This is a genomic window from Nonomuraea sp. KM90 (assembly GCF_052246675.1).
Classification (GTDB): Bacteria; Actinomycetota; Actinomycetes; order Streptosporangiales; family Streptosporangiaceae; genus Nonomuraea.
Map to the genome: position 1 here is coordinate 114,139 of NZ_JBQQCB010000014.1, position 57,671 is coordinate 171,809.

Consider the following 57,671-nt stretch of genomic DNA (forward strand, 5'->3'; position numbering starts at 1 on the left):
TTCAGAGTCGTCCATCCTTCCTCCGCCTCCTAAGGACACCTGGTGCCCGGAAGAGGTTGCATGGGCGCCGAGAATATTCGGGCGACATTACCGCATGAAATTCCACCGTCGCTCTACGTTTCAGATCTTGGCTACATTGCTCCAGCATATTGCCGTCCTGATAGAACGCCATTATGTTGGAGCGATCAGACCCGCAGCTTGCCGATCGAGGTACAGCCATGGCAGTGGTCGCACAGCAAGAAGTCGTACACAGACTGCTCGACGGAAATCGCGTCGCATTGTCCGGAGAAGTGGATCTCTCGCGGCCTTACAGCTCGGTAATTGAATTTTCCATTGACGGTCATGTGCATGAGTTCACGGCTTCGACCGCCGGCTTCGCCCGTTCTTATGCGGTCCAGGCCGGGGTCAAGGGGTTCGACGAGACGTTCTCGACGCAGGGCGGGCAACTGTCGGTCGGCCGTCTGGACATGTCCCAGTCGGCCGTCCCGCCCCCGGACGGGTTCCCGCGGATTCCCGAGATCTATGTGGCAGTCGTCTGGGAGGGGCAGCGCTCCTCTCTCTACACCCGGCTGTACAACACGGGCACCGCGCAGGCCGTGGCCCTGATCGAGGCCCTGGAGATCACCGAGCACGCCGACGGGCTCTCCGTCGCGCCCCGGCCGGGCACGGGCGGCGCATACAACGCCCAGGCCGTGGCGCTCAAGGAGGTTCCCTCGGTCGGGCTGCTGGAGATCGCCCTGCTGACGAAGGAGATGTCGCGCAGGGTCCCGCCCTGGGCAGGCACGCGGACAGCGGCCGGCGCGGAGCTGTTCCGCGACACGCTGTCGGACGGCAAGCCCTACTACGTGCTGGTCACGGACTCGGCGATGGCCACGGTGATCCCTGACCCCGACGGCAAGAACGTGGCCGGGCTCGCGGAAGGACTCGATCGGCTGACCCTCCGGGCCCCGGGCTAACTCCGTGCAGGCGATGCTGGCCGGCACCGTGGTGTCGGCCGTCACCCTGATACTGGCCATCTCCCTGGTCCAGCACCTGATGAGACCGTCAGAACTGCTGCGCGCGCTCAGGGCGCAGGCCGTGATCCCGTCTTCCGTCGCGCCGCTCGCCGCCGCGGCGCTGGTGCTGTCCGAAGGTTGCTGGGCATTCCTGCTCGCCGCCGGGCTGGTCTGGCCGGAGGCGGGCTGGCTGATGCGTCCCGCTTTGGTGGGCTGCGCGGTCCAGCTGGCGGGGTATGCCGCGTACCTGTTGTCACTGCTCAGGAGATATCCCACGCGGGAGATCCCGTGCGGGTGCTCGGGCGGCGACGTTCCGGTCTCGCGGTGGGTGGTCTACCGGGCGGCCAGTGTCTCCCTGCTGGCGGCGGTGGGCACGACCTGGGCAGGGGAGATCGTCCGGCCCGTCGCCGACGTACGGTTCTGGGTCCCGGCAGCGGCGGGGCTCACCTTCGCCCTGCTGCTCTGGCACCTTCCGATGGCCATGGCCGATCCCCTGCGTCGGAATGAGGAGGCATTGGTACCGTGAGTTTCGAGTTGACGGCACTGCTGGTGACGTGGGTGGCCATCGCGCTGCTCAGCCTGGTGGTGGCCGGCCTGATCCGGCAGGTGCACGCCCTCACGACAGGTCCGCGCACTCGGGAAACCGGTACGCCGGTCGGCTCCGTCGCGCCGGAGATCGACCGGATCGCGCCCGGCAGGGACGGGACTGTGCTGCTGTTGTTCCTCACCGACAGTTGCCCGAGCTGCGCCTTGATTTTGGACGAGGCGTCCCGTGCGGTGCGCGAAAACATCGTACGCCCCCAGCTTTTGCACGCAATATTTCCCGGTGAGGCGCGCGACGGCGTGACTCTGCCGAATGTACACGCCGGCGAATCCGACCTCTTCTCGCAATATCGCATCACCACCGCTCCTTTCGCGGTGGCGGTGGACGCGGGCGGGCACGTACGGGCCTCAGAACCGGTCGGCTCCCCGGCCGCATTCGAGGCGATGCTGACGAAAATCGCACAGCCCACCCTTACCCGGGACCGAACAATCTGATCGGAGTCGTGAAATGCTCGACCTGGAGAACACGCCTCCCCTGCGCGGGCCGCGCCCGGACGGATCGACGCGGGTAAGACGTCCAGTCCCGAAACTCCCCGGCATCCCCGTGCACCTGACTCGCCGGTCCATTCTGGGCGGAATGCTGGTCGCGGGTTCGGCCATCGGGGTCACGGTCCTGGGCATCTTCCCGCCGGCGCGCAAGGCGCTCGCCGACGGCTACGACATCAAGGGCCTGCCGTGCCCCTCGTACGCGGCTGACCACAACTGCTCGCCCGGCTGCGGCCCGAGCGAGACGTGCGCTCTGACCGGCTGGTGCTGCTCCTCCTCCGGCTATCACCGGGGCGACGCGGAATACCGGCTGCGGCCGAACCAGTGCTTCGGCGGCACGGCGGACGGCTGGCTGTGGCGCTACACCAGCTCGTGCGGCGGCTGTTCCGCCGTCACCTTCCGATGCCACGACGGCTACACGGTCACCTGGGCCGGGCCGTGGGTGAAGACCATCTGCCGTTACCGGACCGCGTGCGGCTGACCTCGGGACGAGGCCACTGCGATGCCCGCCCCCACCAGGGTCCGCAGCACTGTCACCGATCCCCTGCTGGCAGCCGCCGCCCTGGCGATGCTGGCGATCGCCGCCGCCGCGCTCCAGCAGAGCGTGCTGTGCTGGGCGGCGGTCGGAGCCATGGCCGGCTACTCGCTGTCCGGTTCGGTTTGAGCGCGTAACAGCAACTTCGTGTTGTTCTCGCCAGGTTGGCGAGCACTGACAAGCCAGGGAGCAGTCCTGGCCGCCTTCACCGCAGGGCTGGTCCTCGGCGGCGTCACCAGCGCCGGCGTTCTATGGCTGCTGTCCGGCCTGACGGCTCCCGTCCCCGACGTCTGGAGGCACCCTCTCATCGTCGGCGTCGCGGTGCTGGGCGTGCTGAACGAGACGCGGATCGTCCGGCTGCCGCTTCCGCAGAACGCCCGGCAGATCCCGCAGGACGTGCTGCGCCGCCGTGCCCGGCTGGGTGCCGCGCAGTTCGGCTTCGAACTCGGCACGGGGGTGCGCACGTACGTGTCCACGACTGCGCCATACGTGGTCGCGGCCGGCCTGCTGCTCAGCCATCCCACCCTGTCGGCGGCGCTCCTGACGGGCGCGGGCTTCGGCCTTGGGCGCGCGCTGACAGCCGTCCTGAGTTACCTCGCGCGAGACGCGGGCTGGGACGCGAGGATGCTCGCCAGGCTGCGGACGATCGCGATCGGCGGCTCCGCTGTCATCTTGGCCGCCCTGGTAGCGCTGGCTGTGCTGGCTTTGCTGGCTGTGCGCGCGACAGGTCGGCTCTGATGACATGTGCCGGCAACTGGACGCGATCCCGCGCCGTTTCCTGGGTGCATCTGCTTCGACGGCTGGGAGCGGGTCTCGACGGGCGATGACGGGAAGGAGATCACTTTCGAACGCGGGTCCCCCACGCTGCGAGGGAGATGGCTTTCCGGTTCTGTCGCTCAGGTGATCCGATGGTCTGCAGGCCGAGGAAGGCCGGCCCCCAGGCGCCCGCTCGGGCGCGGTGGTTTCACGAACGAGTTTTGGGACCGCGATTCGTATGAGTTTTGGTACCAGTTCGCGATCTTCGAGATCGGTTCGGCGAACGAATTCCGGTGCCAGTCCTCAAGGGCACCAGGTCTCTCGCCAGTTGGTGTGTAGCTCATGGGTAAGGCGAGGCCGCCGAGGAGGTGCCGGGTATTGATCGCGTGGGCTCGCTTGACGCCTGCAGCGCGCCGCTCGGCTCGAAGGCGACTTCATTAGCAGGCTGATCGTCAGCGGTCGTGTCGGGGCGCTTGGCTATCAGCGCTCGTCTAATCGAGCCGGGCAACGATCACGGAATTGAGCCACCCGACGTCGTCCGTCCGTCCGCATAATCTGTTCCATGATGCGTCACAAGTGCGCGTTTTACGCGTTCGGGTCCCAGTTTGCGAGCTGCTCCATCGGCTCGGTGTCGCCGCTGGTCTCCAGACCGTCGAGCGGGACGCGCTCGTAGAAGTAGAGGACCAGTTCGCTCGCTGCGCCTCGCATCGCCATGTCGCCCGGCTCCGCGTCAGCGGCGAGGTCGTCGCAGCGGACGCCGTCGGCGTTGAGGGTCAGGCGCCAGGAGCGGCCCTCGGTCGTGTGCAGGTCGATGGTCGCCGGCTTGAACGGCCAAGGGACGGTCGTCGCCGCGACGGTCGTCAGGAACTCATCGACCCCCTCGACCGCGACGTCCGTCGGCAGCGGCTGTGCGGCCCCCTGGGTGAGCTGGGCGTCGTAGGTGTGGACGGCGATCTCCTGGATCTGGTGCCGGGCCACGGCTCCGCTGGTCTCCGGGGCCTGCGAGCGACCCCACCAGGTCCAGCAGCCGCGGTCCGGGCCGGCCTCGCGCATCGCGTCGAGCATGAGCTCGGTCGACTCGGCGAGCCAGGCGTCCAGGGCTTCGCGATCGCGGGGCGCGGTCGGGGCGCCCTTCGGGTCCGTCCTCGCCGGGGGCTCAGCGCCCGGGCCCGCCGCGACGATGGCGGCCTGCCGGCGGCGGCCGTCGCCGAGGTGCTGCGCCAGTTCGCGCAGCGTCCAGCCCGGGCAGGTCGGGACCTGGACGTCAAGGTCGGGGGCGGACGCGATCGCGGCGCGGAACGCCGCCGAGCGGTCTTCGATCAGCCGCAGGACCTCGGGGAACTCCAAGATGTTTTGCACCTCGGTTGTCTATCACGGCGCTCCGGCCGCCACGTACCTGGCCACGGTGTTATGCGCCACGCCCAGGCTGTTGGCGATCTCTCTGACGGAACGGCGTGACGAGGTTATGGGTCATGGATGGATAGCCAATGGTCAGGCTGTGTCGCCGGTCTGTGTCTTGGCTCGGCCGTGGGCCATGCGATAGAAGCTGGTTTCGGTCTCGATGATGGTGGCGTTGAAGGTGAGCCGGTCGACGATGGCGGCGCAGAGGCGGGGTTCGGTGAAGGTCTTGGTCCAGCCGAAGCTCTCGTTGGAGGCGATAGCGACACTGGCGGTTTCCTCGCGATCGGTAAGTACCTGAAACAGCAGGTCAGCGCGTTTGTCGAGCTCCATGTAGCCTAGTTCATCGATGCAGAGAAGATCGAAGCGCCGGTAGCGGGCGATGGTCTTGTTGAGGATCAGTTCGTCGGCGGCTTCGACGAGCTCGTTGACGAGCTTGGCGGCCAGCACGTACTTGACCCGGTATTCGGCCATCGCGGCTTCGGCACCCAGGGCGATGAGCAGGTGTGACTTGCCGGTTCCTAAATCGCCGATGAGGCAGAGCGGGTGCCCGTTCTTGACCCATTCGCATTTGGCGAGGGTGTGGATGACCGCGGGCGGGATGCTGCGGTTGGCGTCGAAGTCGAAGCCCGACAGCCATTTTTGACGCGGGAACCCGGCGGCTTTGATGCGCCGCTCGGAACGGCGCCGCTGGCGATCGTCGCATTCGGCCATTAGCAGCTCGGCAAGGAAGCCGCGGTAGGTGAGCTGTTCGCGTTCGGCGGCGTCGGCGGTGGGGATGAATTGGCCGCGAATGGTGGGCAGTCGCAGCAGTCGGCAGGCCTGGTCGATGGCTGTCTCGGTGGCGGGCTCGGTCAGGCCTCGTTGGTGGGTGGTCATGATGCGTCTCCCTGGCTGGTGGCAGGTGGTGCAAGAGCACGTCGGCTGGGCAGGAGCTCGTCGTAGGCGGCCACCGAGGGCAGCGGTCGGGTGTCGACCGGCAGCGTGGCCAGCCGCCGCTGAGTCAAGGAGGCGATGTCCTCGGGCAGCTGCACCGGCGTTCCGATCGGGCGGGGCCCGGGATCGGCGGTGGTGGGCTGTGGGTCGCTGTGGGCGGCCTTGCGAGCTTCGACGGCGACCGCGTCCGCGGTCATCGCGCCGACCTTCAACGCCGTCGCGATCCCGGCAACGACGTGCTCGTGGGCCATGGTGCGGTGCAGGAGCAGCACCTCGATCAGGGCGCGGGTGCCGGAGGTGTCGCCGTGCGCTTCGCGCACAGCCGCCCACCAGGCGTCGTGCACGGGGGTGAACTTGCCGCCTTGACGGGCCTGATCCAGCGCGGTGGCCCCAGGCAGCGCGCCCGGCTTGCGCAGGAGCACCTCCAGGAAGTGGTCCAGCTCCAGGCGGGAACCGGTCTTGGCGATCAGCCGTTCATGCCGGGCGACCTCCACCGCCTTGTGGTAGATGACCAGGTGGGAGGCGTGTAGGAGCACTCGGACCGGGTGGCCGATCAGCCGGACCGGCACCGAGTATCGGACGGAACGGACGGGGATCTGCGAGCGGCGATCCACACGCAGGTGGAAGACCCGGCCGGTCTCGAAGTGCTCTTCGGGCAGCGGCTGCAGCAACGGCTGCTCGGTGGCGAAGTCCTCACCGACGGTCCGGATCCGAGACCCGATCCTGCGCTGGTCGTCTTCTCGATCCCATTGCTCGATCGTGGCGTTCAGCTCCGCCAGTGAATCGACGCGCGGGACTTTGACCAGGCGATTGTGATGAAACCGGCCGACCTCGCCCTCCACCCCGCCCTTCTCGTGGGCGCCGTCCTTGCCCGGCCGGCAATGGAAGGCGTCCAGGCCGTAGTGCGAACGGAAGGCCACCCATCGCTGGTTCTCCACCCGTGCTCGGGCAAAGCCAACCACCTGGGCGACCGCGGCCTTCAGATTGTCGTAGCGGACCTTGCCGGACGGCACCCCGCCCAGCACGCTGAGAGCATGCGCGTGCCCCTCGAAGAAGGCCTCGTGACCGCAGGATGCGGTGACGCGGTGCACCGCCTTACCCGAGTACGACATCCGGAACACGAACAGGTAACAGGCGGTCCGCACCCCGGCAAGATCGATCCACACGTCTCCGAAGTCGACCTCGGCCTCGACTCCCGGCTTGTGGATCTGGTCGATCGGCACTTCCGGCAGAGGGCCACGACCCGCCTCCTGCAAGATCACGGCTGGGGCCACGCCGACGTCAACGCCTCAGTCACCATCCGGCGATGCACCCCATATTTGGCGGCCAACGCCCGCTGCGACAGCCCCTCCAGCCGAGAGTCTCGCCGGATCGCGGCGAACAACTCCACCTTGGTCATCCGCACCGCATGCGCCCCCTCACGCCTCAGAGCACACCGAGCGTCTCACCACAACTCGGGCAGTGGCACCAAAACTCGCTGAACCGTCACCACCCGGCTACACGCTGGTACCAAGACTCACGCGGCACTGGTACCGAAACTCACGCGTAGAACCAGGCGCGGAACAGCGCGCCTGCCGGAAATTACATCCGCCCAGGTCATGACTCTGCGAGGGCTTCGCGTGGCGTATGCGAGCTCCGGTCACCCGTGAGACGGAAGCGCGTACGGCAGGATGATCCGCTGCGCTCCTTCGCCTGGCCGACCTCACCGTCACCAACGCGTTCGCCGCGCTGCGGTTGCTCCCCATGGGCGCTCGGGACAAGGACGTGGAGATCCTCGTCCTGCGTCACCGGATCGCCGTCCTTGAACGTCAATTCGGCGCTGACACCAGAGTGCGATTCGCGCCTGAGGACCGGGCCTTCTTGGCCGCTCTTCTGACGTCGCTGCCGCGCGAGGTCCTGCGCCGGCTGCGGTTTCTCATCCGGCCGGACACTGTCTTGCGCTGGCACCGCGACCTGCTGCGAGGGCGTCACGCCCGTACCGGCTCGGCGGCATCCTCCACGAGTACTCGCAAGTGGCTTGACCTGCATGGATGTAATTTTCGGCAGGCGCAAAGCTCCCGAGCCAATCGTGGACGGCAACACGATCTCTTACCGGGACGCGGTGGCCAAGGGTGCCGACCTGGTGCTCACCGCCCGCCCGAACGGGTTCACCCAGGACGTGGTGCTGCGTGCCCGCCCTCAGGGCCTGGTCAAGGTCAGCCTGCCCGTCACCCTGCCTGAGTCAGAAACGCCTCAGCATCAGGGACGAGAGTGCTGCCGGCCACAGGCGATCGGCTGGTTCGTAGCGCACCCGTGGGACCTGACGGCGCAGGACCGCGTTCTCGTGCCTGAGCACCAGCAGGTCCGCCTTCGTAGAGACCTCGCTCCGCGAGTCAGCCGCTCACCGACCTGGGGAGCACCCGATCCCACATGGTGAAGGCCGGCGCTGGCGATGATTCGTGTTCCTGAGCCCCTCAGACACGGAACCATCGCCGGAGCCGGAAAGCCTCGCTGAAGGGAGCCAACTACTTGCCCTCTCTGGGCAGCACCATCCTGGACGAGTCGACCAGGAGGAGGCCGGCGATCCCGGCGATCGGGAGCAGGGTGAGCTGCCAGAGGCCGGCGCCGTCCCAGCCGAGCGCGCCCACCAGGCGGGCGAACAGCAGCCCGGAGAAGGCGGCGGCGACGTAGTACGTGAGGATGAACAGGCCGGCGCCGCGGCCGACGTGGTGCGGGCGGACGGCCCGCTGCATGGCCGTGCTGCAGTTGGTGAACAGGAAACCGCTGGCGAACGTGCCCAGCAGGAACGACAGCAGGTACTGGGCGGGGGCCGAGGTGGCGATCTGGTACATCAGGTACGCGGTGACGCCGGTGGCGACCATGGCGAACATCAGCAGGCGGGCCTGGTTGTACCGGTCGCCGAGCCAGCCGGCCGGCAGGGCCATCATGGCGCCGAGGCCGCCCATGGACACGGCGAACGCGGCCTGGTCGGGCGCGAAGCCGAGCGCCTCGCGCAGGAACGTCGGGTAGAGGCCGAGGTAGCCGTAGAAGACCAGGCCGGAGACGGCGCAGGCGATGCCGATGCCGAGCGTGTTGCGGTTGTACGGGGACGCCGGCACGTGCTCGTACGACGCCCCGGTCGTTTCCGTGGCGGTGCCGGTGACCGCCTCGGTCATCCTGCGTGACACCGTCGCCGCGATGAGCAGGCTCATGACCAGGCCGACGGCGGCGAACAGGAAGAACGGCGCCCGCCAGGTCCCCCAGCCCGCGGCGAGCCCGTTGCCGAAGAGCGGGCCGAGGAAGACGCCGAGGCCGAAGGCCACGCCGACGACGCCGGCGGCCAGCGCGCGGCGGTGGAAGAAGAACGCGCCGAGCACGGCGTACATGGCGGTGGCCTGGATGCCCTCGCCGACGCCGGAGACCAGTCGGTAGATGCTCATGTCGACGAATCCCACGGCCAGCGGGATGGCGAGGGTGCCGAGCGAGTAGACGAGCACGCTGACGACGACGATGGCCTTGCGGGAGAGCCGGTCAGACAGGTAGCCGGCCGGCGGTCCGGCGAGGGCGAGGCCGAGGGTGAAGCCGGTGGCCAGGAGTCCGCTCTGTTCGAGGGAGAAGCCGAGCTCGTTCCGGATCTCGGGCAGGAGGGGGTAGAAGATCTGCCGGTCCATCGCGTTGAGCATGTACGAGGCGCACAGGACCGCGAAGCCGATCGCGACGGAGGTCTTCGTCAGCTGGTCGGAGTTGGAGTTCATACGGGCGCCTCCGCCCTCGGGACGCTCGGTGGCGCTGCTCATCAGATGGCTCCTCTGTGGCGCAGGGGGGTGAACTCATGTCGGCTCACATCTATCGGACAATCGTCCGTAGAGCGGTCGTCATGAATTGGCCTCAGAATGATGCGTGGTGCGGCACCTGTCAAGGGGGTGCTGGGGCTCGTGAGGGGAGCGGGGAAGCAAGCGCGGACGGATGTCCGTCCCGTGGCTAGGGCGAGGGCGGGAAGGGGGCGGCCATGGCGACGCGGGGGCGGGAACCAGCTGGTCCCACCCACGCGACAGATCGAGGGATGCGCGCTACCGCTCCGAATGGTCGAGCGAGGTGAGCACGGACAGCCCGTAGGAGTAGCGCAGCGGCAGGGACGTGGCCCCGCGCGCGCCCGCGGTGATGGCCAGCGCCTCGCGGATGGCCTCGGCGTTGTGCCGCAGCGCCGCGCCGGACAGCCGCACCCCGCGCCCGCCACTGATCGAGCCGGAGGTCACCATCAGCAGGTCGGTGCCAGGGTGGAGGTCCGCGGGGCGGGGTTTGGCGCGGGCCGCCGCGCACACGCCGTACGTCACACTGCCGTCATCGAGCGGGCGGTAGCGGCCGGGGGGCAGGACCGCGCGCAGCGCCTCCGGCGGACCGATGACGATCTCCGGCGCGAAGCGTTCGACCAGGTCGTGCCCGCTGCCGCCGGTGCGCGGCGGGTCCGTCCAGGCGACCGCGTGGCCCGCCTTGAGCGCCGCGAGGTAGGCGGCGACGGTGCCCGGTTCCCTGTCCCCCACCAGCGCGACCAGCCCGCGCCGGGTGGCGGGCAGGAGACGCGCGTACCCGTTTGCGAGCCTGAGCAGGGACCGGTAGCTGAGCTCGGAACCGTCCGCCGCGACCAGCGCCGCCGTTCGCCGGGGCGCAGGCCGAACGGGTCCATCACCGGCCGCACGTGGAGCAGCCGGGTCGCCGGGGAATGGTTCGCGACCGGATCTCCAGCGACCAGAAGTCCACCTCGCACCACCGGCCGGCCAGCGCCGGCTCAAGCCCCGCGAGGATGCGGATCGCCTCCCAGGCCAGGATGTTGCCGACGAGGCCGGACAACATTCCCATCGCACCCGCCTTCTCCCTCTTGCCCACCAGCGTCCGCATGCCGTCGCACCCGTGGTCGGCGAACGTCTCCGCGCGGACACAGGACCAGCAGGGTGTCCGGCCGGGAAGGATCGAGGTGCCGAGCACGCCGACGTGGTAGGCGTAGCCCGTACCCATGATTTGCGGGCTCCGGCAGGCAGGCCTCGCTCACCCAGCCCGCCACGTCGTTCGGGGCACAGGAACAACAGCGTGTCGCCGTCCTCCTGCACGATGACGCTGTCGCAGGCGCGGGCGAGCGACGGCATCGGTCACGGCAGGCCTCCTGGGGGTATGGGTGAAGCAGATTGCCTCACCCACCTGGTGCTACCGGTTCAGTTTCCGGTGGAGTTCGACGCGGTTACCGCGCCGACGCCAGGGGGGCTTCTTCCACTTTGACCATCGCCGGGCGTCGTCTCATAGTCACCCTTTCTCGGGGAATTCCTACCCGCATATCATCCCCATTCCCAGGTCGGTTGACAAAGAGCCGCATTGAACAGCTCCTCATTGATAAAACGCGCTCAGTTCGCGGACGGCTTGGTCGAGGTCTTCTGCCACTCCCCGGCGCAGCAACTTGGCGTGCAACTTCTCACCGGTGGCCCCCAGCCGGCGGATCCGGGCGGCCCGCTCGGTCATCTGCGCCTGAACCTCCGCGATGAGCGCCTCGGGCCGGCCCGTCCACCCGTACGCGTCCAGGAACCGGCGTAACCTGGCCGGCCGCGTGTGGAACGCGGTGAAGCCCTCCGAGGCGGCCACATGGCGGGCGTGCAGCGGCACCCAGCAGTGCGCCACCAGCGCCACGTCGGAGTCGACCGTGGTGGGTCCGGCGAAGTCCCAGTCGAAGAACCCGGTCAGCCGCCCGGCACGGTAGGCGGCGTTGAAGGTGCTGGCGTCGTTGTGCGCGATGATCAGCCCCGGCGACCATCGCCCGCCGGAGCGCCAGCGGGCCTCCGCCGGCGGCACGAAATCGGCCACGGCCTCGTGGTAGGCCCGCAACCACCGCGCCACCTGCACGAGCGTGCCCTCGGTACGCGTCCAGGGCGGCCACACCAGAGCGTCCCCCATGGTCTCGCCCTCCAAATACGTGAGGATCTCCGACCCGTCCTCGCCGACGCCCAGCACGCGCGGCGCCCCTTCGAAGCCCTTGCTCTCCAGGTGACGGAGCAGCGCGTGGACCGAGGCCGTCCACTCCCGCACCGGCCGGCGCACCGTGGCGCCCACACGGACGGCGCCCCCGTCGCTCCCGCCGCCGAGCCGGTCCCCGCTCATGCCGGGCCCCGCGTGGAGATCTCGGCCGCCAGGTCGCGCACAGTCGGGTGATCCATCAGGTCGGCCAGCGTCAGGTCCACGCCGAAGCCCTCGCGTACGGCGTCGATGAGCCGCAACGCGCTCACCGAGTCGCCACCGGCCTCGATGAAGTCGTCCAGCACGCCGACGCCAGGAAAGGCCAGGATCTCCTGCCAGAGAGCGACGATCGCGCGTTCCGCCGGCGTACGCGGCGGCTCGTACCGGTTGACGCCTCCGTCAGCCAGCACGTGCTCGCGGCAGCGCGCCTCGTCGAGCCCTCCCGTGGCGTCCGTCCACAGCTCGGGGACCGTCGCGAACCCCACGGTCTCGGGCACGGCCATCCGCGCGTACGCGATGCGGCGGGCCCCCACACCCGTCAGGAACGCCTCCGGGACCACCACGACGACGTGATCTCCCGGCGTGGGCAGTGACGCGGCGTTGCGCAACTGTACCACCATCACCGGCAGGTGGACCTATGAAGGGAACGGCGGCGACGTCGGGTTCTTCGATCACGGCACGCAGCTCATAGCCACCCGTACCTTCTACTGGGACTGGGGGCAGAAGAAGTACGCCGACGCCAGATCCGCAGGTCCCAAGGTGGGGGACGCAGTGTGCAAGTTCGGATTCCGAACCGGACGCAGTTGCGGCACCGTCACCGCGATCAACCAGACCTCATCAGATGGTATCGGTGGCTTGGTCAGGACGACCATCCCGGCAGAGAGCCTCGCCACGTGCTATCGGGGTGACAGCGGGGGCCGTTCCACCGTGACGGCGGAGAGGCGTACGGCGTCCTGCAAGGTTTCCTCCGTGACGGCAACGGCGACCCCTGGTGCGCTTTCACGCCCGTGAACCGCTACTACAACGGGGCACGTTATTACGTGTGGACACGATGAATCCGATGCTGGGCCGCGCCTGTCTGCCGAGCAGACCAGCGCGGGCCAGCACCCGACTCAGAAGTGAGTTCACAATGACACGCGCGACCCTTACTGCCGCACTGGTCGGCATCACGGCATTGACCGCCTGCACGGCCGACAGTCAGCCCGGCGCCAACGCCGCAACGCCGTCCCTGTTCTCCCCTACAGCGACCGGCACCGACCCGGTCATTCTCGTTCTCGATGACCAGGAGGGCGGGAGCCAGATGATGCCACTGACGGCGTGCCTGAGATGGATCGAGAACGAGTCCTGCCTGGTCGTGGTCGCCGGCAACTACCGACCGGAACGAACTGCCATCCCGGTGTGGCCCAAGGGCACCGTTCCCCTGCGTGGTTCGGATGGCAGACGGGGGGTCACTAGCCCCGAGGGTGAACAGATCCTTGCCGGGGACGCCTTGAGCGGGGGCGGGTCGTGGATCCGGCCGGATTCTCCGGTCTATCCCAAGTTCACGCCGCCGGCAGGCTGTCGTGGCCACGACTTGTACTTTGTCATCGACAGTACGGATCTACGCCGCCTGTAGGAGATCGCTCCCCAAGGGGCCTTCAAAGTCTCACCAGCACGGCCACCTCAGATATCGCAGACGCATCTCTTTGTGGTCACCCGCGTACTTCCGAGATTCCGCATCGCGCAAGCCGAAACAGGACCGCCGACCCCCATCGACCTGGCCCCGACCGCCGAGTACACCGCAGAGCCATCCTCGGCGACCTCATCAACGAGTACCAGATCGCCAGCTGAACCACCGAAAACCGGCAGGTCAGGCACCGGATCCTATTATTGAGCCCCACAGGCGACGATCTTGCGTTGGCATCGTAGCCTCGTGGCGCGTAAGTGGACCTTGACGGACAGGAGGCGCCCGGGACGGCCAGGCACCCGCCCGCCGGTCAAGGCACTGAATACTCGGATGGCGCGGGAGAACCCGACCTGGGGACATCGGAGGATCCAAGGGGAATTGGCTCGCCTGGGCTACCCGATCGCGGCCTCCACGGTGTGGGAGATCCGGCACGCCGCCGGCATCGATCCCGCGCCGCGCCGGGCAGGGCCGACTTGGCGGCAGTTCCTGACCGCCCAAGCCCACGCGATCATCGCCTGCGACTTCCTGGTGGTCGAGACGCTGCTGCCCAAGCGGCTGTATGTGCTGGTCTTCATCGAGCACGGCACCCGGCGACTGCACCTGGCCGGAGTAACCGCACACCCGACCGGAGCATGGATCGTGCAGCAAGCCGCAACCTGGCCAGGAACCTGGATGCCCGCATCGCCGGGCTGCGGTCCCTGATCCACGATCGAGACCCGCTCTACACCTCCGCATTTCGGGAGGTCTTCAAAGCCGAAGGGCTGCGGATGGTCACAACGCTGCCGCGGACGCCGAGGATGAACGCCAGCTGCGAGCACGTCATCAGCACCCTGCGCCGCGAACTCCTGGACCGGATTCTGATTCTTGATGAACGCCATCTGGCACTCGTGCTCCAGGCGTATCTGATCCATTACAACGGGCACAGGCCGCACCCATCGCGGTACCAGCGCCCCCGAACGTCACACCGCAGCCCGCCCGCGACGTGACCGAACTCAACGACCTGCGACCCATCCGCCGAAAACCCGTCGTCACCGGCATGATCACCCGAATACCAACACGCCGCTTAACCGCAGCTCAGACCACGTAACTCAATATTCGAGCGGCACAACCTCCGGCTGCCCGCCGGGCTGGCCCCGGCCGAGGCGCTGACGCTGCAGATCACGGTCCAGACGGCCTTCCTGGTCCTCGGGACGATCGTCGCGGGCCCGCTCGCGGACCGGCTGAACCGGCACAAGCTGTTCGTGCTCATCTCCTCGCTGATGGTCACCATGTCGGTCGCGCTGCCGCTGGTCTCACCGACCTGGCCCGTCCAGCTGGCCGGCGCCGTCATCGGCGGGGTGGGCTTCGGCGCCTGTCTCTCCGTCGACCAGGCACTGGTCACGCTGGTCCTGCTCTCGCTCGTCGGAGCGCTCATGATCCTGCGGGTGCGGAGCGGCCGGTAGGACCCCGTTCGCGCCACCTCCTCCGCCCCGAAGTCACGCGGAGGAGGTGGCGCATCGCGGGTGAAGGTCAGCGGTGCAGCGTGAGCGGCAGGCTGCTCCACCCGTGCGCGATGAACGACGGCACGTGTCCCACCTCGCTCGCGTCCACGGCCAGCTGAAGGTCAGGGAACCGGGCGAACAGGGCGGGCAGGGCGGCCAGCGCCTCCTGGCGGGCGAGCGGAGCCCCGATGCAGCGGTGCACGCCGATGCCGAAGGCCAGGTGCTCGGCGCTCTGCCTGGTCGGGTCGAACCGGTCGGCGTCCTCGCCGTGCTGGTCGGGGTCGTGCCCGGCCGCCAGGTAGCTGGTGATGATCGCGTCGCCCGCCTCGATCCGGACGCCGCCGATCTCGATCGGCTCGATGGCGAAGCGCAGCGGCAGGTTGGCGATCGACGGCGCCCAGCGCAGCGTCTCCTCGATCACCGCGTCCCAGGAGATCTCCCCGGCCAGCACCCGGCGGAGGTGGTCCGGATGGGTGAGCAGGGCGTGCACGGCATTGCCGATCAGGTTGACCGTGGTCTCGTGCCCGGCCGCGATCAGTAGCAGCAGGGTGTCGCACAGCTCGGTCTCGCTGAGCGAGTCACCGCTGTCACGGACGTTGATCAGCTCGGTGGTCAGGTCGTCACCCTGGTGCTCGCGCTTGTAGGCGACCAGGGCGGGCAGCACCGTGGCGATCTTGGCGGCCGTGGCCGCCGCCTGCTCCGGGGTGGCGGTGGTGTCCATGATGGCCTCCATGACCTGGGCCATCTCCTCCCGCATGTGCGCGGGAACGCCGAACAGCTCGCAGATCACCCGCATCGGCAGCGGGTGGGCGTAGGCGGCGCGCAGGTCGACGGGCTGACCGGGCGGCTGCGCGGCCATCGCGTCCAGCAGCTCCGCGATGATCTGCTCGACGATCGGCTGCATGGCCTTGCTGCGGCGCGCGGTGAAGCTGGGGGCGATCAGCTTGCGCAGCCGGCGGTGTTCGTCGCCGTACGCGCTCAGCATGTTGGACACGCCGATCCAGGTGATGATCCAGGACCAGCCCGGCGTGGCGAACGCCCGCTCCAGCTGCCCCCAGTGCCGCTTGTCCTTGCTCACCCGTGGATCGAGGATGAGCTGCTTGAGCAGGTCGTGCCTGGTGACCGCCCAGGCCGGGATGCCTCCGGCGAGCTCTACGAGGACCAGGGGGCCGAGGTCGCGTAGTCGCCGGACCTCCCCTGGGAGGTCGGTGCCGAAGGGGTCGAGGACGACGGGGGCTGAACTGCCCAAGGGGATTCTCCTGGCTGATCAGGTCGAATGGGAGTGAAACGCACCGGCAGATGTGCCAGCGCGCGGTGGAACGGGCCCGGCCGCCACGAGAGCTCCTCGCGCGGCACGGTCAGTTCCAGGTCACACAGGTGAGAGGTCAGGCGCTCGATCGCGGTCATCGCGATGATCATGGCCGGGTCGCTGGCCGGGCAGCGGTGCGCCCCGGCGCCGAAGCCCAGGTACGCGCCGCCGTCGGAACGCAGCTCCTCGGGCACGTTGGTGGGCTCGGTGTTGGCCGCGGCGTAGGAGACGAGGACCAGTTCGGCCGGCTGGATCCAGGTGCCGTGGAAGTGCACGGGCTGACGGACGAAATAGGGCCCGTAGTTCGACATGGCGGGCTCGGCGCGCAGGGCTTCCATCAGGGCGTCGTACGTGCCGAGCGCGCCGTTGGTCAGCGAGCTGTAGTAGCGGTCGTCGCTGACCATCCGGGAGATCGTGTTGGAGATCAGGTTGGCCGTGGGCTCGTACGCGGCGGCCATCACGAGCACGAGGGTCTCGGCCAGCTCGTTGGGCTGGAGCGCGGCCGGATGGTCGATGAACCAGGACGTCAGGTCGTCGCCCCGCTGGGCGTGCTTGGACTGGACCAGCTCGCCGATGTAGCGGCTGAACGCGTCGCTGCCCCGCTTGCCCCTCTCGCCGTCGGCCTCCATCAGGTCCGCCATGGCCTTGATCAGGCCGGCGCTGTCGGAGTCGGGCCGGCCGAAGAGCGAGTTGAAGATGCGGGCCGGGATCGGCTGGGCGAACTCGGAGACCAGGTCCGCCTCGCCCTTCGCGGCGAACTGGCTGATCAACGAGTCCGACGCCTCGATCACCATCTGGCGCAGCTTGTGCGGCTGGACCAGGTCGAAGCAGTCGGAGATCACCTTACGGAACCGGGCGTGCTCGGCCCCGTCCGACATCAGCGCGTTCGGCCGGTAGCCGAGCATGGCGACGGGTCCCGCGGCCTCGGGGGTGTCGGGGACCCGCGCCTGCCAGGCACTGCCGTTCTTGATCCAGACGCCGCCGACGTTGGTGAGCACGTCGAGCGCGGCCTGGTAGCCGATCACCAGGTGGGCCTCGATGCCGGGGGCGATCTCCACGGGCGCGACCGCGCCGTGCCGCCGGCGCAGCTCCGCGTAGACGGCCTGCGGGTCCCTGGCGTACTCCGGCCCGTAGAGGCGGCCCGCGTCGGGCATGTAGCGCAGAGTCATGACAGCACCAGCTCTCTGATGTGCTCCACCAGCGCGATCAGCGAGGCACGGGCGGAGACGGGGTCACGTGCGTCGCACACCACCAGCGGCGTGCTCGGCTGGAGGTCCAGCGCCTGGCGCAGGGCGTCCGGCGGGTAGTCCGGCGAGTCGGGGAAGTGGTTGACGGCCACCGCGTAACGCAGGCCGGCACTCTCCACCAGGTCGAGGACGGCGAAGCTGTCGTCGATCCTGCGGGTGTCGGCCAGCACCAGGACCCCCAGCGCGCCACGGACCAGCTCGTTCCACAAGACCTGGAACCGGGTCTGCCCCGGCGCGCCGAACAGGTACAGCACCACCCCGGGCATGGTGAGGCGGCCGAAGTCGATCGCGGTGGTCGTGGTCGTCTTCTCGTTCACCCCGGTGAGGTCGTCCACCAGCGTACCCGCCTGGGTGAGCACCTCCTCGGTGTTGAGGGGCTTGATCTCCGAGAGAGCGTCCACCAGGGTCGTCTTGCCCACGCCGAACGGCCCGGCGATGACCAGCTTGACCGGTATGTGTTCGGTACTGATACGGCTTTCAGAGAGCGCGGAGGCCACTGAGCACCAACTCCAAGATCTCAATGTCGGGCAGGTCGGTGGCTGGCGGATCGCGGGTCAGCAGCGTTCCGCTTCCGACCAGCCCGGCGACCAGCAACCGCACCACGCAGTACGGCAGGCCCAGGTGCGCGGCGCACTCGTACACCGACAGCGGCCCGTCCCGCAGCAGAGTCAGCAGATGGGACCCCGGGGGGTCGAGCCCGTGGGTGGCGGCGTCGGGCGCGATGTAGACCAGGGTCGTGCGCTCGACGTGGATGTGCTCGGGTACGGTCAGTCGCGCGGCGGCCATGTAGTCAGGGACGACCCGCCGCCGTTGTCGTCCGGAGGTCATGCCCGGACGCCTGGCGCCCTGGCCGCGCTGGCCTCGTCGAGAGCCTTGATCAGTTTCTGCACCTGGAGCTGCACCTCGTAGGCCAGCGTGCCGATGTTGACGCCGCCGGTGGCGGCGACCACGATGGCGGCGCGGTCGCCGGCCGGGGCTACGTAGTAGTAGCCGTTGCCGGCGGAGATGACGATGTCCACCACCTCGTCGTCGGCGCCGTTGCTGAGGCCCGCGCACAGGGCTCGCGCGGCCCCGAGCACGGAGCTGGTCATGGCGGCGGCCCGCTCGCCGCTCTCGGTGGTCACGTTGGCCGAGCCGCCGAGGATCAGCCCGTCACGGCTCAGCACCACGCCGCTGGCGACACCGGGCAGCGCGAGCAGGGGTGAAAGAACCCAGGACACGTCGAGGGGCAACGGGCGACCCTTGGCCTGGACCCGGCCGGAAGCGCTGTGAGCGTCCATGGAACGGTCATTTCCCTTCGGTTGCGTCGTGCTGCTCGGTGGGGAGCGCTTCGCGGCGGCCCGCTTCGGCTCCGACCTGGAAGTCGCCCCATCGTTTCTGGGCCTCTTCCGGGGTGGTGAGCAACCTGCCGCCCGTACCGCCGGAACCGCTGCCCGTGGTGGCCGGCGGAGGGCTGGTGTCACGCGGCTGCTGGCGGCGGCGCTGTGGCAGCGGCGCCAGTTCCTCCGCCGACCGCTGCAGGGGCGCCGTGACGGGCTGAGGCCGTGCCGAAGAGGTGGCCGGCTCGGGCCGTGCGGCTGAGGTGGCCGGCTCGGGCCGTGCGGCTGAGGTGGCCGGCTCAGGCCGGGGGGCAGGGGCGACCGGCTCGGGCCGGGGGGCCGCCGTCGGCTCCCGACGGGCGGTGGGAACGGACACGGGCTCCGGCCGGGCGGCCATGGCGGCGGGAATGGGATCCCGGCGGATGGCCGTGGCGGCGGTCGGGGCGGCCGCGCGCACCGGCTCGGGCGCGAGCACCGACGGCCGGCTGTCCTCCGGCATCTCCACCAGCAGCGCGGTGGGGATGTTCAGCACGGCCTGCACCCCGCCGAAGGCGCTCTTCTTGACCGTGACCTGCATGCCGTAGTGCGCGACCTGGCGGCCGATCGCCGCCCAGCCGGTGCGGGGCGGGTTGCCCAGGTCGACCAGGCGGACCGGATGGTTGCCGCTGAGCAGGCGGCTCGCGCGGGCGTACTGGTCCTCGTTGAGGCCGACGCCGGCGTCGTCGATGACGATGGCGGCGCCGTTGTTGGTCTCGTGCACGGCGATGGTCACCTTGAGCGTGCCGTGGGAGTGGTGCACCGCGTTGGCCAGCAGCTCGGCGGTGATGAACAGGATCGACTCCGCGGCGCGGGCGGCGACCCCGATCCGGCGGCGCAGGTGGTTGGCCGGGCCCTCGATGCGCAGCTCGAAGTTCTCCACCCGCGAGACGGCGCCCACCACCAGGTCCACCAGGTAGGTGTCGTCACGCGACAGGCCGGGGGTGGCGCCGCAGGCGATGCCGGTGACCTGCATCCGGCGGATGATCAGCTCGTTGAACATGTCGAGTCCCAGCACCTCGCGCAGCAGCGCCGTGTGCTCGTCGCCGCTGTAACGCTGCTGCACGCCGGCGAGCAGGTCCTGGGCGCGCAGGGCCTGACTCTGCACGCGGGACATGGCGCCTCTGATGACGGCCTGGGCGCTCTCGTCGATGCGTTCGGCCTCCTCGCGGATGCCCCGGGTGAGGGCGTCGAGGACGGCGCGGTGCTGCCGGTCGATGTCCGTGCCGGCGAGCGCCTGGTTCTGCATGCCGGGCACGATCACGTGCGGGGCGCGCAGGTGGGACAGCAGGGCGGGGATCCGCTTGTTGATCAGATGGTCGGTCTCGGCGCGTACGAGGTCGTGCTGGGCGCGGGCGTCGCGCACCTGGTCCGCGTTCTCCTGGACCTTGCGCTCCGCCTGAAGCAGGCGCTGGCTCCAGGCACTGGACTCTCGGGTCAGGTGGTCCTGTACCTGACGGTTCTGCGCGAGTTGCCCGCGGGCCTGGGCGAGCTGGCCGCGTACGCGCAGGTAGAGGATCAGGACGCCCGCGAGGGCGAGCACGAGGACGGCGATGCCGATCACCGTCGGGACGCTGAAGGAGTCTGGCGGCATGAAAGTCCTGGGGTCGGGGGGAGTCGTCGGGATCTGTCGACCGCCGCGAAAGGCACGCGCTAGCGGTGAGTGCCGGTCCCGTCTGGTGGCCGGTCGGGGCCGCGCCGATCTGGCGCGTGCCTTTCCGCGTCGTCGGCGTCGCCGGAAGCCTGGTGCGGCTCTGCCCGGTGCGGCTTCGCCTGGTACGGCTCCGCCTGGCGTGGCTCTGCCTGATACGGCTGTGCCTGATACGGCTCTGCCTGAGGCATCGCGAGGCCGAACGACGACATGGGAATCCTCGTCTCACTAGAACGACGGCCCAATCGGGTGACCAGTATTCCGCTTAAGTCGCGTTAGTCAACTGTGTGTAGTTCCGTCACTCCGCTCACAGCACCTCAGCGGACGGGTGCGGCGCTCCGCCCCGCATGCGCCGCCCGCTCACGACCTGCGCCTCCTCGCCAGGCGGGCACGACCGGACGTCAACTGCCAACCTGACCGGATGTTGTGGCACCAGTTCGCGAGACCCGCCGCGGAAGACGCCCTCGGGGTCGTGCGCCGCCGGCGCCGCCGCGATCGCGCCGTGCGGAGTGGCGTCGTCGGGCAGCCGGAGGTGACGCTCGTCCGGCTCGTCGCCAGCGAGCACCGCCAGCATCACCAGCACCAGGCCCACCATGAAGGCGATATAGTTCGGGGAGTCCGTCCCCCGGTCCGCCGGCAGCGTCGCGCCAATGGCGCCGACCACGAGCAGCATGAGCACAGTGACCACGAGCATCAGGCAGCCGAGCTTGCCCCTGCCCTGCCGGAGCGCGGCGGAACGCAGGTCGAAGGCGGTCCCGTCGGGCGGCTGCCGGACCACCCGCACCGCGACCGTGGGCAGGCTCCACCGCTGCACCTCACCGCGACTGAGCAGCACCCCGGCGAGGATCCCGCGGCCGAGCAGTGCGGTGACGCGGTCGATGGCCGAGGCGTAGGCGCGGTGGGTGTTCGGGTTGGCCGTGCGCGGGATCGCCAGGAAGGCGTCGGCGGCCTCGGCGAGGGTGATGTAACCGCCGCGCAGGGGAGCGACCTTCGGCGCCGAGCCGATGCCGGCCTGTGGGTGCAACATTGTGTCGCCTCATGCGACCTGCGCGTACTCATGCAGGAGGCCGCCGAGCCGGTCTCGTCGGGAGACCTCGATGTCAGCGTCGACTGGATCGGGCAGCGCCCGCAGTGGGCTGGCCCGCTTCAGAGCTCGGTGCGGACGATGCAGATTGAAGTAGGTCTCGTACTCGGCGAGGACCTTACTCGAGGCAGATCTTGTGCGAGCTGCAAAGGGCCTTCGACGAGGCGCTTCTCCGCCCTGGGCCCGGCTATGTGCTGCAAGTAATGCCGGCCCTGGAACCCCACAGGCTCCCGGCCCACCGATCCGCCTCCTCGTCCTCTTCGAAGGCACGTTCCCAGGCGTAGGCACGAACGAGGTCGTCCAGGCGATAACACGGCCAGCCGGTCTCGTCCAGGCCCGCTGAGCCGATCATGTGCAAGCCCATCAGGTCGTCCACGATGAAGGCGCCGCGATCGGCGACCGCCGTGCGATCGCCGGACCGGCGCCGTCCGCCGTCGGCAGTGCCGGCGTTCGCCGTAACCTCCTGGGGCGCTGCGGCGCCGAAAGCCCAGACAGGGACGTCCCCCAGGGGGAGCATACTGACCTTGCGGAGCGCGCGCCGGGAGTCGGGTGGTAACGCACGGTACGACAGACCGATGCTGGCGCGTACGTCGAGATCTCCGCTGGCGAGCAGGTCCAGCCGCCGGTTCGAGCCCGCCAGCTCCGCCGCCACCGCTGCCAGCCGGCGTTCCGGGCGAGTCTGGATGCGGCTCGCCACGGCGCGCACGGCCAGCGGGAGCCCCGCGCTGTACCGGACAATGTCAGCGGCCTGCGCCGGCTCGCACGCCAGCCGCTCCACGCCGATGACGGATCCGAGCAGGCGCAGCGCCTCGTCGTCAGAGAACGATCCCAGCGCCAGCCGGTGAGCCCCCTCCAGGCCGGACAGCGGGCGACGGCTGGTGATCAGCACCGCGCTGCCGGCGCCGGGAAGCAACGGCCGCACCTGCGCCTCGTCCGCCGCGTCGTCGAGCACGAACAGATAGCGGCGATCAACCGTGAGAGACCTCAGCAGTGCTGAGCGCTCATCGATGTCGCGGGGAAGGGCGCCGCGCGGCACGCCCAGAGCCCGCAGCAACTGCCCCATGGCGTCCGCCGGGGTTCTCGGGGCCGAGAGCCCGGCCAGGTGCAGGTAGAGCTGTCCGTGCGGGAACGCGGCCCGAAGCCTGTGCGCGACGTGGACGGCGACTGCCGTCTTGCCGGCACCGGCCGCGCCGGACAGGACGACCATGGCACGCCCGCCGCTGGGCCCGCCCCTCTGGCACTGCTGTTCCAGCTCGGCGATGGCGTCCTCACGACCGGTCAGGTCGGGAATGCCGGCGGGCAGGGTGCAGGGCGGCGGCGACGCCGGCCTGAGGCCGGCCGCGGACCGCGGTCGCGCCACTGATGGGCGGGCCCTCTGGAGTGATGCGGGGCTCACAGCCGGTGCCGCTCCCCCGTCAAGCTCTCCACGCAGCACCGACTGATAGATGGAGCACAGCTCCGATCCCGGCTCTGTGCCCAGTTCCTCGACGAGCCGTCGCCTGGTCGTCGCGAAGACTTCCAGGGCTTCGGCGTTACGTCCGGCCGCGTGCAGCGCACGCATCAGACCCGCGGCCAGCGGCTCCGCCAGCGGGTACTCGCTGATCAGCGCATGCACCTGGGGGATGACCCTTTCGTGGTTGCCCAGATCCACTTCGAGCCGGGCCCAGGCCACCACGGCTTCCACACGGTAGAGACCGAAGTGTGCCCGGGCCCATTCGGCCCACGCGCCGTCCACACCTTCCAGCAGGCGTCCCCGCCACAGGCCAAGCGCCTCACGCAGCAGCGCCACTCTCGCCCTGTCGTCGAGGCTCTTGTCCAGCGCCAGCTCCGCCAGCCGGCGGAAGCGCAGCAGGTCGACCCGGTCAGGATCGACGTCGAGGAGATACCCGCCCGCGTGGCGCTCCAAGCTCATCCGGACGCCGTCGGCCTTCTCCGCCGCGGTCAACAAGCGGCGGATTCGCGTGATGTGGGCGTACACGGCACTGCGCGCTTCTGCCGGTATGAACTCGCCCCACACCCTGCCCACGAGGGTGGGCACCGATACCGGTCGGCCGGCATCCACGGCCAGCGCCGCCCAGACGGCACGCCGCTGCGGTGGACCGAGATCGATGACCTGGTCACGCATCCTCAGCTCTACCGACCCGAGTAACCGAAGTTCCGCCACGCCACCTCCGGACGAGTCCGTTCAGCCGATCCCCTGCCGTCGTGTTCCTGCGCCTCCGGGTGGGGCGAGCCGGGGCGGACGCGCGTTCCTCTCGGTGAGGCGTCGTTTTGATCGCGCGTCTTATGAGATACCGGTCAGGGCGCAATCGGCAGTCCTATTTCGAGGCGTCCTATTTCTAGGACCGGTCTCCGGGCATGGCCGATGTGCTCGCCGAGTGGCGGGACGAGACCGCCGTACGGGGTGCGCCGGGCACCTTCGCCGACTTGACACACGCCCTCTCCGTGAGCGCCTAGTGTTGGATCATGGCAACGTACGTCCGGTCCTTTCGCGTCCTGGGAGCGGTCACGGTGACGGTCGAGGGAGTGGAGGCTTCCCTCCCGTCACAACAGGCCATGGTGCTGGCAGTGCTGCTCCTGAACGCCAACAAAGTGGTGCCGGTCGATCACCTCGCGCACGTCCTCTGGAGCGACTCGCTTCCCGGCAGCCACCGATCCCGGATCCGCATGCTGGTCTCGAAGCTGCGGGCGGCCTGCCACGCCGGTCCCGACGAGCTGATCGTGACACGCCACTCCGGCTACCTCCTGCACCTGCGGCCCGACCAGCTCGACTCCGACCTGTTCGCCGACCTCGTCCGGCAGGCGCGTGCCGCGGCGACGGACGACCGTCGCGAGGAGGCCGTCGCCTTGTACGGCAAGGCACTGTCCCTCTGGTCCGCCCCGCCGTTCCCGGGCATCGATCACCCCTCTGCCGAAGCCGCGAAGGCCCGCCTCGAAGAACTCCACATCGCGGCCATCGAAGAGCGCGCCGAGGAACTCCTGGCGCTCGGGCGAGCGGCGGAGGTCGCCGGCGACCTGAGCGAGGTCGTGGTGAACAATCCGCTACGCGAGCGCACGCACGGCCAGCTCATGCGAGCCCTGTCCGCCACCGACCGGACCGCCGAGGCCGTGGAGCTCTACCATCAGTTACGTCTGCGCCTGCGCGAGGAGCTCGGCCTGGAACCGGCGGCGCCGTTACGCGAGCTGTACGACCGGCTGATCAAGGGAAAGCGGCAGGCGGGCCCGCGGCACCTGCCGCCGGCCACGGGCAGGTTGATCGGCAGGCATGCCGAGCTCGGCAGGATCACCGCGGCCTGCCAGGGGCCGGTCAGGACCGTGACCGTCGTGGGGCCGGCCGGCGTCGGCAAGACCAGCCTGGCCCTGCGGTGGGCGCACGAGCACGCGGCTGACTTCCCTGACGGGCAGCTCTTCCTCGACCTTCGCGGATTCCAGCGCAATCCGAAGACCACCGACCCGCTCACCCGCCTCCTGTGCGCCCTCGGCCACGCGCCGAGGGACGTGCCCGAGGACCTGGATGCTCGCCTGTCCCTCTACCGGTCCTCGCTCGCCGGACGTCGCATGCTCATCGTTCTGGACGACGCCGTCGACGCCGCGCAGGTGCGTCCGCTCCTTCCGGGTGAACCGCACTGCCTCACCCTCGTGACCAGTCGCGACCGCCTCAGCGGCCTCATCGCGCGCGACGGAGCCGAACGCATCACGCTCGACGTCCTCTCCCTGGAGGACTGCCTCGCGCTGCTCGCCAGCTCGACCGGAGAGCGCAGGACCGCGGCCGAGCCGGAGGCCGCAGCCCAGCTCGTCCGCTTGTGCGGACGCCTGCCGCTCGCACTCCGGATCGCGGGAGTCCTCCTGTCCGACCATCCGAACTGGACGATCGACGACTTCGTGACGCGGCTGGCCGACCATGGACGGCTTGCCGGGCTGCGCATCGAGGGGGACGACGGGGTGGCCGTGCGGCAAGCGCTCGAACAGTCGTACGCCGTGCTGGCGCCCCCGGCGCGCCGGATGTTCCGGCTGATCAACCTGATCCCCGGAGAGGGCATCACCGTCGGAGCCGCGGCCGCGCTCGCGGACGTGGGCAAGGACGAGGCGGAGGACCTGCTCAGCGAGCTCGCCCGCGTCCATCTCGCGACCGAGACCGGCGTCGGCCGCTTCGCCTGCCACGACCTGCTCGCCGAACTCGCGGGCGAGTTCAACGCCGCCGGCGACCCCGCCGAGCGAGAGGCGGCCGCCGACAGGCTGATGAACTACTACCTGCACAGCATCGCCGCTGTCGCGGGACTGGCGTACAACCGCCCCGTCGACCTGCTCACGGAGCCGTCCGCCGTGGCGCCGGAGGTCTTCGCTTCGCGGGAGGAGGCGGAGGCGTGGATCACGGCTGAGTGGGAGAGCGTGATGGCGGCGGCGGAACACGCTGCCCGTCACGGGCTGGCGGGTATGGCGTGGCGACTGGCCCACGCGCTGCGCATCGTTCTCTACCGGCGGCGCTGGATGCTCCCGTGGCTGCACCTGGCGCGTCTCGGGCTGGAGGCGGCCCGGCGGGACGGCAGCCTCGTGGGGCAGGCGGCGATGCACCTGTCGCTGGGGCTGGCGCACTACTGCACCGGCGACTACTTGCTGTCGGCCAAGGACCTGGAGAAGGCTGCGGCGCTGTGTCGTCGCGCCCAGTGGCTGAGCGGGGAGGCCGACGCCCTGCGCGCCCTCGGCTCCGCCCTGGCCATGCCCGGCCGCCACCGGGCGGCCGTGGGCAGGACCCGTCAGGCGTTGAAGATCTACGAGTCGATCGGCGACCGCGACCGGGCGGCCTCCAGCATCAACAATCTCGCCTATATGCTGCGTCACCTCGGCCGGCTGGGGACGGCGGAGGAATATCTGGAGCGCGCGCGAACCATGATGGCCGAGACGGAGAGCGCGGAGTTGCACATCCTGACGCTGGCCGGGCTCGGTCTGGTCAGGCAGGAGCAGGGCCGGCTCGGCGAGGCGATGAGCGTTCTCAGCCACGCGCTGCGGCTGGCCCGAGCGGCCAAGGTGCGCTACGGCCAGGTGGCCGTGCTGGACTCGGTTGCCGCCGTGTACAGCGACGCCGGGCGTGACGAGGACGCGCTGGCCGCCCGGCAGCAGATGCTCGACCTCGCCGTGAGCATCGGCGACCACGGCTATGAGATCCTCGCGCTCATCGGCCTGGCGCGGGCCGAGATCCGGTTGGAGCGGCCGGTCACCTTCCAGCTCCACGTCGCGAGCCGGGAAGCGGAGAGCATCGGACACCGCCAGGGCTGCGTGGAGGCCGCGCTGGGCTCGTCGGAGCTGGCCATGCGCGAGGGACGGCTCGAAGAGGCCCGCGCATACGCCGGATCCGCGCTGGAATGGGCGACGGCGGGATACAGCCCGGGCATCGGCAAGGCGGAGGTCGCTCTGGCCGTGGCCGATCTCGGCCTGGCGGAGCTCGAGCGGTGCACGAAACATTGCGAACGGGCCCTGCGCGCCTTCGGCAGGACCGGTCAACGCCTGGGCTACGCCCGCGCACTGGACGTTCTGGGACAGGCACGCGAGCGGAGCGGCGACGAGCGCGGGGCGCGGTCGGCCCGGCGGCGGGCACAGGTCGTCATGAACGGCATCAGCCTCCTGTAAGGACCCTGAAGGCACCGGCGAGCGCCGTCCATGCCGGAGGCGTTCGCGGCACCGGCTCACCTGCCGAGACGTCGTGACCCTCCTGGAGCATGCGCCCGGGATGCGCTGCGTATGCGCCCGGGCAGAAAAATGATCGGCCGTGTAGGTGCAGTCGCTCGGCTCGGTCTGCTCACCGGCCGGAACCGGTCCGGCTCGCCTGCGTCGCCCTGGAACGACAAGAGCTGACGCGACTGAACAGGGGGCCACCCGCATGTATCCGCCCAGCGGCCGAGTTCCTGCCACGGTGCTCGCCAATATCGTGATCGACGAGTCCATCGCCATGCGCGGGGCCATAGCCTCGGCGGCTGAAACGCCCGGCATCGTCCTGCGCACCTTCACCAGCTTCGACAGCGCGTTCACGAGCCTGACCGGCGACGGGAGCAGATTTCCCGGGGTCGTCGTGCTGAATCCGCTCGGTCTCACCCGTCATACAGAGCGGGTGAGAGCGCTGTGCGACCGCCTCCATGTACTGGCGTTCTGCCCGCCGGTCAACGCGTCGGATCTCTTCCGCCTGATCAAGCTGGGTGTGGCCGGGCTGGTCGACTGGTCCTCACCGCCGCGGATGCTCATCGAGGCGCTGGAGGTGCTCTCGTGGGGCGGTTCCTACATGTCACAAACGCCGGTCGTGAAGCCGTCACACTCGCCTCACGGCAGTTCCCGAGTTCCCCACGACGCCCAGTCGCTGACCTCCCGGGAGCTCGACGTCCTCGGCCTCCTGGCGCAGGGGATGACGCACAAGGAGATCGCGCGGTCGCTCAGCCTGTCGAAGACCACCGTGGACACGTACGTGCAGCGCATCCGCCGCAAGCTCAAGGTCGGGAATAAGGCGCAGCTCACGCTGGCCGCGTACACCATGGGGCTGCTCAAGCCCGGTCAAGACCCTGACGTCACATCGCACGAGACGCCCCGGCAGGAGCCGCGTCCGGGCTGCCCAGCGCCGATCTGATGATGTCGAGCACCGCCTGCCGTTGCGTGTCCAGGTAGAAGTGCTCGCCGGGCAGCAGGTGAGTCTGCACCCTCGCACGTGACAGCTCGGCCCAGGCGGCGAGCCGTCGAGGATCCACCAGTGGATCCTCGCGACCCGCCAGGGCCGTTATCGGCACAGGCAGCGGCGGCCGCGAGCGATACCGGTAGGCTGCCGCCGCCACGAAGTCGGCTCGAATCGTGGGCAGGAACAGGGACAGCACCTCGACGTGCCGGCGCTCTTGCGAAGAGATCCCGCCCAGCCGCAGGACGTACTCCAGCAGCTCGGGATCGGGCAGTTCGTGCACCTCGGCGTGGGCCGGCGCCCGGTGATGTGCCGCTTCCAGCCCGGAGACGAACAGCTCCGCCGGAGGACGTCCCCGCCGTACCAGCTCATGCGCGACCTCGAACGACAGCAGTGCCCCCAGGCTGTGGCCGAAGAGCGCGAACGGCCGATCGGCGCGCTCCAGCAACGGTCCGGTCACCTGCTCCACGAACAGCTCGACGGTCGGCAGCGGACGCTCGCCGATCCGGTTCTCCCGGCCGGGCAGTTGTACGGCGATCACTTCGAAGGCCGGGCCCAGCGCTGCCTGCCAGTTCCGGTACGCCGACGCGCCCATGCCCGCGGCCGGGAGGCAGAACAACTGCACGCGGGCATCCGTCAGGTCATCGTGCGACTGGAACCAGCGCGCATCCGCAACGCCTTCACTCATGGTCAAGCTCCTACGTCTCTCAGAGTGCACGCAGCCCGAGATCATGCCCGGTGAACGATCACCGGGTTCTGCTACGGCACCGCCAGCAGGGGGCCGTAGAGGCGCCGATACCAGGCGGACGCGTCCACCGGCGGCTTGATCGGTGCAGAGTCATCGAGCCCTTCCGGTCCAGGCACCCGGCGTGCGGCCACTGCCTCCATCAGCGTCACCTGCTGGGTGGCGATCGCTTGGAAGGCGTTCACGCGAGCCTGCCGGCGCCGTTCGAAGGCGGCCAGGGCCTCCGGACGGCAGCCATGTGCGCCGATCTCCTCACCGAGCACGGCCGCGTCCTCGACGGCCAGACCGCCGCCTTGAGTCGTCGCAGGGGACACCGCGTGCGCCGCATCCCCGATGAGAACCACGCGACCGGCCACGAATCGGCTGGTGGTCAGCGCGAAGGCGGACCGGGTCACCAACTGCTCGTCCAGGCGCATGGAATCCACGAATCGGCGCACCTCGCCTGGCATGTCGCCGCACCCGTTGCGCAGGACTTCGAGCGGATCGGGGAGTTCGGAGCGCAGGGGCTCGGAGGCCGCGATCTGGAAGAAGACGGCCATCCGTCCCTGACCGATCGGCATGAGGCCGAACGTGTGCGGGCCATGCCGCCACGTGCGCCATTCCGCGGAGGAGGACGGTGTCACGGGTAGCACCGTCGTTCGGATGAACGTGTGCCCGGTGAACCTCGGCTGGGCATCCGGATCGACCATGTGCCGTGTCCACGAGTTGATCCCATCGGCTCCGACGACCACCTGATAGGTCTCGCTGTCCCCGGTATTGAAGGTGACACGCACTCCCTCCGGCTCCTGTATCAGCTTCAGGGGTGCCGTCGACCAGAGGATCGTGTCGGGGTCGAGCTGGGAGAGCAAGAGCTTTCCCAGCGTCCGGCGGTGGACGGCCAGGGGAAGCTCCGGCCAGACGCTCTTCCATTCCACTACGGTCTCGCTGCCGTCACGATCCATCGCGACGTTCCGCTCAATACGGCTTCCCTGGTGATCCAGAGCCCCGCGCAGGTGGTCCAGGCAGGCGAGCGCGTTGGGATGCAGCACGATGCCGGCGGTAGGAACGCGAAGCGCCTCCGCCTGCTCGACGACTTGCACGGACACGCCGCGTCGCTGCAACTCCCCCGCCACGGAGAGCCCGGCGATGCCGGCGCCGACTACGAGTACCTCAGGCGGCTTCATCTACACCCCTTTCATGGCCTGCGCCGACAGCGGAGAGCTCCCTTCCGGCCGGTCGAAGAGGACCAGCCGGCGTGCTTGCTCCTGCTCGAGCAGATCCAGATACCGTTCCCTGGCCATGACCCGGGCGCCGAGCCGATCGAACAACGGGGAGGTCTGCTGCAAGTCGACCCACCGAGCTCCGCCGGCGGCCAGGTGGTCGACCAGATGCAGGAAGGCGAGCTTGGATGCGTCCGGCCTCCGGTAGAACATGCTCTCTGCCGCGAACACGCCACCGCAGTCCACGCCGAGCACGCCCCCGACCAGCTCACCGCCGTCCCAGGCCTCCACGCTGTGCGCCCTGCCCGCGGCGTGGAGACGCCGGTACCCCTCGGCCAGGTCATCCGTGATCCAGGTCGGCCGGCCGCCCGGCCGGCTCGCACGGGCGCACCCGTCCACGACCCCGGCGAAATCGCGGTCCATCGTCAGGGCATAGGGTCGCCGGCTCGCCAAGGTGCGCAGGGACCGTGGCAGATGCAGCCGATCGAACTCCAGGACCGCCCGGTCCTTGGGGCACAGCCAGACCAGAGTCGGCGGATCGCCCATCATGAACGGAAAAATCCCCTTCTGATACGCGACCACAAGGTTGTCCACGATCAGTTCACCACCGACCGCAACGGCGGAGAGGGCGGAGTTGCGGGGGTCGGCGAATTCGATCCGGCTCCGGCTATCTGCTGAGACCTGCATCGTTGTGCTCTCCCTGCGGGTCATCCATCCGCAAGCGCAGGCTCAAGGGCCGCATGTCCGTCCACAGCTCGGTGATGTAGTCCAGACAGTCGCCTTTCGGTCCGGTCTTGCCCACCGGCCGCCAGCCGCCGGGCAACTCCTGCTGGGCGGGCCAGATCGAGTACTGCTCCTCGTGGTTGACGACCACCTGATAGATCTGGCTCTGCGCGTGCGCGTCCGTCATGGCGCGTTTACCTCCAGTCGGTCCATTGAGTGATCGAGGAAAGCGGTGAGGCGCTCGGCCACCTGTTCGGCCAGGTCCGCGCGCAACATCGTGTGGTGGTCGCTCGGTACGGACCCCACCTCGACGAGATCCCCGTACAGTGCCGCCCAGCCCAGGGTGTCGTCCAGCTCGGGCCACAGCGGATCCTTCTCGGCCTTGATCAGCAGCACGGGGAACCGTGCCACGGCGGCCGGCTGACCGCGCCGGATGTACTCATCCGCGGCGCGCAGATTGTGCCCGTAGACGGCGAGAAGCCGCGCCAGGCGTTCGCTGCCCGCGTCCACCGGAAGGACACCGGCCTGCCGGGCCCGCTCGAGAAGGTGCGCGAAGCGGCCCTCGCTGTCCATGGCCGGGAGCTTCGCCCCGTCCAGGACGAGCTGGTAGTGCCACGCGAACCGGGCCAGCAGCTCGAGCTCCTCGTCCGCGTCCTCGCCGGCGTCCGTCTGGACCTCGACCGTCTCGTCCGACAGCGACTCGGACGGCGCGGCGCTGTCCAGGACGACGAGTGCCGCCACCGTCTCTCCCTGGCGTACGAGTTGCTGAGCCACCTCATGGGCGATGATGCCGCCCAGACACCAGCCGCCGATCAGATAGGGCCCGACCGGCTGCTGCGCTCGGATCTCCTGCGCGTAGGTCCGTGCCATCTCCTCGAGGCCGGCGGGCATCGAGCCGTTCGGCCGCAGCCCTGCGGCCTCGATCCCGGCCAGCCGACGTCCGGGCTCCATGGCTCGGGCCAGTTCGGTGTACGCCAGCACGCCACCACCGCCCGCGTGCACGCAGAAGAAGGGAGCCGGCGAATCGGCCTGATGGCCCGGCGGCGCATCGCCGACCGACCGCTCCTGGATCCGGCAGGCCAGTGCCTCCACGGTGCTGGCCTCGAGCAGAGCCGAGAGCGGGAGGTTGGCGCCCGTGCCCTTCTCGATCTCCGACATCAGCCGGATCGCCAGCAACGAGTTGCCGCCGCTGCGGAAGAAGTCGTCGGTCACGCCGATGGCGGGTTGGCCGAGGACGTCGCGCCAGATGCGCAGCAGGCTCCGTTCCGTGGCGTCCGCCGGTTCACGACCGGCGCCAGAGCCCGTCACCGGTGCCGGCAGCGCGGCTCGGTCGACCTTTCCGTTCGCCGTGAGTGGGAGCCGGCCGAGCACGACGACATCGGACGGCTGCATGTAGACAGGCAGTCGTGCGGCCAGGTGGGTGCGCAGGTCGTCCACATCCAGCGGCCCGTCGCCCGACGTGACGTAGAGGACCGTGCCGGTGTGACCCTCACGCGGATCCAGCACGGCCACACACTGACGGGCGCCGACGTACTGCGCGGCGACCGCCTCGATCTCGCCGAGTTCCACCCGATACCCGGAGACCTTGACCTGCCCGTCCTCGCGCCCGACGAAATGGAGCTCGCCGGAGGGCAGCCTTCGGGCCAGGTCTCCCGTGCGATACAGCCTCCCGCCCGCCGCCGTGCCGTACGGATCGGGCAGGAACCGTTCCGCGGTCAGGCCGGGACGGTTGTGGTAGCCGTGCGCCACGCCTGTTCCGCCGATGAGGACCTCGCCGGTGACCCACGCCGGCACCTCGTGCATCGCGGGGTCCACCACGTAGACGGCGGCGCCGCCGAGGGGTCCGCCGATCGGCGCCGTGGCGAGCCGCTCATCCAGCGGGCCCGGCGCGACCCGGTGATAGGTGGCGCCGACCGTGGTCTCGGTCGGCCCGTAGTGGTTGATCACCTCGCACGGGGGGTCCAGGGCTCGGATGCCGTCGAGCAACTCGCGGTCGAGCGCCTCGCCGCCGGTGATCAGGTAGCGGCGAGGCATGAGGGTCGCCGGCGACCAGGACGCGTGCATGAGCGCCCTCAGATGAGACGGAACGATCTTCAGGACGTCGACGGCGTTGTCGCGGATGAGACGCCCGAGCCGGTCGGCATCGGTCATCTCGTCCCGGGTGGCGATGATGAGCCGGCCGCCGGTGCACAGCGGGGGGAAGAGCACCGAGTTGCCGAGGTCCGCGGCGAAGGTCGAAACGTGACCGTAGGTCAACGGCTCCTCGAGTTCGAGGGTGTCCACCAGACCTGTCACATAGTCGGTCAGACTCGGCTGCCCGACCAGCACGCCCTTGGGGGAACCGGTGGTACCCGAGGTGTACATCACGTACGCGGTATCGGCCGGGACCACCGTCCGTGCCTCGATCGCGTCGCCGAGCTGTTTGCAGCCACCGGACCGCAGCACGATCGCGGGCAGATCCGCTGGGATGCGGGACGACCACTCGACGTCGGTGAGCACTGCGCAGGCGGCGCTGTCGTCGAGGAGGAAGCTGATCCGTTCGCTGGGAAGTGCGGTGTCGATGACGGTGTACGCGGCGCCAGCCCGGAGGCAGGCCACAATCGCCGCCACCAACGCGGGTCCCCGTTCGAGCAGCACCGCGACAACCGTGCCGGGCGCCGCGCCGAGCCGCCTCAGCGTTTCCGCCGCGCTGCCCGACCACCGGTCCAGGTCGCCGAATGTGAGCCGCTCGGCGGCGTGCTCGACCGCGGTCGAGGCCGGCCGGCGGCGGGCGGCCTCGGCGAAACGGTCCCCGATGCTCGCCCGCCTGGCCACCGAGGCGGTCGGGCGGCATCCGCCCGCCTGCGACACGGCCATCAGGCGCAGCTCGCCGATCGGCCGCCCAGGGTCGGCCACCATCTCGCTCAACAGCACGTTCAACGCCGCCACCAGGCCGGACGCGTCCTCCGGACGCACCCGGCCGGCGTCGTACTCGACGAACGCCTCCACCGTGTCCTCGGTACGCAGGCAACGCAGCCGGATCTCGAACAGATCCGTGGCATCGTCGATGTGTCGGATCGCGAAGGTGCATCCGTGTCCGGCGGCCAGCGCGGGCATCACGTGGTAGTCGAAGCCGACGTCGAGTTCGGCTGTGGAGTCCGGCCGGAACCCGGCCCACATCTCGCGGGTGAAGTAGTCCTGGTACTCGGCTCCTTCCGCATCGGCGTTGGCGACCCTGCGGATCACGTCGTCGGCCGTCGCGTCAGCCGACAGCGTCACAGCCATGGGCACATAACGCGTGAAAGCCCCTATCGCATCTTCCAGAGAAGCGTGCCGCCGACCGGGGTGTGCCACGGCGAGGAGCGACTCCTCCTGCCGGCCGTATCGGTACAGGAGGATGGACCACGCGGCCAGCAGCAGCGATCGCGCATCATGTTCCGGGGAGTTCGTGATGGTCGCGACGCGAAGCCGCTCCGGCTCGAAGGTACGTCGGCCGCCGTGGTCGCCCCGCTCACGGAACGGCAGCCGTATCGGGAGCCCCGGGCCCGCGGCCAGCCGCCGCCAGTAGTCCCGGCCGGCTGCGGTGTCGTCGGCGTGCAGGAGCTCGTTCAGCCACTCGGCCAGGTCAGCGTACTGTGGTGCGTCGCTGTTGGCCGAGGTGTCGCCGTCACGATATCGGCGTGCGATCTCGGCCGCGACCCGCGTGATGCCCGAGAAGTCGAGGCTCGGCCCGGGCCCGTGCAGCCGCAGCAGGTGCACCTCCTCGCCCTCCGCGATCAGGCTCGCCTGCAGGGGCTGTTCGATGGCCGCCATGTCGAGCGGTCCGGGTGAGCCGGGGCCGCTGTCCAGCGCGAACGGCTTCGATGCTCCGATGACCTGGACCGGGGCGTCGAGACCAGCGACCCGCCTGTACGTCGTACGCAGGATCTCATGACCCGCCGTGAGCGCCCCGATCACGTCCTGTAGCCGCGTCGCGTCGACTGCACCGCGGATCTCGAGGTCGCACAGCCAGCGCCAAGGTGTACCGTCCACGGTGTGCCGCGCCAGCCACGCACGCCGCTGCTGCGGCGACAGGGCGAATCCGGTGTCGGTGCTCATCCCTACTCCCTACGACGATCTAGTTTTCGCTGGTCATGCCGGACATCGCGACCAGCACGCGGCGGCTGCCGCCGTACGGTCGACGTCCGTGCGCGACGAGCATGTTGTCGACGATCAACACGTCACCAGCCACCCAGTCGAAGGAGCGCGTCTCTGCTTCGTAGGCCCGGCGGACCTCGTCCATCTCCGCGTCGCCGATCGGAGTGCCGTCGCCGTAGCACACGTCCCGGCTCAGCCCGATGTCGGATGACAGCAGCGATTCCCGGACGCTCCGCGGCAGGGTGGACGGATGGAACATGTGAGCCTGGTTGAACCAGACCCGTTCGCCGGTCACAGGGTGCTCTGCCACGGCCTGGCAGACCTGGGTGGTACGCAGGGTGTCGTTCGGTCCCCACTCGGCCCGGATCCCGTTGCCGGCGCAGAAGCGCTCCACCGCGTCGCGATCCGTGGTCTCGAACGCCTGCTGCCATGCCAGGCCGACGCCCAGCCCGAACTCACGTGTGTACATCACACCGTGCCGCTCGAACCGCTCCCGCGACTGCGCGGAGATGCGCTCCAGCACCCTCCTGCTGTCGGCCAGGGGCGTCTGCCCTCCGTGGCCGGCCGGCACCAGACAGCAGAACCACAGCTTGGCCGGCCACGCGCTGGCGTACGACAACTCGTTGTGCTGCGCGATGGTCTGATCCGCTGGGTACTCGGTGGAGGTGTAGACCTTGTCGAGCTCCCGGGTCCGCGGTGTGCCCCCGTACACGTAGTCCAGCAGGTCGTCGGCGTCGACGGCCACGACCTCGGCGAAGTCCTCGGCGGTCCCGACCGCGAATCCCCGGCACAGGACCGCCCCGGTCTGGTGCAGATGGGTCTGGACGGCCGCGGTGTTCGACCTCAGCCAATCGCCCAGCTTGAGTCCGGAATGCCGCGCGGTCACCACGACCGGCTCGGCTGGTCGCGCGGACGGCGTGAGGTCGGTCAAGTCGGCGAGGGTGGCTCCAACCGCGCGGCGCCGGCTCACCCCGGGCGCAGGAATTGCGTCTGTCATGCTGCACCAGTCCTTTCCATATGCGACATTCGCCTGATCGGCGACAGCCACAACACCGCCAGCGGAAGCAACAGACCGATCCCCGCGACCAGCACGCTCCCCCGGAGGCTCAGGGCCGTCGCGAGCAACCCGCCCAGCAGGGCTCCGATGGGGATCGAGCTCCAGATGAAGAACCGCATCGTCGCATTCGTCCGGGCCAGCAGCTGCTGGGGCGTGACCACCTGCCGGACAGTGATCGCCGCGACGTTGAACACCGGCCCACCGAGCACGTACACGAAGTAGCCGGCGATCAGGACTGCCGGGCCGGCGAACGCCCCGTGAGGAGCCACGGCGGCGATGAGCACGCCGACCGCCACCGCGGCACCACCGAGAACGAAGGCGCGGCCGAGGCCCGCTCGTTCGATGAGGCGACCTGCCACCACGGAGCCGAGCACCCCGCCCACTCCTCCGGCTGCGAGCACCAGGCCGACCGTGGCCGGCGCCATGCCCAGAGTGTTGATCATGTAGAGGTGCTGGATCGCGAGGAAGACGAAGGCGAACAGGTTCATGAGGCAGGCCGCCACCGCGTTCCACAGCAGCAAGGGCGTGCGCACCACGAACGTCAGGCCCTCACGGATCTGCCGCACCAGCGAGGCGGGTTCGTCCTGCTCAGCGGTCACGGCCGGCCGAACCGGACGCACCCTCAGCATCAGCAGGCCGGACACGGCGAAGGCGAGCGCGTCGGCGAGCAGGGCGAACGGCGCCGAGAGCACCTGGACGAGAAGTCCTCCGAGCCCGGGCCCGAGCACATCCGCACCCGAGTGTCCCGCCTCGAGTTTGCCGTTGCCGTCCGCGAGCCGGTCCGGCGGCAGGAGCACGGGAAGGACGGACAGCCCGGCGACATCGCTGAATACGCTCAGCGCACCGACCAGTATCGCGATCACGTACAGGTGGCCGATGGTGAGCAGACCCAGCGCCGCCGCAAGGGGCACTGTGAGGATGAGGACTGCACGGAGCACCGCCGAGGCCACCAGAACTCGGCGCAGGTCCCAGCGGTCGATGAGGGCTCCGGCCGGGAGTGACAGCAGGACGAACGGGACCCGCTCCAACGCGGCCAGCAGGCCGACCTCGAACGCGCTGGCGTGCAGGAAGGCCACCGCGGTCAACGGCAGCGCCACCATCGTCACCTGCGTGCCGAGGAACGACGCTGCCTGAGAGCCCCAGAAGGAGGTGAACGAGGCCTGCCGCCAGAGTGATCTCTGCCTCTCCCGGCCCGCATCCGCCATGGTCATAGCGCGCCTCCGGCTGCTGAGACGGGAGAGCGCTTGGCCAACACCCGATCCAGCTTCGCGCGGCCGGCATCGTCCAGCAGGACGCGCTGGCTCGCCCGCCGCTTGGCGAGAGCGTCGTCGACCAACACTTTCAGTTCGCCGACGGTCGCCGTCTCCGAGGCGATGGCGTGGAGGATGCACTCGAACTCCACAGCGATCTCCTCCACCGTGGCCGGGTCGAAGAGATCCGCCTTGTAGAGGATCTCGCCGCGCAGACCGCGGCTCTCGGGCCAGAGGTCGAACTGGATCTCATAGTGAATCGGCCAGTCGAAGACCTCTGTGTACGCCGCCTCCAAGCCTGCCAGCGCCGGCTCGGCGCCGGCGATGTTGATGAAATCGAGCCATGCCTGGACCAGCGGCGGACGGGCCGGACCGCGCTCCGCACGGGCCGCGTCGATGAGCCATTCGAAGGGAACATCCTGGTGGGCGAAAGCCTCCAGCATGGTGTCCCGAGTGGCGCGCAGGAACTCCACCAACGTCATGTCAGCGGCCGTCCGACTGCGGATGACCAGCGTGTTGACGAACAATCCGATCAACGGCTGCAGCTCTGTCCGCGTGCGGCTGGCGATCGGCGTACCAATCAGGAGGTCATCTTGTCCCGTCCGGCCATGCAGGGTGAGCGCGTACCCGGCCAGCGCGACCATGAACAAGGTCGCTCCTTCCCGGTGCGCCAGCTCTTCCAGCGCGCGGGTGATCGATTCCTCGATGCGGAAGGCGACGCAGCCTCCGGTGAAGGTCTGCGTCGAAGGCCGCGGTCGATCCGTCCGCAGCTGGAGCTCGGTGGGAGCGCCGGCCAACTGCCGTTCCCAATAGGCCAGTCGCTGCGAGGCGTGCTCCGGCGTAAGCCACCTCCGCTGCCACGCGGCGTGATCGACGTACTGCACCGACAGCTCGGGTACGGCCCGATCACCGCTGTACAGCGCGCCGACCTCCTCGACCAGCAGCCCCAGTGACGAACCGTCCGAGACCAGGTGATGAACGGTCAGCACCAGGAGGTGATCCGTCGGGCCGAGTACGTAGAGCACGGCGCGCAGCAGCGGCCCGCGCTCCAGATCGAACGGCCGGCAGGCGTCCTGCCCGGCCCTCGCGCGCGCCTGGTCCTCACGGAGGGCCTCCGGCCCGTCGGACACGTCCACGATCTGCAAGGGCACGGAGATCTCCGGCAACACGCGCTGGATGGGCGGATCTGTCGTGGGAAAGACGGTACGCAAGGCTCCGTGGCGGGCCACCACGGACTGCACAGCGCGCTCCAGCCGATCCGCGTCGAGCCTGCCGCTCAGGCGCAGGCCGATGGGGATGTTGTACACCGCCGTGCCCGGATGCCACTGCTCCATCAGCCACATGCCCTCTTGGTCGTAGGACAGGGGTGCCTGGGACGCACCGGTGGCGGCCAGTTCGGGCAGTGCCGACGTGACCGAGCCCTTGGCCTTCTCCTCCTCGATCTTGGCTGCCAGGGCGGCCACCGTGGACTCCTGGAAGATCACCGGCAGGGAGAGATCGACCCGGAAGGCGTCGTTCAGGCGGGCAACCGCCTCCGTCGCGAGCAGCGATTGGCCGCCGAGGGCGAAGAAGTTGTCGTGCAGGCCGATCCGGTCGACGCCCAGCACCCGGCCCCATACCTCCGCGACGGTTCGTTCCGTCCCGCTGATCGGCGCGGCCCCTTCGGTGACCGCCAGATCCTCCTGGCCCGGCGCCGGCAGCGCCGAACGGTCGACCTTCCCGTTGGCCGTCAACGGGAAGCCCGGCACGCGTACGAACGCTGCGGGCACCATGTACTCCGGCAAGCTCCCCTGGACCAGGGCGCGCAGCTCCGCCGGCGAGGCCGCCTCCCGGGCCGCCGACCGTACGTAGGCGACCAGCCGACGATCGCCCGGCCGGTCCTCGCGCACCATCACCAGGCACTCGGCCACCCCCGGATGGCTCGCGACCACGGCCTCGATCTCGCCCGGCTCCACCCGGAAGCCGCGGATCTTGACCTGCTCGTCGAGCCGGCCGACGAATTCCAGGACACCGTCCGGGCGCCACACGCACCGGTCACCCGAGCGGTACAACCGCTCGCCGGAGCCGCCGAAGGGGTCGGGCACGAACCGTTCCGCCGTCAGGCGCGGCTGGCCCACGTACCCTCGAGCCAGCCCTGACCCACCGATCAGCAGCTCTCCCGGCACTCCGACCGGGACCTGGCGCAGGTTCTCGTCCACCACGTGGACCCGCACCCCGCCGATCGGCACGCCGATCGGCACCACGCCGTCCCCGTCGGCACCCGCATCCACCTCACCGACGACCGCCGTGATGGTCGCCTCTGTCGGACCGTAGACGTTGAGGTGGCGGGCCTTGGGGAAGACCGTCCGGGAACGGTCGGCGTCCGCACGGGTCATCTGCTCGCCGCCCACGATGACCAGCCCGATGTGGTCGGGGCGCGACTCCGGAGAGGACTCGAGCAGGCCGACCAGGCCCTGCCAATGGGACGGCGTCAGATGCAGGACGGTTATGCCGTGGTAGTCGATGCGCCGGACCAGATCGCCGGGCGACCATCGATCGTCGCCGCGCAACACCAGGGTGGCCCCACAGGCGAAGGTGGTGAACACCTGCTCCAGCGACACGTCGAAGCCCTGCGCCAGGAAGTGCAGCACCCGGTCGCGTGGTTCGAAGGCGTAGACCTCCCGCATGGCCGCGGTGTGATCGTCCAGCGACCGCCTGGACACGGCCACGCCCTTGGGCCGGCCGGTCGAACCGGAGGTGAAGATGATGTACGCCGTCTCGTCGGGATGGCCGGCCGTCGCGGGATCGGTCAGGGGCAGGCTCCCGTCGTCCCGGACGTCGTCGAGGTGCAGAGCAGGGATCTCGGCGGTCATCGCCGGGGGAAGCTCATCGTCCGTGACCACGAGCGACGCCCGCGCGGTGGACAGCATGTACGCCAGCCGTTCGGTGGGCAGCTCCGGATCCAGGGGGAGATAACCGGCACCGGCCTTGAACACGGCCAGCATGCCGACGACGAGGTCCGGCGAGCGGCGGACACAGACGCCGACCGTGTCCGTGGGCCTGATCCCGCGCCTGCGCAGAGCATGGGCCAACTGGTTGGCTCGCTCGTTGAGCTCGCGATAGCTGAGCGAGTCCTCCTCGCACACGACCGCGGTCGCCTCGGGGCGGGCGGCCGCTTGGAGCTCGAATCGCCGATGTACGAACCCGCACCCGTCAGGGAGACGCGGGGCCGTACCCTGCGCGAGGAGCTGCTCGTGGTGCTCCGGCGCCAGGACGGAGACCTTGGCCAGCGGAAGCTCCGGATCCCGCGCCATCGTCCGCAGGACGGTCCGGAGAGCGGCGGCGAACTGGGCGATCAGCCGCTCGTCGAACAGATCCTTCGCATAGAGGATGCGTCCGCGCATTCCACTCGCGTTCTCCATGAACTCGACCGTCAGGTCGAACGGAGCGATCTCGACCGGGACGTCGTACTCCTCCACCTGCAGCCCAGGCAGGTCCGGGGTGGGCTGGGCCGGGTTCTCCAGGACGCACATGAGCTGGAAGAGCGGGGTCCTGCTCGGATCCCGATCGATGGACAGCTCCTCCACGAGCTTGTCGAAGGGCAGCTCCGCGTGGTCGTAGGCGGACAGGGAGGTCGCCCGCGTCTGCCGCAGCAGGTCCGCGACGGTCAGGTCCTGCTCGACGGTCAACCGGATGACGAGGGTGTTGACGAAGAACCCCAGGAGATCCTCCAGCTCGCCGCGGTCGCGGCCGGCGATCGCGGTGCCGAAGGCCACGTCGCTCCGGCCGGTGTAGCGGGACAGCGTCAGACCGACGGCGGACATCAGAACCATGTGCAGAGTCGCGCCGTGCCGCTGGGCGAGATCCTTGAGAGCGTGGAGGAATTCGGGCTCCAGCCGGAAGTCGTGGCTCATGCCTCGCGTGGATCGCACCGGTGGCCGGGGGCGGGAAGGCCGCACCTCCGCCGCCTCGTATCCGGCCAGCTGGGTACGCCAGTACTCGAGGTGGCGCTCGGGTTCGTCGCCGGCCATCCACTGCTGTTGCCAGGCGGCGTAATCGGCGTACTGGAGCTCGGGCCTGCGCGGATCCGGCGTCTGTCCCTCCAGGCGTGACCTGTAGATCGCGGACAGCTCGTCGAGCAGCTTCCCCAGCGACCACCAGTCCGTCACGATGTGATGCTGCGCGATCGTGATGATCCACTCGGCCGGGCCCAGCCGGATGGCCAGGACGCGCAGCAGCGGAGGCCTGCCGATGTCGAAGGGGCGGGCCATGAACTCCTTGACCCGCCGCTTGGCCTCCTGTTCTCGGGTCGGCACCTTGCCGAGCCACCGCAGGTCCACCGGCTCCCAGGGCACCTGCGCCTGGTCCACCACGTGCAGCGCGGGACGGCCCTGCGCCTGGAGGAACCCGGTACGCAGCACGTCGTGCCGCTCGATCACCGTGTTCAGGGCGTCTTTCAGCAGATCCTCACGCAGCTCACCCCGGATGCGGAACGAGACGGACACGTTGTACTGGCCGTTCTCCTGCTCGTACCGGTCCAGGAACCACAGGCGTTGCTGGGCGTAGGACAGCCGGCCGTCCTGGTTGCGGACATCCGCGACGGCCAGGGTCTTCCCGGCGTTCTCGACACCGACCAGCGCTGCGAAGTCCCGCAACCTCGGCGCTTCGAAGATCGAGGACAGGGGGATCGCGGTGCCGTACGCGCGGCGGACGTCGGAAAGGACCCGGGTCGCGGCGATGGAGTCGCCTCCCAGGGCGAAGAAGTCGTCGTGCGAACCGACGCGATCCACGCCCAGCACCCGCCTCCAGGTCTCCGCGACGCTCCGCTCCACCTCACCGACCGGCTCAGCGCTCTCCGAGACCGCCAGGTCCTCCTGCCGAGGCGCCGGCAGAGCCGGCCGATCGACCTTCCCGTTCGCGGTCAGCGGGAAGCTCGGGACGCGTACGAACGCCACCGGCACCATGTGCTCCGGCAAGCTCCCCTGCGCCAGGTCACGCAGCTCCACCGGCGACACCGGCTCCCCGCCACCGGCCACCGGCCGCACGTAGGCCACCAGGCGGCGCTCACCCGGCCGGTCCTCACGGGCTGTCACCAGGCACTCGGCCACTCCCGGATGGCGCGCGAGCACGGCCTCGACCTCACCGGGCTCCACCCTGAAGCCGCGGATCTTGACCTGCTCGTCGACCCGCCCGAGGAATTCCAGAACGCCGTCCGCACGCTGCACGCACCGATCACCCGACCGGTACAACCGCTCACCACGACCGCCGAACGGATCCGGCACGAACCGCTCCGCCGTCAAACCCGGCTGACCCGCATACCCTCGCGCCAGCCCTCCGCCACCGATCAGCAACTCCCCCGGCGTCCCGGCAGGGACCGGACGCAGGTCCTCGTCCACGACATGAACCCGGACCCCGTCCACCGGCACCCCGATCGGCACCGTCCCGTCCTCATCAGGGGCCGGTCCCACCACACCCGCCACCGCGGTGATCGTCGTCTCTGTCGGGCCGTAGGCGTTCATGATCCGAGCGCCTTCCGGCAGGAACCGGCGCCAGGCGCGGACGTCGCCCGGTCTGACGGCGTCACCGCCGAGCAGCAGCAGACGGACGGAGTCCAGCGTCCCCTCGACGTCGCTCTCCAGGAGGTGCTGGGCGTATCCGGGCAGCAGGTCCATCACCGTGGGCCGGGTCCGCCTGATCTTCTCGATCAGCTCTGACGCGCCCCACCGGCCGACCGGCACCACGACGCTCGCTCCGCGGACGAGCGGAGTGAGGCTCTGCTCAATGGCGACGTCGACCCCGGGGCGGGCGGCCTGCAGTACGCGGTCGGCCGCCGAGAGCTCATACCGGCCGGCGATGGCGGAGACATGGCTGGAGATGGACCGGCGGCTTACGCCGACCGCCTTCGGCCGCCCGGTCGAGCCACTGGTGTAGATGACGTACGCCAGCTGCTCGGGGAACACGACCGGCTGCGGCCGAAGAGCCTCGGCGTCACCCCGCACGGACTGCGAGACCGGGACGGCGCTGACGTCGCTGAGAGGGAGTGCGGCGTGCCCTTCGGGCACGATGGCGACGCGTACCCCCGCGCCCACGAGCAGGTCCGTCTTCCTGCGCTCCGGCTGTTGCGGATCGACAGGCAGGAACGCGCCGCCACTCTTGAGTACGGCGAGATACGCGACGAGGAGATCGGCGGAAGGCTCCAGAATGGTCGCGACGACGGAATCCGTCCCTGCCCCGGCCGCGATGAGGGCATGGGCCAGGCGATTGGCCCGGAGGTCCAGCTCCCGGTAGCTCAACACCTGATCACCGTGGACCACCGCAGGCGCGTCCGGGGCGACATCGACGCTCCGCTCGAACTGGCCGACGATGTCGATGACGTCTGCGTTCTCGATGACCATCAAGCCTCTCCTGTTTCAACCGGCGACGGACGACGGGGTTCCTTGCCTAAGCGGTGATCGCCCCAGGAAGGGGAGCACGGTCGGCGCCGTTCGGCTCGAAGGTGGCACTTTCGATCAGCCGGTTCACCGCGGCGGCGCTGACGTCCACCGGGGTCGAGCGTCCGACGTTCTCCGCGACTGCGTCGTTGAAGGCGCGCACGTACTGCTTGACCTGGTCGAGAGCCATTCCTCTGCGCATCAGGTAGAAGACGCTCCACAGCTCGAATCCGCTCTGCGGCAGCCAGATGGACTCGCGCGTGTTCAGGAACATGTCATCGATCACGTCGGCGGCCTGGCCGGCGGTCATCGTCCGGTGTCGCCAGTTGAACATCGAGCCGGACACGTCGAACTCAGCGCGCCGTTCCCAGATGGGCGTGATCGGGTCGGCGTACCAAAGTTGCGGCCGGAAGAAGTCCGGCTGGGCCTCGGCCAGCAGGCTGCGCGTCTCGTCCACGGTTTCCCTGGTCTCGCCGGGAAAGCCGATGATGAGATTGGCGTGCGTGACGATGCCGACCTGCCGCAGCCGCGGGATCGCCCGGAGATAGTCACGCCGGCGCGCGGTCTTGTTCATCGCCTTGAGCATCTGGTCCGAGCCGGATTCCACCCCGAGGAAAACTCCTTCGCAGCCCGCCTCGGCCATCAACTCGATCGTCTCGTCATCACCGTGGTCGCTGCGATAGAACGAGTTCCACCGGAATCCGTAGTTCTTCCGGATCATCATTCGGAGTATTTCTTTGAAGCGCACCTTCGGCACGTTGACCGTGTCGTCGATGATGGTGAGATTCGTGACCGACGTGTGCTCGCGGATCCGGTCGAGTTCCAGCTCCACCAGCTCGGTCTGGAGATAGACGTATTTGCCGGAGCGCGCGGGGAACCCACAGAACGAGCAGGAGAAGGGGCAGGACTTCGCGGTGCGCAGCGTGACGAAGTTCCCCAGCGGGCTGAACAAGCTGTAGTCCACCATGTTCTGCTCGAGCGGGTTCCGCTCGATCTCCTCGTCGTTGAAGACCCATTCCCCGTTCTCACGGAAGATGACGTTCGGGATCCCGCGCAGCGACTTGCCCTCCCGGAGCGCGGCCAGCACGTTCACCAGCGTGTTCTCGCCTTCGCTGCTGACCACGTAGACATCTGCGCCGACCAGGTTCAGCACCTGGCTGAAGGCGGGGCGTGAACTCTGCCGTGCGTAGTTGGCCACGAACGGGCCACCGACGATCACCTTCGTCTTGGGGCTGTGCTCACGGACGAACCGCACGACCTCGACAGCGGGGTCCGGCATGACGTACAGAGTCGTGGTGACCGCCACGGAGAGCGGCTCGTCGGCGAGCACGGCCGCGAACCGTTCCTTCTCGTCCTGGAACAGGTTGACGTAATCGAAGGAATAGCCGTGCCGGTGCAGGAAGGAACCGAGATAGGTGATGGTGGGCCACAACATCTCGAGATTGTGGTAGCGGCGGTCGTCACCGTACCCGTCCACCACGCGTTTCCGGGTGAGAAAGTCCAGGGCCCGGGTGGGCACGCCTTCCCACTGCATGAAGGCGAGCGACAAATCGCGGTACGCGCCCGAGTCACGACCCATTCCCGCGACCATCTCGACCTGCGTCGGAAAGTCACCGTCGTTGTGTCCGACGATTACGCAGTCCAACATCACAGCCTCCTCCGAGTCACACAACCCCTGAGACCGCAACTGGCCGAAGTTGGCGAGGTATACGTGACCGACACGGATTGGTTACGGCGATCATTGCGGTGTCGTAAGTGCGACGCAATCCGGAGCGAACCAGATACGCGACCCTTGACAAGCCCCGCGCTTTTGCCGTAATGAAATCAACCACTTGCTCAGGCTCCGGCGAGATCCGCTCGGTATTTCCGCACGCTGCCGCCTTCAGCCCCGTTCACGCTCGTCCGGGGCGTCCTTCCGCCAGACCACGCTGCAGGGCAGAGACATGAAGCCGCGCTGGTGCGCCGAGTGCACACGCCGGGAGCCGGCCATGTCGAGGTCGTACTCGGCCACATGCCGGGCGACCTCCTCCAGCACGGTCGGTATCTCCAGCGTCGACAGGGCGGCACCGAGACAGAAATGAGGGCCGGCGCCGAAGCTGATCATTTTTCGCGTGTCGCGGTCGAGGTCGAAGCGGTCCGGGTCGTCGAACACTCGGTGGTCGCGGTTGCCGGAGGCGTGCAGAAGCACCACGCGGCTTCCTGCCGGGACGGTCGTGCCGTGCAGCACGAGGTCACGGGTCGTGGTCCGTGAGGTCATCTGGCTGGAGGAGTCGAATCGCAGCGTCTCACTCGTCCAGTCCCTGAACCGACCGGCGAGTCCGGCTCTCTGCACGCCGGGCACCCGCCAGCCGTGATACCAGGCATTGCCCACGAGCTTGCTGGTCGACTCGTTCCCGCCGCTGACGATGAGGAAGATGAACGCGATGATCTCTTCGTCCCTGACCGGCCTGCCCTTGATCTCTGCTTGGGTGAGCATCGAGATGAGGTTGTCGCCAGGACGGCGGCGCATGTCGGCGACCAGCTCCTTGTAGTAGGTGCCCAGCCGGAAGGCGGCGGCGAGATTCGCTGGCGTCCGTTCGTCCGAGTCGTGCTTGCGGGTGTTGAGCAAGTCGGAGTCCTGCCGGATGGTGTCCCAGTCCGATTCCGGGATGCCGAGCATCTCGCAGACGCCGTCGGTGGACACAGGGGTGGCCAGGTCGGCGGCGAAGTCGAAGGTGTCCCTGTCGAGCAGGGGCCGCAGCCGTCTCCGGGTGAGCTCTCGGATGCGCGGCTCGCGCCGGACGACGGCGCGCGGCGAGAACACCCGCTGGATCAGGCCGCGTACGACGGTGTGATCCGGCGGATCGAGGGCGAGGAAGAAGACGTTCTTGTACGCCTGTGGCCCCGACATGGTCGGCTCCAGCGATATCCCGTCGCGGTTGGTGAACGTGGCCGGGTCGCGCATCGCGGCCAGAACGTCGGCATGCCGGGACAGCGCGAAGAAGTCACGCTCCTCGTTCCGGTAGACGGGGGCGTGTTCCCGCATCCAGGCGTAGAAGGGGTAGGGGTCCTCCTGCACCTGGTACGAGAAGGGATCGTACGGGCCGGGCAGAGCCTCGGCCGCCCAGGGGTCACTCGCGGCGGCACCGCGCGCACCATGCATCGACATTCGCCGAGTGTCCCGGCACCGTCTGGTCGGCAACCTTGTCAGAACCTTGCGAACCTGTCGCCCGACGACAAGATCGCGATCAGGCCGTGCGCGCGAGACTTCGGGGCAACCGATGGACGGAGGAGGGGTTGTGCCCGCGGTCGTTACTGTCCAGGCGCCGAGGAACGAAGACGGCAAGCCAGGACAAATAGATCTCCACAATGGCGAATCAGGGACCTTTGGCACCTGCGCATGTGGGCAGTGCAGTCTCGATCTGGTGCTCGCCCCGCAGGAGACCTGGTTCTCCGGGGAGATCACAGCCACTGACGGCCACTGGCTGCTGACGAACTACTGCCCGAGCGAGGCTCTGCTGGTGGAGAACCTCGAGAACTGTTACGAATACCTGACTGTCGGCCCAGGCCGGCACCAGACTCCTGTGCCGTTCGAGCTGTGCCGGGTCAGTGTCGCCGAGCACACCCATGGCCCGCATCTCACGGTGTTCGGTCCGGAGCCGAAACACGCGAAGGCCCGGTCGGCGCCATGCACGGCCGTACCAGAGGCGCAACCGGCACTCAACCGGCAGTCCACGTATTTCGCTGTGTTGTGGACACTTTGTGAACCCCGTCTGCGTGGCTCGAGCTGCTGCCCGCTGCCCACCTCGGGACAGATCGCACGCCGACTCGGAAACATGACCGCCCGCGCCGTCAACGCTCACATCGAGTATCTGATCAGCAAACTGGGACTGGCCCCAGGCTGCGGCCGCGAGGCGCTGGTCGAAACCGCCATCCGGCATTGCATGGTCTCACTCGATGGCCAGCCGACGAGATGGTCAACGCCCAGGAGGGAAGACCTTTGCAGTACGCCAGCCAATGCATCCACGACCTTGTCTCCAGCGCGGCACGGCGACAGGGCAACGCCCCGGCCGTGGTGTCGGAAGGGCTGACGCTCACCTACGCCGAGCTCGACCAGCGCGCCAACGCCCTCGCGGGCGAACTGCAGAAGCGCGACGTCGGGCCCGAGGTCCTGGTCGGCGTGCACATGCCCAAGTCGTTGGCCATGGTCGTCGGCATCCTGGCCGTCCTGAAGGCCGGTGGCGCATATGTGCCCATGGACCCGGCGGCCCCGGCCGATCGCCTGTCGGACGCACCCGTGCGGCTGGTGCTGAGCCAGCGCGCTCTGGCCCAGCAGCCGATGATCGCGGGAGCCCAGGTGCTGCACCTGGATGGTGACTGGGATCTGACCACCGGTCAGCCCGAATTCGTCCCCTCGCAGCCGGCCGGCCCCGACAACCTCGCATACGTGATCTACACCTCCGGATCGACCGGCCGCCCCAAGGGGGTCGCCGTGACGCACCGATCCCTTGTCGGCTCGACGCTCGCCCGGCACGCCTGGTACCAGCCGCCCCAGGCCTTCCTGCTGCTGTCCGCGATGGCCTTCGACAGCGCCGTTGCGGGGATCTTCGGCACGCTGAGCCGCGGTGGCGCGCTGCACCTGCCCCCGCCCGGCGCGGAATCCGATCTGGCCATGATCGGCCGACTCGTCCAACGCGACGGCATCGACACGATCCTGACCCTGCCCTCGCTGCTCGAGCTGCTGTTGGACACCGTGGCGCCTGAAGCACTCGCCACGTTGCGCACCGTCACGGTGGCCGGCGAACGCTGCCCGCCCGGCCTTCCCGCGAAATGCCGGTCCCGTTTGCCCTCGGCCGACCTTTACAACGAGTACGGCCCCACCGAGGCCACCGTGTGGAGCACGGTCTGGCGGGCCTCCGGGAAGGGCCTTCCTGACGGTGGGACCGTGCCGATCGGGCGTCCCGTCGACGGCATCCGGGTCAGCGTGGTGGACGCGACCGGCGCGCTCGTACCCGACGGGACGCCCGGCGAACTCTGTCTCGGAGGCACCGGCCTGGCCCGCGGCTACTACGCGCGGCCGGACCTGACGGCGGCCGCCTTCGAACCTGACCCGACAGGACCGCCGGGTGCGCGCCGGTACCGCACCGGCGACCTCGTCCATCGCCGGGAGGATGGCGACCTGGAGTTCCTCGGGCGGATGGATCGTCAGGTGAAGATCCGCGGCTATCGGGTCGAACCAGACGAGATCGAAGCCGCGATGCAGCGGCATCCGAGCGTCCGGCAGGCCGCCCTGGTGACGTCGGCCGGGACCGGTGAGGCCACGCTCGTGGCGTTCGTCGCGGGTCCGTCCGTCGACCTGGCCGGCTTGCGGGCCTTCCTCGGCGAGACACTGCCAACGTACATGGTGCCGGGCGAGATCCGCGAGATGGACCGACTGCCGCTCACCCCCAACGGCAAGGTCGACCTGCGCGCGCTGGAGACGCTCCTCAGCACTCCTGCCGACGTCCCCGCCGCCGACGCACCGCGTGGTGCCGTCGAACAGGTCGTCGCGGCGGTCTGGTGCGAGATCCTCGGCCTCCCCTGCATCGAGCGCGATCGCAGCTTCCTCGAGATCGGCGGATCGCTCGCCGTCGCGCGCGTCGCGCTGCGGCTCTCCCAAGTGTTCGGCGGGCATGTGCCGCTGCTGTGGGTCTACGAGGCGGAGACGGTCGAGCAACTGGCCAAGTGGCTGGAAGTCAATGTCGCGGACGCCTCGACGACAGCAGAGGCACACTACCGAAAGGCTGAATGACATGAGCGGGACGACAGATCAGCAGTTCGACGTCGTCGTCGTAGGCGGCGGACCGGGCGGATCCACCACCGCCACTCTCGTGGCCAAGGCGGGACACCGGGTGCTCCTGCTGGAGAAGGAGCGTTTCCCTCGCTACCAGATCGGCGAGTCGCTCCTGCCGTCCACGGTGCACGGCGTGTGCGCGATGCTCGGCGTGACCGAGGAGCTGGAAGCGGCCGGCTTCCCCGTCAAGCGCGGCGGTACGTTCCGCTGGGGCAGTAACCCCGATCCCTGGACGTTCACCTTCGCGTTGTCCCGCAAACTGGCCGGGCCGACGTCGACCGCCTACCAGGTCGATCGCGAGCGCTTCGACTCGATCCTGCTCAGCAACGCCCGCCGCAACGGCGTCGACGTGCGGGAGGAACACGAGGTCGTGGCGCTGGAGGAGGAGGACGGCCGGGTCTGTGGCGTGCGGTTCCGGGATGCGGCCGGCGCGGAGCACATCGTACGGTCTCGTTACGTCGTCATCGCCGCAGGCAACACCGACGGGTTGTACAAGAGAGTCGGCACGAGGGAGCTGTCCCCCTTCTTCCAGAACGTCGCCCTGTTCGGCTACTACGAGGGAGGCAAGCGGCTGCCGGCGCCGAACGAGGGCAACATCCTGTGCGCCGCGTTCGCCGACGGCTGGTTCTGGTACATCCCGCTCTCCGACACGCTCACCAGCGTCGGAGCGGTCATCTCACGCGACCGGATCGAGGTGATCCAGCGCGGCCAGGAAGCCGCCATGGCGCAGTTCATCGCATCATGTCCGCTGATCTCCGACTACTTGTCCGACGCGCGCCGCGTGACCGAGGGCATGTACGGCAAGCTGCGCGTCCGCAAGGACTACTCGTACTGCAACACCTCGTTCTGGCGACCCGGCGTCGCGCTGGTCGGTGACGCGGCCTGCTTCATCGATCCCGTCTTCTCCACCGGCGTGCATCTGGCCACCTACAGCGGCGTCCTCGCCGCCCGATCGATCAACACGCGGCTCGACGGCGAGCTGACCGAGGAGGCCTGCTTCACCGAGTTCGAGAACCGCTACCGGCGCGAGTACAACCTCTTCTACCAGTTCCTCCAGTCGATGTACGAACTGAATCGCGACGAGGCGTCGTACTTCTGGGAGGCCCGCAAGCTGCTCGGCACCGAGCAGAGCGACGCCCAGGCGTTCGTCGACCTGGTGGCGGGCATCTCGGGCCCCGACCGGGAGCTCTTCGAGACCACGGGCCGGCATCCCACGAGCCAGTTCGGCGCGGCGCTCGCGCAGGCGTCGCGCCCGGAGGTGATGGACGACGGCGACATCGTCTTCCAGGGCACCGGCACCCGGCTCCTCGGCGCCGTCCTGAACGAGGCGACCGACCTCCAGGTCCGCGCGGCGATGGCCGACACACCGGAGCTGCTGCCGGAGCCGCGCCCGCAGTTCGCCGGCGGCCTGGTCCCGTCGCTCGATGGACTGTACTGGCGGAATCCGACCACGGTCGACGCGGCGGCGCAGCCCGCCGCCCGCTGAGCGGACAGCCGCGGCGCGGGTTCCGCGGGCCCCGCTGCGGCGACCTCGCCCCGTGAAAGGCGCGGGCCCGTGGAATCGGCGTCCCGCCCTGGTGCAACGATCCTCTGCCTTCCGACGGCCACGCGCCGAGAACGGGCTCTGCCATACCTCCCATGCATATTCTGCTGCTGGATCTCGCGCTGATCCTGGCACTGGCGAAGGTCATGGGCGCGCTCGCCCAGCGGCTCGGCCAGCCCGCCGTCGTCGGCGAGATCGTCGCCGGTGTCGTCCTCGGTCCCACGCTGCTCAGCCCCGCCCTCACCGCCGCGATCTTCCCCGGGGAGGTCCGGCCGGTGTTGAACGCGCTCGCCCAGGTCGGGGTGGCACTCTTCATGTTCGTCGTCGGCACTGAGCTGGACCTCGGCACCATGAAGGGCGGTGGGCGGTTGACGGTGTGGACCTCACTCTTCGCGACCGCGGTGCCGCTGGCGCTGGGCGGCCTGCTGGCCGCGACACTCCTGTCCGGATATCAGAGGGGTCCTTCCGCCGGGTTCGTCCTGTTCTTCGCGGTGGCGATGTCGGTGACCGCCTTCCCCGTCCTGGCCCGGATCATCGCTGACCGAGGCATGACCGGCACCCGGATGGGATCCACCGCACTGACCTGCGCGGCCGTCTGCGACCTGCTGGCCTGGTCGCTGCTCGCGCTCGTCGTCGCGCACGTCACGGGCGCCCGGTTCCAGTGGTGGCTCCTGCTGCTGGTGCCGTACGTCGTCGTGATGGTCACGATCGTACGGCCGCTGTTGCGCCGGGCGAGCGAGTCCTGCCCGCGCGGCGAGCCGGCGGGAGGATTCTTCTTCGCCGTCGTGCTGGGCGGGCTCCTCGTGTCGGCCGCCTTCACGGAGTGGCTCGGACTGCACTACATCTTCGGGGCGTTCCTCTTCGGCGCCCTCCTGCCCAGAGGCGCGGGCGATCAGGTGCGCGAAGGCATGATCCGGCAGGTGGAGCCGCTGTGCGCGACGCTTCTGCTTCCCGTCTATTTCGTGATGGCGGGACTCAAGATCGACCTGTCCGGGCTGACCGTGACCCAGCTCGCGGAGCTGGCTCTCATCCTGGCCACGGCTGTGATCGCCAAGTTCGGCGGCACGTACGCCGGTGCTCGCATCGGCGGCCTGGACCGGCGTGGGGCGATCACTCTCGGCGCACTGCTGAACACGCGCGGCCTGACGGAACTCGTCGTGCTCGGCGTCGGCCTGGAGCTCGGCGTGCTGGACGACCGGCTCTACTCCCTCATGGTGGTGATGGCCGTCGTCACCACCGTGCTCGCCGGGCCTCTGCTGAGCCGGCTGCACCCGCCGTCCGCGAAGCCGGAGCCGGAGCCGGAACGCACCGCCGTCTCCCGTACCGGCGCTGACACCCGCGCCGGATAAGACCGGACGCACCGTCGGATGGGACGGCACGGTCAGGCGTCCCGCGGCTCGATGGTGCGCTCGGCAACCACCGCGTTCACGCTGTTCGGCGATGGAGGGGCCTGGACAGAACGAGGCTGGGGTGAGCGTCCGATCAGGACCGCGCCTGCATCTCAGCCACCAGACGCACGGCACAAGGCCGCTCCGCAGCCGGGCATGTGTGGCCGGATGTTGGCGCGGATGCGGGCGCGACGGTTGCGCAACGTCGCACGACACGATCGAAGCGTCGTCGGGCGGAAGAGCGCCGCCCCGGATGCGAGGAGTGATGCGGAATGTCTGCTGCGATTCTCAAGAAGGTACGCGGCCGGCGAGCGATCTGGGTGGCGGCGGTGGCTACGCTCGCCGGAATCGGCTTGACGGTCCCGGCGTCCGCCGCGGTACCGCCTGAAGTGATCATCGCCGACACCTTCGCCACACGTACGGCGACGGGCGCCGCGAACATCTTCTTCGACTTCGCCGTCCCGGCCGGCAGCTGGACCGCCGAGGCCACGCTCACGGGCCGCAACAACACGGCCGTGGCATCCGGCCTGGCCTGCACGCTGCTGATCATCAGCGAGAGCAGCACCAACAACAGCCGCACGGTCGCCTCTTTGGGCCCCAACGGCCAGCTCGCCAGCCTGGCAGCGGTCACGGCGCGCACCGTGAGCACCTCCGGGACCGTGCGGTTGTCGTGCAACGCGACCACGACCTCGAACATCTCGGTGTTCAACGTGAGCATCATGGCGACGCGCGTCAACTCCCTGACCCGCGTGAACCTCGGCTGAGCTCACGGCGGCCCGGTGGCTCCAGCGCCCGTGAGCGAGCGCCGGGCCACGTCATGACAGGGACAGCGATGTCCCTGAGGTGACCTGGGCGGTGCGGTTCCGCGTCGTTCGCGCTCGATGCGGAGGAGCGACGGATCCTCGCCACATCAGATGAGAACTCGCCACCTGCTTCGCCAGATCGCCTGAGGACTCGCCACTCCGGCGGAGAACCCACAGCCGGGGCGGCGGAGGTCACGACGGTGACGGTACGCCGAGGCCGGGCCGGTCCGCAGTGTCAATAGCGAAACGGCGTAACTGCCAATCGTCGCCGAGACGCTGACCTGCGGCAGCCGACGCCACCGCGGCGGCCGCGAAGACCTCGCCGGCGCCGAGCTCGGCACCGTGGTGCCCGCGTTGAACTGGGGTGACGCTTATTGACACCGTCACGGGGTTGTCGTGCTGGGGTACCAGGAGGACTCGCCGTGGATGGAGCGGCTGGAGACGTCCGGTTCCCACCCGGTCACCGTGCGGCCGGCCAGGTCCTCGACGGGCGGCCGCCGCGGCGGCCTGGGCGCCGCGCACGTTCCGCGCGGCGATCGTACCGAGGAAGCCGAACCCGTCCACCTCGATCACGCCGTCCGGGCCCTGCAGGCTCCACTCCCCGTCCTCCCGCGCCACAGGCACAGGTCGCTGTCGTCCCAGTCCCGCCCCGCGGGCCCAGGGACGGCCACGCCGGCCAGGACGTCTGGCCGGACGTCCTGGACGTCTGCGGGGACGTCCTCGCCATCCTTGGTGCCGGCCTCGCGGTCGCGGGCGGCCTGCTGGAGGCGGGCGTGACGGCGCTGAGCGGCGCGGCGATCACCCACCCGCGGCACGGGTGCCAGGGCCTTCCAGGTGACGCCGGCGTCGCGGGCGGCGGCGATCAGGTCGGGTTCGACGTCGGTCAGCCAGTCGCGCAGATCGGCCGGCAGGGTCAGCGCGGCCAGGGCCTCATCGCCGGGCGGCCGGGTGTCGTCGAACCGGTACGGAGCGGTCAGGTTGCGGACGTTGGTGATCTTCCTGGCGTCGTGCGCGTGCACCCGTTCATCAAGGCGGAGAAGCAGGGCGGTCACAGCGTCAAGCGGGCGTGTGAGCTGCTGGGGGTCTCCCGTGCCGCCTTCCATGCACGCCGCGACGCCGCTCCCGGGGCTGCGTGCGATGCGCGATGCCGAGCTGGCCGGGCAGATCGCCGAGGTGCACGCGCGCTCGCAGGGCGGTTACGGCGCGCCGCGAGTGCACGCGCAGTTGCAGCGGGACGGGCAGCGGTGCGGCCGGCGGAGGGTGGCCCGGCTGATGCGCGTCCTGGGCCTGGCCGGGCGGTATCGGCGCCGCCGGCGGCAGACCGGGTTTGAGCAATCGCTCAGGTAGTGATCGAAGGATCGATAAAAGTACCTGGTCAGAGCGATGGCGCAATTTTCGGCACCCACAGCATCTTCACACCGTGCTGGACGAATACGCCCATCATTACAATCGTCACCGGCCCGCTGCCGGCGGGTCGGATCGAGCGTCGCGTAGTTCTCGGCGGGCTGATCAACGAGGCGCCGTCACGAATAAGCAGGTCAGCGCCATGGGCCTGGTTTTGACACCCTTCAGGCTCCGGATGGTGGGAACAACGCACAGCTCCTTCGTAATCGGGCTGAGCGGGAAAGGCCTTGCCGTGCCGGCGATGGGGTTGGTGGGCCGCCCATACATACGGCGGCCCACCAACCCTCATGCTTTGCCGCTATATGCCAGTTCCGTCGTTGTGGTTCGGGCGGTGGCTGGCGCCAGGAGCAATCGGCCGGAGGCGCTCCCGCCCGCAGGACTGAGCGACAGTGACGTTCTCGAACGAGCTCTCCGTGGATGCGTAAAGCCCGACGCCGCCGCTGCGGACAACGGTGTCGCGACCCTTCAGGACCTGAACGCCGTTCAACGTCACGGTGATGCGGTCGCCGTGAATCGCCGCACCCAGTCGCACGGGACCTGTCAACGGGTTGCTGATGGATGCCGTGGCCACTGTGACGGGACCCGACGCGTGAGCCTCGCGGATGATGCTCGCGTACTGGGTTCCGTTGCCCGTCTTGCCGACGTGGATCCGATACCCGTACGCGTCCGTGGTGTCTCGCAGCGAGACTCCTGCGTTACCGACGGATCCGTCGATCGTGACCGTGGTCTCCACGACATAGTCGCACGCCTCGGAGAAGCGCGACGGCAGTGTCGAGTCGGCCAGTACGTGCGCCCGGCCACCGGCAGGCGGCGTGAGGTGCAACTTGCCCGAGGCGACGGACACAGACCCTGTTATTCCTCGCCAACCGGCCTGATCGAGCCCTTCCCTGATCTCGATGTTGTCGAAGGTCGCGGCCCGCCGATGCGTAAAGGCGGCGGCACCACCCGTCGGCAGCTGTCCGTCGTCCGCGGAGATCGACGTATCGCCGACTTTGGCGCTCAGATGCCTCCCGATCGCGGATACGACCAGCTTGTGCGGGACGTTGGCGCCGATCGGCAGTGCGGTCTCCGCGAGAACCGTGGTCGTCGAGTTGTATATCTTCACGAGCTGCAGCGTCGCTCCCGACGTGGAGTTGAGCACTTCGGCCCGGTAGTAGTTGCGGGAATCGTGGTAGCGGAACGCGAGACCGGTACGGGCCGTCGTCTGGCCGCGTACCCCGGGAACGATGTCCGCGGCCATGACCACGTCATCGGGTACGTCCTGCAGCGCCGCGAACGACACCATGTCCGCAGTCGAGGTCTGTGCCAGCTGCGTGTCCGGCTGTGCGCCGGTGAGCGCCCAGGTCCCCTGGACCGGCGCCCAGCCGTCAAAGGATCCGTTGAAGTCATAGACGTCACGGTCCAGGCCGGCATCGTCGAACTCGTCGTTGAGCACGGGTGCCGGGGCAAAGTGTTCCTCAACCGACACGGTGATGAGGTTGCCCGCGCGGGTGAACGCGATCGGGGTGTCGTTCACCGTCACCGCGTTCGCGTTCGGCGCGTTGATGGAGAGCGTGCCGGTGAACGGGTCCCCAAGCGAGATCCGGGCGGTCGAGCCGCGCAGTTCCACACTGACATCGGACACCGGTGCGGATGCGCTGATAACGGTGTTGTCTTGGTCGATCAGCGACGACCCTCGGGTCAGCGCGTACCTGGTAAGCCCGCCGCCCGAAGCACGCTCGAGGTACGCGGTCTCGGCGTTGGTCGTGGCGGCCCCGAACGCCCTCGACGAGGGAGTCGCCTCGCGCGAAAGGTAGAAGCGTCCGGTCGCGTCCGGCAGGGCGATCTCCATCGCCGTCGCCACGGAGTGACTCACCCCGGGCATGGCGATGCGCTTCGCCGTCACCGAGGGCGCCGCGCCGGCCTTGCCGGGAACCACGACCGTGTCCAGTCCCGTCGGCCCGGTGGAGGACCAGTCGTACGACAGGTAGTCGACGTTGGTGAGTACCTGCTCGCCGACGCGTACGGCGCCATCCTCGTGGACCCTGGGGGTTACCGCGGCGCCGGCCGTTGCCACCGGGATGAGCTGCACGCCGGCAACGGGTGCGGCTCCGGGCACGGTGTCGAACCCGACCGTGGCGACCTTCGTGGTCGGATTGACGGTCACCGGATCACCGGGGAAGTGCCAGAGCTGCCGGTAGTTGTGCGCGGCGGTGTCACCGGTGAGGTCGTCGGAGACCACCCAGAAGCCTGGCTTGACGAAGTAGACGGCGCGATCGTGCGCGACCGGCCGGTAGCCCATCGCCGCGCCGCGGTAGATGTCGAGGCCCGCGTTCGAGCGCCACAGCGACGTTGTGCGGGGGACGCCGGCGGTCTGCGGGAGTCCGTCGACCTCGATGGTGTTGTGCGCCTCGGTCGTGCGGCGCATCCAGTCGTTCGTCGGAGTCGCGCTGTAGTCCCCCACCCCGGAGTCGACGATCAGCGGACGCCCGTACGCCGCCATCACCAGGCTGAGGTCGTCCGGATGCCGATGCGAGGCAGTGTAACTGGAATTCTGATTGTTGATCAGCATGTACCGGGCATCGGCGTCCCACCCGGAACGCTGAACCGCGAAGCTGATCGGAAACACCGTGGACGACAGCGTCGGGGCGGTCCCCTCCGTCCGGCCGGAGGCGACCCAGGTGAAATCGGGCCAGGAGTTGCGTACACCGCTCCTGCGAATGGCCGACGTGCCCGCGTAGTTGTTCGGCGTGTCGCCAATCGCCGCGGGTTCAAGATTCGGCTGACGGGTCGCGAACAGCGAATCCGCGATCCAGTCCGCCGCCTGGAGGAGATAATCGGGAACGGTTCGCCCGTTGGCATTCGCGACTGCTATGACGGAGTTGAGCATATCCGCCACGTATGCCTGATAGTTGAACGCCGGCTCGCGGTACACACCGTCGCCCTTCAGGTACGCGCGCAGGAACCGCTCGGCCGAGCGCACCGCGAACCACTCCCAGCCAGGCGATGACGAGAACTCGGGCAGAAACACGGCTGCCGCGTGGACGGAGCGGGCCATCGACACGTACCAGTTGTTTCCGACATGTATCTGCATCACGCCGACGAGGAAGTC

General features: G+C 69.1%; 47 protein-coding genes and 1 pseudogene (2 of these 48 only partly in view). 19 read left to right on the top strand and 29 right to left on the bottom strand.

Annotated elements, in window-relative coordinates; all coding sequences use genetic code 11:
- Nucleotides 1–15, bottom strand: the 5' end (the start) of a protein-coding gene (locus tag ACTWPW_RS18030) for a SigE family RNA polymerase sigma factor (RefSeq protein ID WP_375111068.1). The gene continues 489 nt to the left of window position 1, outside the view; 15 of the gene's 504 nt are visible here — the first part of the coding sequence; it begins with the start codon at nucleotides 13–15; its stop codon lies off the left edge, out of view.
- A gap of 329 nt (nucleotides 16–344) precedes the next feature.
- On the opposite strand from ACTWPW_RS18030, the gene ACTWPW_RS18035 reads away from it, so the two are divergent.
- The 6 genes from ACTWPW_RS18035 to ACTWPW_RS18060 all read left to right on the top strand — a co-directional run bounded on the left by ACTWPW_RS18035 (nucleotide 345) and on the right by ACTWPW_RS18060 (nucleotide 3,357).
- On the top strand, nucleotides 345–956 hold the full coding sequence (locus ACTWPW_RS18035) for a hypothetical protein (RefSeq protein ID WP_375111069.1): 612 nt from the start codon (nucleotides 345–347) through the stop codon (nucleotides 954–956).
- A 13-nt stretch (nucleotides 957–969) separates the two neighbouring features.
- Complete coding sequence (locus tag ACTWPW_RS18040; RefSeq protein ID WP_443169370.1) at nucleotides 970–1,521, top strand: MauE/DoxX family redox-associated membrane protein; 552 nt, start codon at nucleotides 970–972, stop codon at nucleotides 1,519–1,521.
- Entirely contained in the window at nucleotides 1,518–2,033 is a 516-nt protein-coding gene (locus ACTWPW_RS18045; protein ID WP_443169334.1) for a hypothetical protein, read from the top strand. Before ACTWPW_RS18040 ends, ACTWPW_RS18045 begins: the two co-directional genes overlap by 4 nt.
- Nucleotides 2,034–2,175: 142 nt before the next feature.
- Complete coding sequence (locus ACTWPW_RS18050; RefSeq protein ID WP_375111071.1) at nucleotides 2,176–2,565, top strand: hypothetical protein; 390 nt, start codon at nucleotides 2,176–2,178, stop codon at nucleotides 2,563–2,565.
- Nucleotides 2,566–2,586: 21 nt separating this feature from the next.
- Nucleotides 2,587–2,748, top strand: coding sequence for a hypothetical protein (locus tag ACTWPW_RS18055; RefSeq protein WP_375111072.1), 162 nt, complete (start codon nucleotides 2,587–2,589; stop codon nucleotides 2,746–2,748).
- A gap of 18 nt (nucleotides 2,749–2,766) precedes the next feature.
- Complete coding sequence (locus ACTWPW_RS18060; RefSeq protein ID WP_375111073.1) at nucleotides 2,767–3,357, top strand: hypothetical protein; 591 nt, start codon at nucleotides 2,767–2,769, stop codon at nucleotides 3,355–3,357.
- A gap of 603 nt (nucleotides 3,358–3,960) precedes the next feature.
- Here ACTWPW_RS18060 and ACTWPW_RS18065 read toward each other — a convergent pair.
- The 3 genes and pseudogenes from ACTWPW_RS18065 to ACTWPW_RS18075 form a co-directional block, all read right to left on the bottom strand.
- Entirely contained in the window at nucleotides 3,961–4,734 is a 774-nt protein-coding gene (locus ACTWPW_RS18065) for a maleylpyruvate isomerase family mycothiol-dependent enzyme (protein ID WP_443169335.1), read from the bottom strand.
- Between the two features lie 132 nt (nucleotides 4,735–4,866).
- Entirely contained in the window at nucleotides 4,867–5,652 is a 786-nt protein-coding gene (gene istB, locus ACTWPW_RS18070) for an IS21-like element helper ATPase IstB (protein WP_443169336.1), read from the bottom strand.
- Nucleotides 5,649–7,108, bottom strand: a pseudogene (locus tag ACTWPW_RS18075) (IS21/IS408/IS1162 family transposase). The gene istB and the pseudogene ACTWPW_RS18075 overlap by 4 nt, the downstream one beginning before the upstream one ends.
- A 627-nt stretch (nucleotides 7,109–7,735) precedes the next feature.
- Here ACTWPW_RS18075 and ACTWPW_RS18080 point away from each other — a divergent pair.
- Nucleotides 7,736–8,125 carry a hypothetical protein gene (locus ACTWPW_RS18080; protein WP_375111082.1) on the top strand — a complete coding sequence of 130 codons (390 nt, stop codon included), beginning with the start codon at nucleotides 7,736–7,738 and terminating at the stop codon, nucleotides 8,123–8,125.
- An 88-nt stretch (nucleotides 8,126–8,213) separates the two neighbouring features.
- Here the strand turns inward: ACTWPW_RS18080 and ACTWPW_RS18085 are convergent, their stop codons facing one another.
- From ACTWPW_RS18085 to ACTWPW_RS18105, 5 genes are all read right to left on the bottom strand, one after another.
- Nucleotides 8,214–9,485, bottom strand: coding sequence for an MFS transporter (locus ACTWPW_RS18085; protein ID WP_443169337.1), 1,272 nt, complete (start codon nucleotides 9,483–9,485; stop codon nucleotides 8,214–8,216).
- A 273-nt stretch (nucleotides 9,486–9,758) separates the two neighbouring features.
- Entirely contained in the window at nucleotides 9,759–10,478 is a 720-nt protein-coding gene (locus ACTWPW_RS18090; RefSeq protein ID WP_443169338.1) for an AMP-binding protein, read from the bottom strand.
- Complete coding sequence (locus ACTWPW_RS18095) at nucleotides 10,372–10,701, bottom strand: HesA/MoeB/ThiF family protein (protein WP_443169339.1); 330 nt, start codon at nucleotides 10,699–10,701, stop codon at nucleotides 10,372–10,374. Before ACTWPW_RS18095 ends, ACTWPW_RS18090 begins: the two co-directional genes overlap by 107 nt.
- A 363-nt stretch (nucleotides 10,702–11,064) precedes the next feature.
- Nucleotides 11,065–11,829: a hypothetical protein gene (locus ACTWPW_RS18100; protein ID WP_443169340.1), complete on the bottom strand. Its 765-nt coding sequence runs from the start codon at nucleotides 11,827–11,829 to the stop codon at nucleotides 11,065–11,067.
- A complete protein-coding gene (locus ACTWPW_RS18105; protein ID WP_443169341.1) occupies nucleotides 11,826–12,305 on the bottom strand; it encodes a phosphopantetheine-binding protein in 480 nt (159 codons plus the stop codon). The genes ACTWPW_RS18100 and ACTWPW_RS18105 overlap by 4 nt, the downstream gene beginning before the upstream one ends.
- Before the next feature lie 422 nt (nucleotides 12,306–12,727).
- On the opposite strand from ACTWPW_RS18105, the gene ACTWPW_RS18110 reads away from it, so the two are divergent.
- The 4 genes from ACTWPW_RS18110 (at nucleotide 12,728) to ACTWPW_RS18125 (ending at nucleotide 14,793) form a co-directional block, all read left to right on the top strand.
- The gene (locus ACTWPW_RS18110; protein ID WP_443169342.1) at nucleotides 12,728–13,300 is read left to right on the top strand and encodes a hypothetical protein; all 573 of its coding nucleotides are present in this window, start codon (nucleotides 12,728–12,730) and stop codon (nucleotides 13,298–13,300) included.
- 381 nt (nucleotides 13,301–13,681) lie between these two features.
- Entirely contained in the window at nucleotides 13,682–14,053 is a 372-nt protein-coding gene (locus ACTWPW_RS18115; protein ID WP_443169343.1) for a hypothetical protein, read from the top strand.
- Nucleotides 14,054–14,118: 65 nt separating this feature from the next.
- Nucleotides 14,119–14,337: an integrase core domain-containing protein gene (locus ACTWPW_RS18120; protein ID WP_443169344.1), complete on the top strand. Its 219-nt coding sequence runs from the start codon at nucleotides 14,119–14,121 to the stop codon at nucleotides 14,335–14,337.
- 255 nt (nucleotides 14,338–14,592) lie between these two features.
- Entirely contained in the window at nucleotides 14,593–14,793 is a 201-nt protein-coding gene (locus ACTWPW_RS18125) for a hypothetical protein (protein WP_443169345.1), read from the top strand.
- 67 nt (nucleotides 14,794–14,860) lie between these two features.
- On the opposite strand, the gene ACTWPW_RS18130 is transcribed toward ACTWPW_RS18125, so the two are convergent.
- The 8 genes from ACTWPW_RS18130 to ACTWPW_RS18165 all read right to left on the bottom strand — a co-directional run bounded on the left by ACTWPW_RS18130 (nucleotide 14,861) and on the right by ACTWPW_RS18165 (nucleotide 23,603).
- Nucleotides 14,861–16,081, bottom strand: a complete 1,221-nt coding sequence (locus ACTWPW_RS18130) for a cytochrome P450 family protein (RefSeq protein WP_375111090.1) — start codon at nucleotides 16,079–16,081, stop codon at nucleotides 14,861–14,863.
- Complete coding sequence (locus ACTWPW_RS18135; protein ID WP_375111091.1) at nucleotides 15,985–17,310, bottom strand: cytochrome P450; 1,326 nt, start codon at nucleotides 17,308–17,310, stop codon at nucleotides 15,985–15,987. Before ACTWPW_RS18135 ends, ACTWPW_RS18130 begins: the two co-directional genes overlap by 97 nt.
- A complete protein-coding gene (locus ACTWPW_RS18140; RefSeq protein ID WP_345575686.1) occupies nucleotides 17,307–17,885 on the bottom strand; it encodes a GTP-binding protein in 579 nt (192 codons plus the stop codon). Before ACTWPW_RS18140 ends, ACTWPW_RS18135 begins: the two co-directional genes overlap by 4 nt.
- Entirely contained in the window at nucleotides 17,866–18,216 is a 351-nt protein-coding gene (locus ACTWPW_RS18145; RefSeq protein WP_357892710.1) for a DUF742 domain-containing protein, read from the bottom strand. The genes ACTWPW_RS18140 and ACTWPW_RS18145 overlap by 20 nt, the downstream gene beginning before the upstream one ends.
- Nucleotides 18,213–18,668 carry a roadblock/LC7 domain-containing protein gene (locus ACTWPW_RS18150; protein ID WP_357892712.1) on the bottom strand — a complete coding sequence of 152 codons (456 nt, stop codon included), beginning with the start codon at nucleotides 18,666–18,668 and terminating at the stop codon, nucleotides 18,213–18,215. The genes ACTWPW_RS18145 and ACTWPW_RS18150 overlap by 4 nt, the downstream gene beginning before the upstream one ends.
- A 7-nt stretch (nucleotides 18,669–18,675) precedes the next feature.
- Nucleotides 18,676–20,337, bottom strand: coding sequence for a hypothetical protein (locus ACTWPW_RS18155; protein ID WP_375111092.1), 1,662 nt, complete (start codon nucleotides 20,335–20,337; stop codon nucleotides 18,676–18,678).
- Nucleotides 20,338–20,701: 364 nt separating this feature from the next.
- Nucleotides 20,702–21,421: a hypothetical protein gene (locus tag ACTWPW_RS18160; protein WP_443169346.1), complete on the bottom strand. Its 720-nt coding sequence runs from the start codon at nucleotides 21,419–21,421 to the stop codon at nucleotides 20,702–20,704.
- A gap of 244 nt (nucleotides 21,422–21,665) precedes the next feature.
- Entirely contained in the window at nucleotides 21,666–23,603 is a 1,938-nt protein-coding gene (locus ACTWPW_RS18165; RefSeq protein WP_443169347.1) for a BTAD domain-containing putative transcriptional regulator, read from the bottom strand.
- Between the two features lie 341 nt (nucleotides 23,604–23,944).
- On the opposite strand from ACTWPW_RS18165, the gene ACTWPW_RS18170 reads away from it, so the two are divergent.
- Nucleotides 23,945–27,103, top strand: a complete 3,159-nt coding sequence (locus ACTWPW_RS18170; protein WP_375111095.1) for an AfsR/SARP family transcriptional regulator — start codon at nucleotides 23,945–23,947, stop codon at nucleotides 27,101–27,103.
- A 145-nt stretch (nucleotides 27,104–27,248) separates the two neighbouring features.
- Nucleotides 27,249–28,088, top strand: coding sequence for a response regulator transcription factor (locus ACTWPW_RS18175; protein WP_443169348.1), 840 nt, complete (start codon nucleotides 27,249–27,251; stop codon nucleotides 28,086–28,088).
- Here ACTWPW_RS18175 and ACTWPW_RS18180 read toward each other — a convergent pair.
- From ACTWPW_RS18180 to ACTWPW_RS18225, 10 genes are all read right to left on the bottom strand, one after another.
- A complete protein-coding gene (locus tag ACTWPW_RS18180; protein WP_443169349.1) occupies nucleotides 28,030–28,818 on the bottom strand; it encodes a thioesterase II family protein in 789 nt (262 codons plus the stop codon). The two genes, ACTWPW_RS18175 and ACTWPW_RS18180, sit on opposite strands and share 59 nt — an antisense overlap.
- 71 nt (nucleotides 28,819–28,889) lie before the next feature.
- Complete coding sequence (locus ACTWPW_RS18185; protein WP_443169350.1) at nucleotides 28,890–30,038, bottom strand: FAD-dependent oxidoreductase; 1,149 nt, start codon at nucleotides 30,036–30,038, stop codon at nucleotides 28,890–28,892.
- Nucleotides 30,039–30,761, bottom strand: a complete 723-nt coding sequence (gene aat / locus ACTWPW_RS18190; RefSeq protein ID WP_443169351.1) for a leucyl/phenylalanyl-tRNA--protein transferase — start codon at nucleotides 30,759–30,761, stop codon at nucleotides 30,039–30,041.
- Nucleotides 30,742–30,984 carry an MbtH family protein gene (locus tag ACTWPW_RS18195; RefSeq protein WP_375111100.1) on the bottom strand — a complete coding sequence of 81 codons (243 nt, stop codon included), beginning with the start codon at nucleotides 30,982–30,984 and terminating at the stop codon, nucleotides 30,742–30,744. The genes aat and ACTWPW_RS18195 overlap by 20 nt, the downstream gene beginning before the upstream one ends.
- Nucleotides 30,981–34,874, bottom strand: coding sequence for a non-ribosomal peptide synthetase (locus tag ACTWPW_RS18200; RefSeq protein ID WP_443169352.1), 3,894 nt, complete (start codon nucleotides 34,872–34,874; stop codon nucleotides 30,981–30,983). Before ACTWPW_RS18200 ends, ACTWPW_RS18195 begins: the two co-directional genes overlap by 4 nt.
- Nucleotides 34,875–34,893: 19 nt before the next feature.
- Nucleotides 34,894–35,844, bottom strand: coding sequence for a TauD/TfdA family dioxygenase (locus ACTWPW_RS18205; protein WP_443169353.1), 951 nt, complete (start codon nucleotides 35,842–35,844; stop codon nucleotides 34,894–34,896).
- Nucleotides 35,845–35,906: 62 nt separating this feature from the next.
- Complete coding sequence (locus ACTWPW_RS18210; protein WP_443169354.1) at nucleotides 35,907–37,181, bottom strand: MFS transporter; 1,275 nt, start codon at nucleotides 37,179–37,181, stop codon at nucleotides 35,907–35,909.
- Complete coding sequence (locus ACTWPW_RS18215) at nucleotides 37,178–43,594, bottom strand: amino acid adenylation domain-containing protein (protein ID WP_443169355.1); 6,417 nt, start codon at nucleotides 43,592–43,594, stop codon at nucleotides 37,178–37,180. The genes ACTWPW_RS18210 and ACTWPW_RS18215 overlap by 4 nt, the downstream gene beginning before the upstream one ends.
- 46 nt (nucleotides 43,595–43,640) lie before the next feature.
- Entirely contained in the window at nucleotides 43,641–45,278 is a 1,638-nt protein-coding gene (locus ACTWPW_RS18220) for a PhpK family radical SAM P-methyltransferase (protein ID WP_443169356.1), read from the bottom strand.
- 234 nt (nucleotides 45,279–45,512) lie between these two features.
- Complete coding sequence (locus ACTWPW_RS18225; RefSeq protein ID WP_375111106.1) at nucleotides 45,513–46,778, bottom strand: cytochrome P450; 1,266 nt, start codon at nucleotides 46,776–46,778, stop codon at nucleotides 45,513–45,515.
- Nucleotides 46,779–47,034: 256 nt separating this feature from the next.
- Here ACTWPW_RS18225 and ACTWPW_RS18230 point away from each other — a divergent pair, with 256 nt between their 5' ends.
- From ACTWPW_RS18230 to ACTWPW_RS18250, 5 genes are all read left to right on the top strand, one after another.
- Entirely contained in the window at nucleotides 47,035–47,700 is a 666-nt protein-coding gene (locus ACTWPW_RS18230) for a hypothetical protein (protein WP_443169357.1), read from the top strand.
- Nucleotides 47,610–49,400, top strand: a complete 1,791-nt coding sequence (locus ACTWPW_RS18235) for a non-ribosomal peptide synthetase (protein WP_443169358.1) — start codon at nucleotides 47,610–47,612, stop codon at nucleotides 49,398–49,400. The genes ACTWPW_RS18230 and ACTWPW_RS18235 overlap by 91 nt, the downstream gene beginning before the upstream one ends.
- Before the next feature lies 1 nt (nucleotide 49,401).
- Entirely contained in the window at nucleotides 49,402–50,928 is a 1,527-nt protein-coding gene (locus ACTWPW_RS18240) for a tryptophan 7-halogenase (protein ID WP_443169359.1), read from the top strand.
- A 152-nt stretch (nucleotides 50,929–51,080) separates the two neighbouring features.
- Nucleotides 51,081–52,334 carry a cation:proton antiporter domain-containing protein gene (locus ACTWPW_RS18245; protein WP_443169360.1) on the top strand — a complete coding sequence of 418 codons (1,254 nt, stop codon included), beginning with the start codon at nucleotides 51,081–51,083 and terminating at the stop codon, nucleotides 52,332–52,334.
- Nucleotides 52,335–52,645: 311 nt separating this feature from the next.
- Nucleotides 52,646–53,137 (top strand): hypothetical protein, encoded by a 492-nt coding sequence (locus ACTWPW_RS18250; protein ID WP_375111111.1) that lies wholly within the window; start codon nucleotides 52,646–52,648, stop codon nucleotides 53,135–53,137.
- 608 nt (nucleotides 53,138–53,745) lie between these two features.
- On the opposite strand, the gene ACTWPW_RS18255 is transcribed toward ACTWPW_RS18250, so the two are convergent.
- Nucleotides 53,746–54,228, bottom strand: a complete 483-nt coding sequence (locus ACTWPW_RS18255; protein ID WP_443169361.1) for a hypothetical protein — start codon at nucleotides 54,226–54,228, stop codon at nucleotides 53,746–53,748.
- A 37-nt stretch (nucleotides 54,229–54,265) separates the two neighbouring features.
- Here ACTWPW_RS18255 and ACTWPW_RS18260 point away from each other — a divergent pair, with 37 nt between their 5' ends.
- Nucleotides 54,266–54,523, top strand: a complete 258-nt coding sequence (locus tag ACTWPW_RS18260; RefSeq protein ID WP_443169362.1) for an IS3 family transposase — start codon at nucleotides 54,266–54,268, stop codon at nucleotides 54,521–54,523.
- 355 nt (nucleotides 54,524–54,878) lie between these two features.
- Here ACTWPW_RS18260 and ACTWPW_RS18265 read toward each other — a convergent pair whose 3' ends face one another.
- Nucleotides 54,879–57,671, bottom strand: the 3' portion of a protein-coding gene (locus tag ACTWPW_RS18265) for an alginate lyase family protein (protein ID WP_443169363.1). 645 nt of this gene lie beyond the right edge of the window; only the last 2,793 of its 3,438 coding nucleotides appear in the window; its start codon lies beyond the right edge, outside the window — the gene reads right to left on this strand; its stop codon occupies nucleotides 54,879–54,881.

What these genes read in the sequence shown, in the direction of transcription:
- ACTWPW_RS18170 (WP_375111095.1), top strand. Translation starts at nt 23,945, where the DNA reads ATGGCAACGTACGTCCGGTCCTTTCGCGTCCTGGGAGCGGTCACGGTG.
- ACTWPW_RS18105 (WP_443169341.1), bottom strand. Translation starts at nt 12,305, where the DNA reads ATGGTGGTACAGTTGCGCAACGCCGCGTCACTGCCCACGCCGGGAGAT.
- ACTWPW_RS18165 (WP_443169347.1), bottom strand. Translation starts at nt 23,603, where the DNA reads ATGCGTGACCAGGTCATCGATCTCGGTCCACCGCAGCGGCGTGCCGTC.
- ACTWPW_RS18080 (WP_375111082.1), top strand. Translation starts at nt 7,736, where the DNA reads ATGGATGTAATTTTCGGCAGGCGCAAAGCTCCCGAGCCAATCGTGGAC.
- ACTWPW_RS18225 (WP_375111106.1), bottom strand. Translation starts at nt 46,778, where the DNA reads ATGTCGATGCATGGTGCGCGCGGTGCCGCCGCGAGTGACCCCTGGGCG.
- ACTWPW_RS18215 (WP_443169355.1), bottom strand. Translation starts at nt 43,594, where the DNA reads ATGGTCATCGAGAACGCAGACGTCATCGACATCGTCGGCCAGTTCGAG.
- aat (WP_443169351.1), bottom strand. Translation starts at nt 30,761, where the DNA reads ATGCAGGTCTCAGCAGATAGCCGGAGCCGGATCGAATTCGCCGACCCC.
- ACTWPW_RS18250 (WP_375111111.1), top strand. Translation starts at nt 52,646, where the DNA reads ATGTCTGCTGCGATTCTCAAGAAGGTACGCGGCCGGCGAGCGATCTGG.
- ACTWPW_RS18100 (WP_443169340.1), bottom strand. Translation starts at nt 11,829, where the DNA reads ATGAGCGGGGACCGGCTCGGCGGCGGGAGCGACGGGGGCGCCGTCCGT.
- ACTWPW_RS18055 (WP_375111072.1), top strand. Translation starts at nt 2,587, where the DNA reads ATGCCCGCCCCCACCAGGGTCCGCAGCACTGTCACCGATCCCCTGCTG.
- ACTWPW_RS18180 (WP_443169349.1), bottom strand. Translation starts at nt 28,818, where the DNA reads ATGAGTGAAGGCGTTGCGGATGCGCGCTGGTTCCAGTCGCACGATGAC.
- ACTWPW_RS18185 (WP_443169350.1), bottom strand. Translation starts at nt 30,038, where the DNA reads ATGAAGCCGCCTGAGGTACTCGTAGTCGGCGCCGGCATCGCCGGGCTC.
- ACTWPW_RS18050 (WP_375111071.1), top strand. Translation starts at nt 2,176, where the DNA reads ATGCTGGTCGCGGGTTCGGCCATCGGGGTCACGGTCCTGGGCATCTTC.
- ACTWPW_RS18040 (WP_443169370.1), top strand. Translation starts at nt 970, where the DNA reads ATGCTGGCCGGCACCGTGGTGTCGGCCGTCACCCTGATACTGGCCATC.
- ACTWPW_RS18245 (WP_443169360.1), top strand. Translation starts at nt 51,081, where the DNA reads ATGCATATTCTGCTGCTGGATCTCGCGCTGATCCTGGCACTGGCGAAG.
- istB (WP_443169336.1), bottom strand. Translation starts at nt 5,652, where the DNA reads ATGACCACCCACCAACGAGGCCTGACCGAGCCCGCCACCGAGACAGCC.
- ACTWPW_RS18210 (WP_443169354.1), bottom strand. Translation starts at nt 37,181, where the DNA reads ATGACCATGGCGGATGCGGGCCGGGAGAGGCAGAGATCACTCTGGCGG.
- ACTWPW_RS18085 (WP_443169337.1), bottom strand. Translation starts at nt 9,485, where the DNA reads ATGAGCAGCGCCACCGAGCGTCCCGAGGGCGGAGGCGCCCGTATGAAC.
- ACTWPW_RS18160 (WP_443169346.1), bottom strand. Translation starts at nt 21,421, where the DNA reads ATGTTGCACCCACAGGCCGGCATCGGCTCGGCGCCGAAGGTCGCTCCC.
- ACTWPW_RS18150 (WP_357892712.1), bottom strand. Translation starts at nt 18,668, where the DNA reads ATGGACGCTCACAGCGCTTCCGGCCGGGTCCAGGCCAAGGGTCGCCCG.
- ACTWPW_RS18120 (WP_443169344.1), top strand. Translation starts at nt 14,119, where the DNA reads ATGGTCACAACGCTGCCGCGGACGCCGAGGATGAACGCCAGCTGCGAG.
- ACTWPW_RS18195 (WP_375111100.1), bottom strand. Translation starts at nt 30,984, where the DNA reads ATGACGGACGCGCACGCGCAGAGCCAGATCTATCAGGTGGTCGTCAAC.
- ACTWPW_RS18200 (WP_443169352.1), bottom strand. Translation starts at nt 34,874, where the DNA reads ATGAGCACCGACACCGGATTCGCCCTGTCGCCGCAGCAGCGGCGTGCG.
- ACTWPW_RS18220 (WP_443169356.1), bottom strand. Translation starts at nt 45,278, where the DNA reads ATGTTGGACTGCGTAATCGTCGGACACAACGACGGTGACTTTCCGACG.
- ACTWPW_RS18135 (WP_375111091.1), bottom strand. Translation starts at nt 17,310, where the DNA reads ATGACTCTGCGCTACATGCCCGACGCGGGCCGCCTCTACGGGCCGGAG.
- ACTWPW_RS18145 (WP_357892710.1), bottom strand. Translation starts at nt 18,216, where the DNA reads ATGACCTCCGGACGACAACGGCGGCGGGTCGTCCCTGACTACATGGCC.
- ACTWPW_RS18155 (WP_375111092.1), bottom strand. Translation starts at nt 20,337, where the DNA reads ATGCCGCCAGACTCCTTCAGCGTCCCGACGGTGATCGGCATCGCCGTC.
- ACTWPW_RS18240 (WP_443169359.1), top strand. Translation starts at nt 49,402, where the DNA reads ATGAGCGGGACGACAGATCAGCAGTTCGACGTCGTCGTCGTAGGCGGC.
- ACTWPW_RS18095 (WP_443169339.1), bottom strand. Translation starts at nt 10,701, where the DNA reads ATGGGTACGGGCTACGCCTACCACGTCGGCGTGCTCGGCACCTCGATC.
- ACTWPW_RS18115 (WP_443169343.1), top strand. Translation starts at nt 13,682, where the DNA reads ATGGCGCGGGAGAACCCGACCTGGGGACATCGGAGGATCCAAGGGGAA.